This is a genomic window from Bacillus sp. AFS077874, assembly GCF_002566505.1.
Lineage (GTDB): Bacteria > Bacillota > Bacilli > Bacillales > Bacillaceae_G > Gottfriedia.
Genome location: NZ_NUYF01000007.1, coordinates 155387 through 213057 on the forward strand (window position 1 = coordinate 155387; position 57671 = coordinate 213057).

Here is a 57671-nt window from a genome sequence, read left to right on the forward strand (position 1 = left end):
AAGAGGCATTCAAACAATTTTAAGCATTGTCTTTGCAATTGTAATGCTTGTCTTGTTCGTCATTTTCTTCGTGAAAGACGATTCTTATCGGTATCCAATCGCACTAGGTGGCTTCGTTTGTGCACTCGTGCCACTCATATTAGATAAATTTTTTAAAATTCGATTTGCATTTCCGTTTATTCTCTCTTATTTTGCTTTTTTAATTGGGTCCCTATGTCTTGGTTCAATGCTAAGATTCTATAGTTTAGGCTGGTGGGATACGTTTTTACATTTTCTAAGTGGCACGCTAGTCGCCTTTTTAGCAATTGATTTAATGGGAAAATTGACAACCAAACAGTCTCGGAGTGAAATGTCCGCTGGATTCATTTTTCTATTTGTATTTGCATTCGGAATATTTTGTGGAGCCTTATGGGAAATTTGGGAATTTAGTAGCGACCAATTTTTTGGAACTAATACCCAAGGCGGAGGTAATTTTGATACGATGACAGATATAATCGCAGACTCAATTGGAGCACTCATTATCGCAATTGGGTTTGCTAGAAGATCGAAAAAAAATTATAATTAAAAGTATTTTATTGGATAATATGAAACTATTAAATATATATTAGTAGTCACAATAAAAAACCTGATTACTCTAAATGAATAATCAGGTTTCATATTTTATGACTTCACTTCAACTACGACATTCTTCATAATCTTGAACATTGGTACCATAATGATGATTCCAATAATGAATAATAATGCTGAAACTTGATAAATAGAGACTAAAGAAAAATGCTCCTTTAAAATCCCTGCCAAGCTCATTGTAATGACCATAGCTCCCATAAATAATGGTGTTAATATACCGTTTACCCTGCCTACAAACTTTTCATCAGTATTTTTTAAGATGATTGTATTAATACCAATGTGCAATGCAGGCATAAATAGTCCGATAAAGAATTCAGCAACAAGCGTTAACCAGAATATCTCAGACCAGCCTATTACAAATATTCCAATCGCATTGACCGCCATGCCGATTAATAATAATACATGCGGTGCCAACTTATTCGATATGACCATTATTAGGCCACCACCTATAATCATAGCCGCTCCGTTTGCAGCGAATATCCATTGTAAATATTCCTTATCTAATCCTAGTCGTTCAGTTACTAAAAAAATAGCTAGAGGATGAATAAGACCTATACCTAATCCTGCCGCTGCAAATACTCCACCTAAATAGACGAGAATTTTTCGAGACCAAACGTATTTGAATCCTAACTTCATCTCTTCCAATAACGATGTTGTATTTTCTGCCTTTTCTTCTTCTTCATCTTTAGGTAATCTTGTTAATACTAAAGCTGACATAAGAAAAGCAATACCTACGATTCCCATCGAAACATGCATTCCAGCTTGTTGAAATACGAATGTACCTAATACTGGACCTAAAATCATAAACACTGCCATCATCGTTTGAAATATAGACATTCCTGCTTGCATTTGCTCACCTGGTACATGAACTTTAAATAATTTCATATTGGAAGGCTGAGAAAACTGGGACAAGATTGCTGAAACTAATGTAGCAAAAAAGATAAACTTCCAAGTTCCATATAATAGTGCTAACAGAATTACAAATATAGATACAGCACTTAAAAGATCGCACCAAATCATTGTACGCTTTGGTTTCCAACGATCGGCAAAAGTTCCACCGATAAAAGAAAAAATAAAAATTGGCGCAAATTCAGCAACTGAAATCAATGATACGGCTGTTGCATCACCATTCGTCTTTTCCACGACAAATAATAAGATTGCAAAATTACGAATCCAAATACCAACTTGAATAAACAAACCTGCTGAAAGAATCGTCTGGATAAAAGGATTTTTTAACAAAGAAGCCATTGAAGGATTTGAAGCTGTTGGAGTAGTTTTAGACATTTTTTCCCCTCTCTTATTTCAATTACATTTTAACCATACAAGAACTAATGTTCGTGTATTCTTATTTTAACATTAGGATTCTTTAATAATCAATCCCAATTATTGCTAATTACAATATTATTTAACCCAAAACATTTTAAGCACAAAAAAAAGAGAAGGTGACGATCCTTCTCTTTTTAACGTGTCTATAATGGAATATGTTTTTTTGTTAATGCACTTAGTTTTGATTAAATTATTTTCTTAAGTTGTAGAAAGATTTTAATCCTTGGTATACTGCGCTTTCGCCTAACTCGTCTTGAATACGTAATAATTGGTTGTATTTAGCAATACGGTCTGTACGAGAAGCAGAACCTGTTTTAATTTGACCAGCATTTGTAGCAACTGCGATATCAGCGATTGTGCTATCTTCAGTTTCACCAGAACGGTGAGAAACTACTGCTGTGTAACCTGCACGTTTAGCCATTTCGATTGCATCGAAAGTTTCAGTTAATGTACCGATTTGGTTAACTTTGATTAGGATTGAGTTAGAGATACCTTTTTCGATACCTTCAGCTAACTTTTTAGTGTTTGTAACGAATAAATCGTCACCTACTAATTGTACTCGGCTACCTAAACGTTCTGTTAATAATTTGTGACCATCCCAGTCATTTTCATCTAAACCATCTTCAATTGAAAGGATTGGGAAATCATTGCAAAGTTGCTCGTAGAAATCAACCATTTCAGCAGAAGATACGCCAGTGCGTCCTTCGCCTGCAAGATCGTATTTACCAGTTTCTTTGTTGTAGAATTCTGAAGAAGCAACGTCCATTCCTAAGAATACTTGCTCTCCAGCTTTATAACCAGCTTTATCAATTGCTTCCATGATTACTTCTAAAGCTTCACGGTTTGAACCAAGGTTTGGAGCGAATCCACCTTCGTCACCTACAGCTGTGTTTAAACCTTTGTCATGTAATACAGCTTTAAGGTTGTGGAAAATTTCAGTACCCATACGAATTGCTTCTTTAAAGCTATCAGCACCTACAGGTAAGATCATGAATTCTTGGAAGTCTACATTATTATCAGCATGAGAACCACCGTTGATGATGTTCATCATTGGAACTGGTAATTGTTTCGCATTAAATCCACCAAGGTATTGATATAACGGTAAACCTAATTCATCAGCTGCTGCACGAGCTACTGCCATAGATACACCTAGGATTGCGTTAGCACCTAATTTACCTTTGTTTTCAGTACCATCTAACTCAATCATACGACGGTCGATTGAAACTTGATCAGTTACTTCGAATCCAACGATTTCTTCAGCTAAAACGTCATTAACGTTAGCAACAGCTTTCTCAACACCTTTACCAAGGTAACGAGATTTGTCTCCATCACGTAATTCAACAGCTTCATATTCACCAGTTGAAGCACCACTTGGTACTAGTGCACGGCCAAAGCCACCATCTTCTGTATAAACTTCTACTTCAACAGTAGGGTTACCACGAGAATCTAATACTTCGCGAGCATAAACATCAATAATCATTGACATAATAAAATCTCTCCTTTTGTTGCGTTATACGCATAATTAATAACTTTTTATATTAACTGTTCACTTATTTAATAAGTGATTTACCAGTCATTTCTTTTGGTTGTTCTACTTTTAATAAATCAAGAACAGTTGGAGCTAAATCACCTAAAATACCATCTTCACGTAACGTAATACCTTCTTCAGTAACAATTACTGGTACAGGGTTCGTCGTGTGAGCTGTCATAGGTTCACCCTCAGGTGTAATTTCTTCATCCGCATTTCCATGGTCAGCAGTAATGATTGCTTTTCCGCCTTTAGCAAGAATTGCATCAACTACTTCTCCTAAACATTCATCAACCGCTTCAATTGCTTTAATTGTCGGCTCAAGTTTTCCTGAATGTCCTACCATATCTGGATTTGCAAAGTTTAAGATGATTACATCATGCTTGTCTGCAGCAATTTCTTTTAGTAATGCATCTTTTACTTCATAAGCGCTCATTTCAGGTTGCAAATCGTAAGTTGCAACTTTTGGCGAATTAATTAAAATACGTTCTTCACCCGGGAATTGTGCTTCACGGCCTCCACTAAAGAAAAATGTAACATGTGGATACTTTTCCGTTTCAGCAATTCGTAATTGATTTAAATTATTTTGAGCAAGAACTTCACCTAATGTGTTATCCAAATTAGTTGGTTTAAATGCAACATATCCTTGTACTGTTTCACTAAAATGTGTTAAGCAAACGAAATGAACATTTTTCGGGAACTTACTTCCACGATCAAAGTCACGGAAATCATCGTTTGTAAATACATTTGAAATTTGAATTGCACGGTCAGGTCGGAAGTTGTAGAAGATGATTGAATCATCATCACTTATTGTTGCAACTGGAGTACCATCTTCTTTTACCATAACAGAAGGTAAAACGAATTCATCATGGATACCATTCGCATACGAGTCTTCAATTAATTCATACGGACTTGTATAAGTTGGTCCTTCTCCATATACCATTGCACAATAGCATTTTTCTACACGATCCCATCGTTTGTCACGGTCCATGGAATAATAACGGCCAGAAATTGTTGCAAATTCTCCGACACCATATTCTTTAAACTTTGCTTCTGTTTGATCGATATATTTTTTAGCTGTAGTCGGACCAACATCTCGTCCATCAAGGAAAGCATGTAAATATACTTTTTTCATACCTTCTTCAGCAGCTAATTTTAATAAAGCAAACATGTGGTTAATATGGCTGTGAATACCTCCATCAGACAGTAGACCGAAAATATGTAATGCTTTATCTTTTTCTTTTGCACATTTAATTGCATCGATGAATGTATCATTTTTTTCGAATTCGCCTTCACGTATTGCCTTATTTACACGCGTTAAGCTTTGATAAACAATACGTCCTGCTCCGATATTCAAATGACCAACTTCAGAATTACCCATTTGTCCTTCAGGTAGACCTACTGCTTCACCGCTAGCAGTTAATTGTGCGTGAGGATATTTATTCCAATATCTATCATAATTTGGTTTCTTCGCTTGTGCAACAGCATTTCCAAATGTTTCATCGCGCAAACCAAATCCATCTAGGATAATTAACGCTACTGGTTGTTTACTCATTACTTAACAGCCTCCAATAATGCAAGGAAAGAAGCTGGTTCTAAACTTGCTCCACCTACTAACGCACCGTCAATATCAGGTTGAGCCATATATTCTTTAATGTTTTCAGGTTTTACACTGCCGCCATATTGTACACGTACAGATTCTGCAACAGTTTCATCATAAAGACTTGCTACAACATCACGAACAAATTTACATGAATCTTGTGCATCTTTTTCTGTAGCAGATTTTCCTGTTCCAATTGCCCAAATCGGTTCATATGCAATTACTAAATTCTTTACTTGCTCATCTGTAAGACCTGCAAGATCAGCTGTTAATTGCGTACGAATAACTTCCTCAAATTTTCCGCCTTCACGTTCTTCAAGCGTTTCGCCACAGCAAAGAATTGGTGTAAGACCATGTTCGAAAGCTTTTTTTGTTTTACTATTAATAAACTCATCTGTTTCGCCATAATATTCACGACGCTCAGAATGTCCGATAATCGCATAAGTTACGCCTAAATCTTTAAGTGCTACTGGGCTAATTTCTCCAGTATAAGCGCCACTATCTTGATCACTTACATTTTGAGAACCAATTTTTAATTCAGTTCCTTTTGTACCGTATAACATTGGTGCAATAAATAATGCAGGCGCACAAACTGCTGAATCTACTTTATCAGATGATGGAATGCTATTTTTTACTTCTTCAACAAATGTCATCGCTTCGTTAAGCGTCTTATTCATTTTCCAGTTACCTGCGATAATTGGTTTACGCATGAGAAACACCTTCCTACAATTGGTAAGACATAACATCTTACTCTATTTCAATTACTAAATATTGTAAAGCTATAAGACTTATTTATCGTTTAATAATGCTACTCCAGGAAGCTCTTTACCTTCCATAAATTCTAATGAAGCACCACCACCAGTAGAAATATGGCTCATTTTATCTGCTAAACCGAATTTTTCAGCAGCAGCAGCTGAGTCTCCTCCACCGATAATTGAGTAAGCATCTGAATCTGCTAATGCTTGTGCTACTCCCTTAGTACCTTGTGCAAATTTATCGATTTCAAATACACCCATAGGTCCATTCCAAATAACTAATTTAGAGCTCTTAATTACATCTGCATAAAGAGCAGTTGTTTTTGGACCAATATCAAGAGCTTGCCAATCTGCAGGAATGCTATCAATATCAACTTCTTGCGTATTTGCATCTTCACCGAATTTGTCTGCAATAATTGCATCAATTGGCATATAGAATTTAACACCTTTCGCTTCGGCTTTTTGGATAAATTCATTTGCTAAATCAATTTTATCCTCTTCTAAAAGAGATTGACCGATTTCATAGCCTTTAGCTTTTAAGAATGTATAAGCTAGTCCGCCACCAATGATTAAGTTATCTACTTTTTCTAATAAGTTTTCAATTACACCAATTTTATCTCGAACTTTCGCTCCACCGATAATAGCTGTAAATGGGCGCTCTGGATTAGAAAGTGCTTTACCTAAAACATTAATTTCTTTTTCCATTAAGAAGCCTGCTACAGCTGGGATATGTTTAGCAATACCAGCAGTTGTAGCATGTGCACGGTGTGCAGCACCAAAAGCATCGTTTACATATACATCAGCTAATGAAGCAAATTCTTTTGCTAGAGCTTCATCATTTTTCTCTTCGCCTGGGTAGAAACGAACGTTTTCTAATAATAAAACATCGCCTTCGTTCATTTTGCTGATTTCTTCTTGAACTTTAGGTCCGTATGCTTCATCAGCTTTAATAACGTTTTTACCTAATTTTTCACTTAAACGTGTAGCAACAGCATTTAAACGCATGTCTTCATTTACTTGTCCTTTTGGACGTCCTAAGTGAGATGCTAAAATAACTTTTGCTCCGTTTTCTATTAAATACTGAATCGTAGGAAGAGCAGCACGAATACGGGTATCATCTGTTACTTCACCATTTGCCATTGGTACGTTAAAATCTACACGGCAAAATACGCGTTTTCCTTTTACATCAATGTCATGTAATGACTTTTTGTTCATAGTAGGTGCCTCCAGTACTGTTTTTATTCATCCATATCCAATTCCACTGGTCGATCCGTCTCATACAAAGTCGTATCTATTCTGTGATATTGTCACCGCAATTTTAACAGATTATGTACATCAATTGGAATTTATTTCTAGAGTATTTTTTAATATTGTGTTGGATTAGTGACAAAAGAGGATTTTTTCAAACAAAAGAGGGGAGGAAAATCCCCTCGCCCTCATATTAATTTTTATTAAAATTATAGACCTTTTGAAGCGATGTGAGCTACTAAGTCAACTACACGAGTTGAGTAACCAGTTTCATTATCGTACCAAGAAAGGATTTTAACCATGTTACCTTCCATAGTCATTGTAGATAACGCATCGATTGTAGATGAGTTTGTGCAACCGTTATAGTCGATTGATACTAATGGTTCTTCAGAGTATCCTAAGATACCTTTTAATTCGCCTTCAGAAGCAGCTTTAAATGCAGCATTTACTTCTTCAGCAGTAACTTCAGCATTTAATTCTACTACTAAGTCAACTAAAGATACGTTAGCAGTTGGTACACGTACAGCACCACCGTTTAATTTACCTTTTAATTGAGGTAATACTAATGAAACTGCTTTAGCAGCACCAGTAGTTGTTGGGATCATGCTCATTGCAGCAGCACGTGCACGACGTAAATCTTTGTGTGGTAAATCTAAAATTTGTTGGTCATTTGTGTAAGAGTGAACAGTTGTCATCATACCACGTTTGATACCGAATTTTTCGTCTAATACTTTAGCAAATGGAGCTAAACAGTTAGTTGTACAAGAAGCATTAGAAATTACATTGTGGCTAGCTGCATCGTATTTGTCATCATTTACACCCATTACGATCGTGATATCTTCATTAGAAGCTGGTGCAGAGATGATTACTTTTTTAACTGATCCACCTAAGTGTTTTTCAGCATCTTTTTTATCTGTGAAACGACCAGTAGATTCTACTACAACTTCTACTCCGTAATCGCTCCAAGGTAAAACTGCTGGGTCACGCTCAGCAATTACTTTAATTTCGCTTCCGTTTACAACGATTGAATCGCCGTTAACTGCTACTTCAGCGTTTACTGAACCGTGAACTGAATCATATTTTAATAAGTGAGCTAAAGTTTTAGCGTCTGTTAAGTCATTGATTGCTACAACCTCTACGTTTGGGTTGTTTAAAGCTGCGCGGAAAACCATACGTCCGATACGTCCAAATCCATTAATACCAATTTTAGTTGCCATTTTTAATTTCCTCCTTTTAATAGGTAGAAGCTTTTTTTATTTTAAAGGGTACATCCTTTAATTAACTCTTTCGCTGCTCCTTCGTCTGTGACGAGGATGTTTACATGACCTTTCTTTAAGAAAGAAGCCATTGCTTTTGCTTTAGAAGATCCTCCAGCTACTCCCAGTACATACGGTATATTCTCCAATTCATTCAGTTGTAAACCAATTGTTCTTACTCTGTAAACAACTTCACCATTTTCATTGAAGTAATAGCCAAATGCCTCTCCTACAGCTTCAGATTCAGTTAAGATTTCTAACTGTTCTGAAGAAGATTGTCTTCGTTTAGCCATCGTAAATGCATCTCCTATGCCGTGTACGACAATTGAAGAAGATCGAATTAAATTTAGAACCTCTTTTACTCTTGGTTCTTCCATCATAGTTACATAGGCCTCTTCACTAAGTTCATCTGGCAAGTGAAGTAATCGATAATTACCTTTTGCCATTTCAGCCATTTTTGCACAAATCGTATTTGCTTGATTTCTTACTTCTTCACCTAAACCGCCTCGCGCTGGTACAAATAAGGTATTTAGATCTTTAGAGTCATCATTCATCATTTCAGCTACGGCAGCTAAAGTGGAACCACCAGTAACAGCAACAATATTATTTGTTTCTAGCCTTTGGTTTATACAACCAACAGCAGCTCGACCCATCTCCTTTTTTACCCAGTCCAGCTCGTCACTATCGCCTGAAACAACGATTACTTCTTTAAGATTAAATGTTTCCTTAAGCAAGTCTTCGATATTTTTCAAACCGAACAGTTCACGCATTGGTTCTTCTAGGTCTAGAAGTAAGCTTAGTCCTTCATCCGTTAATGTCATGCCAGAAGATGCAACATTAATCAGTCTTTGCTCTTTTAATAAAGCAACTTCTGATCTAAGTACTCTTTCTGTTAACCCTACACTTGCAGACAAGTTTCTACGACCAATCGGTTGCATAATTCGTATATATTGTAGGATTTGAAATCTTTTTTGGATAACAGGTATTAGATCAGGTAATAATTTTTGTTGTAGCTTTAAAACTTGGTTCATTTTCATCTCCTCTTTCACAGAGTATTCACCTTGGTCTTAATGTGTCCCACTATGACATATTATGTCCCACTTGTTTTAAAAAAATTACAGCGTTTTTCAACGTTGTTTTTTTGAACAAGATTTACTCCAGAAGTGAAATAACCCTGCTACATTTACATTGTAACAGGGTCAATCATTTCTTTCAACTGATAACTACCCATTTATGGCATTTAATATGTCAATTTTATGAATTTTTCCGTATGCAACTGTTTCCCCATTCATTTGAATAACAGGGATCATTAGTTGAAATTCCTCTAATAATGCGTCATCAGAATAAATATCAATTTCATTTATTTCGATTTCATATTCAGATTGGACCAAACGAATTGCATCTTTTGCTTCTTCGCATAATCCACAATTCTCTTTTGTAAATAAAGTTAACTTAATCGACATCCCATTCTCCTTTTTAACTAAAGCGCTTTCGTTTTGATGATCCAGGAATTCTAAGTATATCTCTATATTTAGCTACAGTTCTTCTAGAGATTTCCACTCCATGTTTTTCAGCTAATAATTCAACTAGCTTTTGATCTGATAATGGTTTTTCTTTGTTTTCTCCATCTACTAGTTGCTTGATGAATACCTGTACACTCGTTGATGCGAGCTCCTCGCCGTCCACACTTACACCTTGATGGAAGAATTTCTTCATTTCATATAAACCAAATGGTGTCTGTACATATTTGTTTTTACAAGTACGGCTAATTGTCGATTCATGTAATGAAAGTTCTTCCGCTATCTCTTTTAAAGTAAGAGTTTTTAAATTTGCAGGACCCTTTTCAAAAAAAGCAATTTGCTTTCGAAGAATACAATTCATTACAGCTAACATCGTTGATTTTCGTTCTTCCAAACTTTTCATTAACCAGTTAACTTGCGTATTTTTATCCTTTAAATAAGTTGAAACTTCCTTCTCATGTTGACCATTTAAAATTGAAGAGTATTCATTAAGTACTTTTAAACGCGGCATAATTTTATCATTAATCAGTACAACAAATTCGCCGCCTATTTTTTCAACTGTTAAATCAGGAGCTACATAATTTACTTGGTCTTGGAAATAATTCAAACCTGGCCTTGGCTGAAGGGTTAAAATTAAGTCAATTTCTTTTTGTAAATCAGGTAAGCTAATCTTAAGTTTCTTCGCTATTTCTTTCCAGTTTTTATTAACAAATAAATCAAAATAATCTTTAAGGACCTGTTTTGCAATTGTTGTATCAACTTCAAGGCCATTTAGTTGAATCAATAAGCACTCTTTAACCGATCTTGCTCCAACTCCTGAGGGCTCAAAACGTTGAAGTGTATCAATGCAGATTTGTAATTGAACGAAAGAAATATTTAATTCATGTATAAGCTCTTCGTCTGATTCCATCAAAAATCCATTTTTATCTAGGTTATAAATTAAATATTTTATAATTTTATATTCCTCATTATCAATTTTCAACTCATTTAACTGACTAACAAGTTCTTCTTGTAATGTTTCTGTTCTTCGAGTATATAACTCCATTCCTTGTCCGCTGGAAGTAGTTTGTTGTTTGACTTTTGAAGAAGTGTAATCGTTATAAGGAGTTTCGACTTCAATTAAGGGATTTTCTAATGATTGCTCAAATAAAAAATCAGTAAGTTCTTGGGCATTAAATTGAAGCATTGTAATGGCTTGTCGTAGTTCCTGAGTCATTGCAAGTTTCAATGATTGTTTTTGCATTAAATTCATTTCCATACTACTTCACTCCCTTATTACTATTTTACTCGATATTTATCTTTTTCATAGTACTTGACGAATTGTTATACTAATTTAAATATAGTGAAAACGTTTACTTTTTCCTGTATAGTAAAAGTATACAACTCTTTATGATGGGTGGGCCATTATGAACAGAAAAAATCAAATTTATGAAGTTTTGCTTCAAAGTAAGGAGCAAGGTTTTACCGCTAATGAGATTGCTCAAAAGCTTGGTTTAGATAGAGCAAACGTTAGCAGTGATTTAAATAAATTAGTTAAGGAAGAATTATTAATTAAAACAAATTCTAGACCGGTCGTATTTAAACCTCTATCTCATACTTTACAACAAACGAATAAATCTCAAATTAAGACAGCAAGTTCAGACTATCAATATGAATATTTCTATGAGGAAAATATTAGTTTAAGACCTGCCATCGAAAAAGCTAGATCAGCTATACTCTATCCACCAAATGGAATGCATACATTAATTCTCGGTGAGACTGGTGTTGGTAAATCTGCTTTTGCAAAAAGAATGCATGATTTTTCAATTCGTTCGAATGTTTTAGAAAAGGATTCTCCATTCATTATTTTTAATTGCGCAGACTATGCAAATAATCCACAACTATTATTAGGTCAGCTTTTCGGTGTAAGAAAAGGTGCTTATACAGGTGCAACAGAACAAAAAGGTCTACTTGAAAAAGCAAATAATGGAATATTATTTTTAGATGAGGTTCATCGTCTTACTCCTGAAGGTCAAGAAATGTTATTTACGTTTATTGATTATAAGTTGTATAGAAGACTAGGAGAGACAGAAAACGAACGAACATCGAATGTTTTAATCATTTCAGCAACAACAGAGGATCCCGGATCCACTTTATTATCTACATTTACGCGCCGGATCCCAATGGTCATTACATTACCAGCTCTTCGAGATCGAACATATGAAGAGAGATTGACACTGATTAAACGATTTTTCACGGAAGAAAGTGTTCGTCTAGGAAAAGAGATTGTTGTAAGTGCAAATACTATTCGCTCTTTTCTATTTTATTCGTGTCAAAACAATATCGGACAACTTAAAGCCGACATTCAATTAGCTTGTGCAAAGGCTTACGCAGATTTTATTACACATAAACATGACAAAATACGTATTTATAGCACTGATTTGAACTGGTATGTTAAGGAAGGCTTATTCATTGAAAAAAAAGTAAAGCATGCTGTCACACTGTTAAACGAGCATTTCGAATTTTCACCAACAAAGGGTATTACGAGTAACCAACAATTGGATCACTCTGCAGATACAATTTATGACCGAATTGATACAAAATACGAAGAACTGAAACAACGTGGCGTTGCTCAGGACGAGTTATCCTTACTAATGGAAAACGATATCGAAAGCTATTTCACGCATTATTTAACTTCTATTAATCGTAAACTATCTAGTAAAGAAAATGTCCAAAAGATAATCAAGCCTGAAATCGTTACACTAAGTGAAAAAGTACTAAAACTAGCAGAAGAAAAATTAAGTAAGAGATTTAACGAAAAAATACTTGTTGCACTTAGCCTACATATACAAACGCTATTACAACGTATACAGTCAAACAAGAAAATTTATCATCCAAATATTACTCAAATCCGAGATCAGTATAAAAAAGAGTTTTCCGTTTCAATTGAATGTGTAAAAATGATTGAAGATTTTTCAAATGTTTCAATCCCATTTGATGAAGTAGCATTTATAACGATGTTTTTCGTTTATGGTAACGAAGATTTTAAAGTGCCTAGTTCAAATGTAAAAGTAATAGTTTTAGCTCACGGTAATGGCATTGCTAGAGAGATGGCAAATGTAACAAATGAGCTACTAGAAAACGAGGAAGTTATCGGTATTGATATGCCATTAAGTGAACCACCTCAGGATTTTTTAATTCGTGTAAAAGATTATATTAAATCATTAGGTAAATTAAATGGAATTCTACTTTGCATCGATATGGGGTCACTATCATATATCGGTGACATAATTGAAGCTGAATTTTCAATTCCTGTACGATTGATTCAAATGGTTAGTACTGCACATGTAATCGAAGCTTCTAGAAAAGCGACACTAGGTTATAACTTAGACGAGCTTTATCAGGACGTGCGAAACTTAACTACTTTCTTCATCAATTCTCATGCGAATAAAACGAAACAACCTGAATTTAATCGTTCTGTCATTTTAACTGCATGTCTGACTGGTCAGGGAAGTGCAATAGCCATTAAAAATATACTAGCGAATAACTTGGTCTATGATAAAGAGATGCTAGAAATCGTGCCAATTAGCCTTTTAAATAAAGATGAATTACAAAAAATGTTAAATGATATATCTAAAGAACGAAGTATCGTTTGTATTGTTTCGAATTTTGATATAAATGTTCCATTTAATACGTTTCATTTACAGGATGTATTAAATATGAAGGCTACAAAGACAATACAAGAATTGATCACTTATGAAGAAACGTATTTAAAAATGGCTGAAACATTACAAGAGACTATTTCTTTAAAGGATGCTAAAAAAGTAATTAGTGTGATTAGACGTGCCTTAAATGATATACAAGTCCAAACAGATAAATTTTTCAAAAATGAGGATCTAATGGGAATTGTTATTCATATGAGTTGCATGATCGACCGAATTCAAAACTCACAGCCTCTAATCCCTTTTAAAGATAAAGAAGATAAAATAAATAGTGACTATATGCTATATTTAAAAATTAAAAAAATAATGCAACAAATAGAGGATACTTGTGACATTATCATACCTGATAATGAAATATGTTACTTAATGGAATTTTATTCTAGAAATGAAATTAGCAGATTAGATGAAGAATTTTATATAAAATAAGAAAAAAGCCAGTTACTTCGATGAAGGAACTGGCTTTTGGCTTTTTACTCTATATTAATACTTTACTAACTCTACTCCCTCAGGAAGTTTTGAGTTCGTTAAGATATCTAGTTCTGTTAATCTCTCAAAGCAATAAGATGTACCATTTTTTAAATAATTATCTATTAATGCAGGATGTACCATTACCTCTACTGACTCAATACGATTATTTATTCTGTCTTCTATTGTCTCAAAATAGTTTATAGGAATATCACTACCATAAAAATCGGTTAACAATTGATCCGTAAAAGGTGTGATTCCGTCTATTTGGCTCTTTGGAGAAATTCGGACTGGAAGATTATACTTTTGAGATAACTTTGCAATTACTGGGTGTAGAATTGGAATCATGTGTACATGGTGATGACTATCTAGATGCGAAGGATTCAATCCATAAGAAAGAAACTTTTGAATTTGAGCATCCCATTCTTTTTCAACTTCGTCAACATTAATAACTGGATTGTCATACCAATAACTATTTTTAAGGAAATCCCCATTTTGATCTACGATTGTTTGTAGACCAGTTAATAATGGTTTGCCCGCTGTTAATACAAGATGTACACCTAATCCTAATGTAGGATGTAATTTTGCTAATTCAATTCCATGCTCCACAGCATACATATTCATCATCATAGTCGCGGAGTTCACTATTCCATTCAAATGTGCTTCAATAATGCCATAATTTACACCTTTTGAATAGCCGAAATCATCTGCATTTACAATAAGCTTTGTCATCATTCATTCCCCTTTTTTTAGTATGATAAAAAGGGATGCACTCTTTCATTCGAGCTACATCCCTCTTTTTAATCGTTAATTTGCTGCCACTTTTTCGTTTTTGAAGAATTGAGGTAAATGCTCTTTGTGAGCCTCTAACATTTCATCTAGAATTTGTTTTGCTAAATTATCAGATCCAACTAGTGGGTTAATGCACATAGCAAGTAATGCTGTTTTATAATCACCAGTTACGCCAGCTTCTGCAGCAACACGTTCGAATGATTTAATTTGTTGAACTAAACCGCGTACTGCAACCGGCAAATCACCCATTGTAAGTGGTTTTGGACCATCTTTTGTAATAACGGCACTTACTTCAACAGCACAATCATCTGGAATTGATGCAATAGCACCATTATTCATTGTGTTAACAGGTTGGATATCACCTTTATTGTTATATAGAGATGAAATTAATCGGCATGCAGCATCACTATAATAAGCTCCACCGCGTTTTTCTAATTGTGGTGGCTTACTATTTAAATTAGGATCTTTATATAATTCAAATAATGATTCTTCTAATTTTTTTACAACTTCAGCACGCGTACCATCTTTTTTCGCTGCTTCAAGCTCTTCCTCTAGCATTACTTTCGTTTGATAGTAGTAGCGATGATACGGACATGGAATCGCTCCAAGTGCTTCAATAAAATCAGGATTCCAATCCATTGCCTTAATATTTTGCATCGTCATACTTTCAACAGGGCGTGCAAATTCACTTACAACACGACTTGTTACATCTTCACCATCTAATAATACTTTCGTTCCGTAAACCATATGATTTAATCCCATAAAATCAATATGCACACGCTCAGCTTCTACCCCTAGACCTTTTGCAATGTTCATGTGAATATGAATTGGTACATTACATAAACCTACTACTTTACGGAAATTTGTGTATCTTAAAATCGCTTCTGTTAAAATCCCCGTAGGATTCGTAAAGTTTACGAGCCAAGCATTTGGACAAAGCTCTTCAATATCCTTAACGATATCTAAAATAACCGGAATTGTACGAAGTGCTTTAAACAGACCACCTGGACCATTTGTTTCTTGACCAATTACCCCATATTTTAAAGGAATACGCTCATCCTTCATACGAGCTTCAAGTAAGCCTACACGAAATTGTGTCGTAACAAAATCAGCATCTTTAAGAGCAGTACGTCGATCAAGTGTTAAATGAATTTCCATTGGTACTCCTGCTTTTTCTACCATTCTTTTCGCAAGGTTTCCAACGATTTCAAGTTTCTCTCTACCTTCTTCAATGTCCACTAACCATAACTCTCTTACAGGTAGTTCATCATAACGTTTAATAAATCCTTCAACTAATTCTGGAGTATAACTTGAACCGCCACCAATTGTTGCTATTTTAATACCGTTTCTCATTTTCTTCACTCCTTCTATATGATAGGAGAAAAGTAGCCCGGTCATTCTAGAAAACTACTTTTCTATTTTCTCTTATTTATTTAATTTTTCGTGTAGGAAAATTATTTCTGCTACTAAATCTCTCATCGTTAATGCATTCATTAAATGATCTTGAGCATGAATTAATAAGATACTTAATTCAACATTCTCTCCACGTGCTTCACCTTGAATTAATGAAGTTTGTGCCTGATGCGCAAGATTTAATTCTTTCTTTGCTTCTTCAATCTTACTATTTGCTTCTTCTAAATTACCCGCTCGAGCAGCCTGCATACCTTCCATTAATGAGCTTTTTGCGTTTCCTGCGTGTAAGATTAATTGGAATGCTGTTTGCTCAATTGTCGTTAAAGTACTCATTTCGTATCCTCCTCAAACTGCATTACATTGCAGCACTTTGATTATTTGCTGCTTCTCTTATTTTTTTAGATTCCATTCGTCTTTGTAATGCAACGAAAGGTAAATAGATGACCACTGAGATCACTAAGTTAAATGCTGCTAAGGCTGCACCTGTCCAATGTCCCCCTGTAATCAACCAGCCACCTAAAATTGGTGGTGTTACCCATGGAATATTCGTAGTTACTGGGTGAACCATACCTAAAGAAATCGCTAAATATGAAATAACTGTTAAGATAATTGGTGTACCAATGAATGGAATTAACCACATTGGATTTAACACGATTGGCAATCCGAAAAGGACTGGTTCATTAATTTGGAATAAACCTGGTGCCCCACCTAATCCAATCATTTGTTTATTACGTTTTCGATTTATTAATATCATTGAAATGATTAACCCTAACGTAGCACCTGATCCACCTAAGAATACAAATGCATCAAAGAACTGGCCAGCCATTACATTGTATTCACTCCACTTAGTAACACCTTTTGCTGCTAAATCAATATTTTCATTTCCTAAAGCTGTAAATAATGGTGTCGTAATTCCACCTAGTATATTTGGTCCATGTAAGCCAAGCATCCAGAAGAAATGAATAAAGAATGCTATACCGATTGCAAACGGTAAAGAGTCTGCAGCATTCGTTAATGGCTTAACAAGTACTGAGCTTAACCAATCATTAAAATATACTCCATCCGATAAATATAATCTGAATAACAATCCAACAATCGCGATCACAAAGATTGTTAGCATACCTGGTAATAGCTTTGCAAATGCTTTGGAAACTGCTGGTGGTACACCATCTGGTAATTTAATAACTAATTGCTTTATTCTTGATAAGCGAACAAAAATTTCTGTTGCAACAATTGCAACGATTATTCCAGTAAATAGTGCAGTTGAATTAGTATAAGTAGAGTTCACTAATCCCCAAACACTACCAGTAGCTGTTTTTCCATTTTCTAATGTAACCGTTACAGTGTTTAATGATTGTGGCACTAGTACAAAATATGACGCTAATGCGACAAGCATTGCTTCAAATCCTTCATCACCATAAGAACGTGCCAATTTATAAGCAATCCCTACAACTGCAAAAACAGTCATAAATGCGAATGTTCCCCACCAAATGTCTCCACCTAATGTCTTCCAGTTCACTCCAAAAAGAGCTTCCATCATTTTGTCGTAACCTTTGATCGCTCCACCTAAATTATTAAATAAAACTGCAAATGAACCGACCATTGTAATGGCAATCATCCCGATTAACGCATCGCGTATTGCTAATAAATGACGTTGGTTACCGAACTTTGCTGCAGCTGGCATTATATATCTATCTACAAAATTCATCATTTTTAAGACTCCCTTTTGTTTAAAATGTATACAACGTACATGACTATTTTTTTAAACTAAGTGCTAACTCTAAAACAGCTTCACCATTCATAAGTCCATAATGTACTGGATTGATTACATCAACTGGTATCCCTTTTGGCTCGGCAACTTTTTTCATTTCAGCAGCTAAATAACGTACTTGTGGTCCTAATAAAAGAACATCTGCTTTATCTAAGTTTTCTTTTGCAGCATCACCCGAAACTGCCCAAATCTTCACTTCAATCCCTTTTGCTTTTGCTGCATCCTCCATTTTAGTTACTAGTAAACTAGTAGACATTCCTGCTGAACAAGCTAATAAAATATTCATTTTTATTCCTCCAGTATTAGAATTAGTGTAGCGCTTACAGGTTTGTTTGAAAGTAAGAAACAGTCCCATGTAGCATCTACAAATTTATTTATTTATTTATTTTGTACACTCTTTATCTAGCAAATGGCGTGCCAACTTTTTCTGACATTTTCAAAAATAAATCATTTACTCATTGAAACCTTGTCCTATAAGGACTCATCATTATAAAATCTTTTTTCTTTACTTTAAGAGGAAAGTAACTTAAAACATCTAGTGTGTTAAAGTTTGTTCGTCAATCTTCTTAAATTGTTATAGTGTGTTATTATCCTGTTAGTGTGTCGTGATTTATATGTACTTTATTGTAGTGTTTTAAAACACTCTTCGATTCTTACTTAAATTATACATTTTGTTCTATGTGATCTATAAAAAAAAGTGATGTAGAATTAATCTACACCACCTTTTTTATCAATAATTAGAGTCAAATTTTCTCATGTAAATAAATAATTTCTTCTACTAAATCTCTTGTTGTTAAAGTGTTCATTAAATGATCCTGTGCATGTACTAAAAGAATATTAATTTTGTATTGTTGCCCTCCTGCTTCACTTTGTATAAGTGAAGTTTGTGAATGATGAGCCAGCCTAAGTTCGGCATTTGCCTCGTTTACTTTTCTACGAGCTTCCTCGAACTCTCCATCACGAGCTTTATACATTGCTTCCATTAATAAACTCTTAGCATTACCGGAATGTAATATAAGCTGAAATGCAATTTGTTCATTATTTGTGTCGGTAGGCATTTGCACTCTTCTCCTTCACATTCTATTATACATTTAATGAATTACTACTTGTCGTTTCTGTTGATTTTCTAGCTTCCATTCTTTCTGCTACTACAACGAACGGTAAATAAATAACGATTGAAATCACTACGTTTACAAGCGATAAAACTGCACCGCTCCAATGACCACCTGTTGCTAAATAGCCACCTATTACTGGTGGAGTTACCCAAGGGATTGTAGAAACAACTGGGAAAACAATATGTGATTGAACAGCTAAATACGAAATAATAGTTAAAACAATTGGAGTACAGATAAATGGTATTAACCATACTGGGTTTAACACGATTGGTAAACCGAAAATAATTGGTTCATTAATATTAAATAATCCTGGAGGTGTTCCTAAAGCAATCATCTGTTTATGACGTTTACGGTTAACAAAGAACATTGCTACAAGCAAACCGATTGTAGTACCTGATCCACCCATATATACGAATGCATCTAAGAATGGCCCTGCTAAGACTGAATACTTATCTAGATCTGTCACACCTTTTGCATATAAATCGATGTTATGGTTACCTAGAGTTGTTAATAAAGGAGTTGTAATCCCCCCTAAAATATTTGGACCATGTAATCCAAGTGCCCAGAAGAAATGTACAAAGAATGCAATCGCAACTGCAAATCCTAATGAATCGGCTGCATCAGTTAACGGTTTTACAAGAACTGAATTTAACCACTCATTAAAGAATACGCCGTTTGAAATGTATAATCTGAACAATAAGCCAATTAATGCAACGATAAAGATTGTTAACATACCTGGTAACAACTTTGCAAATGCTTTTGATACTGCTGGTGGAACGCCATCTGGTAATTTAATAACTAATTGTTTCACTCTAGCTAAACGTACAAAAATTTCAGTCGCAATAATTGCAACGATAATTCCTGTAAATAAAGCCGTTGAGTTTAATGAATTCCAACTAATAAATCCCCAAGTTCCACCTGTAGCTGTCTTACCACCATTTAACGTAACAGATACTGCAGCTAATGATTGTGGAACAAGTACAAAGTAACACGCTAATGCAACAAGCATTGCTTCAAAACCTTCATCACCATAAGAACGAGCTAATCTATGCGCGATCCCTACTACGGCAAATACTGTCATAAATGCAAATGTTCCCCACCAAATATCACTGCCTAGTGTTTTCCAGTTTGCACCAAAGACTGTTTCCATCATTTTATCGTAGCCGTGGATTGCGCCACCTAAATTATTAATAAGTACAGCAAAAGCTCCAATCATCGTAATGGCAATCATTCCAATTAACGCATCACGAATCGCTAATAAATGACGTTGATTACCAAACTTCGCTGCGGCAGGCATTATATACTTTTCAGCAAAACGCATCATTCCAATACACCTTCTTTTCTCTCTAGATTTTTAATTCCCCGTTTTATTTTTTCAAATTTAAAGCCATTTCCAGAACAGCTTCACCATTCATCAATCCATAATGCACTGGATTAATCGTATCTACTGGTATCCCTTTAGGTTCAGCTAGTTTTTTCATTTCTGAGACTAGATAACGAACCTGAGGACCAAGAAGTAATACATCCGCTTTGACTAAATTTTCTTTTGCCTCATCACCAGCAACAGCCCATATTGTTGCCTCAATTCCTTTTGCCTTAGCTGCTTGTTCCATTTTTGTAACAAGTAGACTAGTCGACATTCCTGCAGAACATACCAATAAGATCTTCATCCTACACCTCCTCAATTTTCCTCGCCGATGAAACGCTTACATTTTTACAAATAATGACAAAAGAATTACGCGTTACAAGGACAAGTTTTGAATCAATTTAAATATTGCAAATTCTGTGCCAATATTCTAAAAAATCTTTCTATTTAAAAACACAACAAAAAAACCTTGATAAATCAAGGTTCTCAAGACAAAACATTTATTCAAAATATTAGTGTTTTATCAGTGTGTAAGCTCAATTGGTACTGTGTTTACAATCACAAAATAGTGTGTTGCCAAATTACTCAATCTAAACGATTCCCTAAACTAAAGTGTGTCATTCAACAACACATTAATATTAATCTTCAACTGTTAAATGAGTTTTACAAAATTCAAATACTTCTTTTTCTTCATCTTCTTCCAAATCAAAATCTAAATACTGATTAGACTCAGCTTCATACAAGTCATATTTAATTAATTTCGACTCTTCACCATTTACTCCAAAAAGCACTTTTATGTATATACCTTTTTCATTAAATAATTCATCATCCTCTGGTACATTGATATAAAGAATAAACTCATATCGATCACCTTCAATGATACCAAATGGATCTTTTATTTCTTCTACAGTGTATTCTGCAATCGTTAACACAAAAACATTCCCTTCAATTTTAATATGTACTATTATACACAAAGGAATGGACAAAAAGAAAGACGCCTGCCGCAGCAGACGTCTTGATGCGTTTGAGGCGAGAGACCGGGCGGCCACATCCGCGCGTTTAGCTTGCGCATATCTCTCGTCTTACTCAAATTAGCTCATCGCAAAGAGTAATATATCATATATTTAGGAAAAAGGATAGAGGAAATAAATAGAAGGAGCAAAAATAATCGATAATATTACTCGACTCTATTTTAAAAAATGATTTTAAACTTCTCTTGATTAGAAACAGAATTTAATGATTTTTAAGTCGATGCAATATTTTTTCTTTTTACATGTTGAGTACAGTTTATAGGTTTCTTTAAATTTTAATTCTCTTTCTTTTTCATCTTTATTGATTTGAGCCATTTCTTCAAGAAACCAAGAATTCATATCCATTTGAATGACCTCCCTTTATTTACTTTAAATATATGATTTTAAGTTAAGGGAACCCATTCTTCATTGGATGGAGTTTTAGTACATCTTTAGTTGTAGGGTAAAGGTAGGATTTAGGGGTCAGATTCAGGGTTATCGGAGGAAAAATAAAAACCGAGCGATATGTCTGTTATTTTCAGATCTTATCACTCGGTTTTTTCTTTTAGCGCGCTCGACAGGATTCGAACCTGCGACACACGGTACCGGAAACCGTTGCTCTATCCACTGAGCTACGAACGCATATTAATATAAAGTTAAAATAAGTATATCTTATCTGTCGCCCCAATCTCAGTAGGTAATTGCAAGGAGCAGCTCGATTGGTATTTCACCACAAATATGTTTACTCTGTCCCACCCTTGCCTCAGTATGTAATTGCAAGTAGCGGCTCGGCAAGTGCGCTTGAAGTAGTTTCATGGGAGCATATTCATTCGTGCTCTATCCACTGAGTTATGTTTTAAAAAAAGATTAAGAAATATGAAATGTCTAGAAAGAGATTTTTAGAAAATCTTATGTTTTTTATTATATCGTTAGAATGTTCTGACCGCAATGATTTAGGTTTCTTTTTGAGTAGGAAAAATAAGAAGATGCACTTTGATTCATGTTCGATCTTAACTGAAATACAAACTGATTAATAAACTATTATTTTACACTAAGGAAAGGATATTATATTAGCTTGTTATCGTAAACTTTTTCTGATGAACTTGTTGATTCGAACGGAGGGATGCTCGACTCCTATGGGATAAGCGGGAAGGCTGAGACCCCGCAGGCTTGCCGAGGAGGCNNTGGAAAGCGAGCATCCTGTAGTGGAGATCAACATCACTCTACTCCCTTTACGAAAATTTGGTAATTTAACAAGGATCTGTTTTTCAAACAAGATTATCCCCCAAACATTATGTTATTAGTTTTTTAACTAATCAAAAGAAAAACTACATAAAGTTACGTTTAATAATAGGAAAAGTCGTTAATGATGTTGAAGTATTAGATAAATAGATATGTTATAAAAGGTCAATATTTTTTAGTTTAAATAATACATTAAATATAGCATCTCTTTTATTTGACCTTTTCTGACCTTAAAGGTATTATTGTATTAATCATTCATTTGTTTTAAACAAGGAGGAGAAAAAATGAATTTAATTCCTACAGTTATTGAACAAACAAGTCGTGGTGAGCGTGCGTATGATATATACTCTCGTCTATTAAAAGACCGCATCATCATGTTAGGTAGCGCAATCGATGATAACGTAGCTAACTCAATTGTTTCACAACTTTTATTTTTAGCAGCAGAAGATCCAGAAAAGGATATTTCATTATACATAAATAGTCCAGGAGGAAGTATTACTGCTGGTATGGCTATTTATGATACGATGAACTTTATTAAGCCTCAAGTATCTACAATTTGTATTGGTATGGCGGCTTCAATGGGTGCGTTCTTATTATCTGCTGGGGAAAAAGGAAAGAGATATGCTCTTCCAAATGCAGAAGTTATGATTCACCAACCATTAGGTGGTGCTCAAGGTCAAGCTACTGAAATCGAAATTGCAGCTAAGCGAATCTTGTTCTTACGTGATAAATTAAACAAAATTCTTGCAGATCGTACTGGTCAACCATTAGATACGATCGAGCGTGATACAGAGCGCGATAACTTTATGACTGCAGACCGTGCATTAGAATACGGTTTAATTGATAAAGTAATTTCTAATACTGCAGCTATTAAATAATAATAAAAAACTAGCCGTAATTTTTCGGCTAGTTTTTTTATAGAAAAAAATTGGACATCCAACTTGTGAATGTCCAATTACATTAAATTTCTTCTCCGATAAAGTCCATTACGGCTTCCATCGCTTCAACTTCATCGTCGCCAGTAACAGTAATTACAATTTCTTCTCCATGAGGTACAGCAAGACTCATAACACCCATAATACTCTTAACGTTTACTTGTTTACCTTTGTAAGCTAATAATACTTCTGAACGAAATCTCGTAGCAACTTGAACAAATTGTGCTGCTGGACGAGCCTGTATTCCAGTTTCTAATAGTACTCTCCCTTTTTTCTCAATCATTTTTTTCTACCCTCTTAACTTTTATTTTATTTTTATTGGTTCTCCCGCTCTTAGTTTATCAGCTATTTCATCAATTTTACGTAGTCGATGATTGATTCCTGATTTACTAATTGCACCGCTAGATACCATTTCACCTAACTCTTTTAATGTTACATCCTCATATGCTACTCGAAGTTCTGCAATTTCACGTAGCTTTGGCGGTAATATATCTAAACCAACTGAACTTTGGATATAACGTATATTTTCTATTTGCCTAAAGGCTGCACTGATCGTTTTATTTAAGTTCGCAGTTTCACAATTTACTAGACGATTAACACTGTTTCTCATATCTCTTACGATGCGGATATCTTCAAACCTTAATAAAGCTGAATGTGCACCAACAACATTTAAAAACTCAGTAATTTTTTCTGCTTCCTTTAAGTACGTAATATAGCCTTTACGTCTCTCCAGTGTTTTAGCATTTAATCCGAACTCATTCATTAGACGACAAATTTCTTCTGTATGCTCTTTATATAGTGAAAAAATTTCTAAATGATATGAAGAAGTCTCTGGATTATTTACCGAACCACCAGCTAGAAAAGCACCTCTTAAATAGGAACGTTTACAACATTTCTTAGCAATTAGCTCTTTCGCTATTTCATTCGTAAAGGTAAATCCTTCACCTGTTATATAAAGATCATTTAAAATATGTTTCGCTTCTTCTTTTATTCGAACAATATATACATTGTTCTTTTTAAGACGCATTTTTTTACGAACGAGTAATTCAACGTCCACATCATAAACACGTTTAATTAATACATATATCCTTCTAGCAATTGCGGCATTTTCAGTAACTACATCTACAATAAATTGGCGATTCGCAATTGATAATGAACCGTTCATTCGAATTAAAGAGGATAGCTCAGATTTTGAACAACAATCTTTGATCTCAATCGTTGTTAATTCTTTTTTCGTTTCTGATGCAAAGGACATTTGAATCACCCCCTCCTTCTAGCTCTATATATTTTTTCATTATTCTTTTATTTTTGTCGGAATTAGATCACATAAGATTTCAGCCAACTTTACTGTATCATGCCTAATCACATTATCATCATATTTAACGATCGACTTATGAACAATTTCTAGATCTAAAGATTCAAGCTCATTTATATCTAGTTTTACTTGTTGAGCATGTTCTTCCTTATAAAGTTCTAAAATATTCTTAGGCATTGTGCCTTCATTTACAATAATTGTATCGATAAAACTTGAGTCTAAATGCTGGTATAGAGCCCTTACATGATCACTAGCTGTATAATGCAAAGTTTCACCCGCTTGAGTCATCACATTACATACATATACTTTTTTAGCTTTTGAATTAACAACAGCCTTCCCAATTTTAGTAACTAATAGATTAGGAAGAATACTCGTATATAAACTGCCAGGTCCAATTACAATTAAGTCAGCACGATTAATTTCATCAAGCGCCTCTTTTAAAGGCTCAACATTTGCTGGTGCTAAAAATACTCTTTTAATCTTCTTACCCGAATAAGGAATTTTTGATTCACCTGAAACAATTGTGCCATCTTCTAATTCAGCTTTTAATACGACACTTTGATTAGCTGCTGGTATAACTTTCCCTCTAACATTTAATACCCTTCTCATTTCAATGATTGCACGGTAAAAATCACCTGTAATCGCAGTCATTGCACTTAGCATTAAATTACCTAGAGAATGTCCAGAAAGGTCTCCAGATGTTGCAAATCGATGCTGGAATAATTCTTCCAACATCGGTTCCACATCTGATAACGCGGCAAGTACATTTCGTACATCACCAGGCGGTGGAATTTTTAACTCGTCACGTAATCGTCCAGAGCTACCACCATCATCTGCGACTGTAACGATAGCGGTAATATCAACGGGATGTTTTTTCAACCCACGAACTAAAACTGATAGTCCTGTTCCGCCTCCAATTATTACTATTTTCGAACGTTGACTAACCATTACTTATGACTCCTTTTTTCAACGTCCCGATGACTAACATTCGTATCGTATTGATCCTTATAGTAGTTAGCTAAATACTCCGCTAAAGTAACAGAGCGATGCTGTCCACCCGTACATCCGATCGCAATGATAAGTTGTCGTTTACCTTCTCTTTTATATTGAGGTAACATGAAACTAATTAAATCAATTAATTTCAGCATAAATTCGGTTGTCTCATTAAATTTAAGAACATAAGACGAAACTTCTTCATCTAAGCCAGTTAAAGGACGCATTGATTCAATATAAAATGGGTTTGGTAAAAATCGTACGTCAAATACTAAATCCGCATCAATCGGTATTCCGTACTTAAAACCGAATGACTGAATATTTACTGAAAAACCTTCTTGTTCATTTTCTCTAAATTGTCCAATTATTTTTTCTCGTAATATTTTAGGCTTTAAATCTGAAGTATCATAAATTAATTGTGCACGCCCTTTTACCTCGGCTAAAAGAGTACGTTCCAACTCAATTCCTTTTAATGGAGAACTCGTTGGAGAAAGTGGATGTGAGCGACGAGTTTCTTTGTATCGAGTAACGAGCGCAGCATTCGTTGCATCTAAAAATAAAATTTGAGGGATGATTGAAGGAGTAGACATTAATTGATCTAGCGAATTTCCTAACTGATCAAAAAATTCTCTTCCTCGTAAATCCATAACAAGAGCAACTTTATCTGTTGTATTGTGATCCGGGTCCTTTAATAGCTCTACAAATTTTGGAAGTAGAGCAGGAGGAAGATTATCGACACAGAAATAACCGATATCTTCTAACGCTTGAACAACGACAGTCTTTCCAGCACCTGACATTCCAGTTATAATAACCATTTTTACATGTGATTTTGTAGGCATTTAACTCAACCCTTTCTATAATTTAGGTTAACTAGGATTTAAACGATATCTTAATAATTCAAAATCCGGTGTATAGACAAAGGTACCATGTAAAATTTCTTTACCCTTTAGTAAATAATCAATAATATGATAGTCACCTGCTGCCATAGGAAGATTTTTCACTTCATCTATTGTATGCCAGCGAAGAATTCCTTCTTCACACTCATCTTGATTTTCGCCGTCAAACTCAGTAGCCAAAAATGAAAACATCATCCATTCATTCACTACCTTAGCATCTTCTTCTATAATAATTGTAAAAACACCTTTTAATTTAGGGTTTTTTAAGTAAACACCTGTTTCTTCACGATATTCACGAACAACTGCTTCTCTAATGTTTTCACCTGGCTCCATCTTACCGCCGGGTGCAACCCACCAGTTTCTTCTAGGTTTTTGTAGCAAGAGGATATTATTTTCATTTACCAAAACACAATGTGTAACTCTTTGCATTTCTTATACCTCACTTACAATTTGGACTTGCAGTTGGTTGAAACTGCCCAATCTATATTATACCGTTAAACTAGTCAGACAACAACTTGTTAAGAGTGGGAATTAGGGTTGAAAGATCCTGGCTAAAGGAAAAAATCTTGTGGGTTCGAACTACGGTTGAGGGAACAAAATCGATCACTTTCGGAGACAAATAAAGAAAACTCACCTGATTTACGCGCTTTATCGTGAAGACTAAAGGCGTAGTTACATTTATAATTAATTGTTACTGCGCCCGGTCCTTCTTTGTCGCTGCAAATTTATACTTTAGTGCACAAAAAAAGGGAACATGGACAAGCGCATATCCATGTTCCTATATATATTAGGGGGCTCTCTGGTTATTGTCTATATTACAGTAACTATATTTCAAGAGAGTTACACCCTAATTACATATAAGTTTCAGAATATTACAATTTCGTTCGCAATTCTAAAACTTAATATTATATTTCAATTTATTGTTTCTAATCAAGATTAGTTAGTTTTAGATAATTCTTCTTTTAATTCTTCAATATAATGTTGTACTGCTTGAGCAGCAATACTTCCGTCTCCAGTAGCTGTTACAACTTGACGTAAAGTTTTTTCACGAACATCACCAGCTGCAAAAATACCTGGTACTCTTGTTTCCATCACATCATTTGTTTCGATATATCCATTTTCATTTGTAATACCTAAACTTAAGAATGGTTTTGTTAATGGAAGCATTCCAATATAGATAAATACGCCATCTGTTTTAAATTCAGATTCTTCACCATTTTGAGTATCTACAAGCGTTACGCTACTTACTTTACCATCAGTTCCGTTAACTTCTTTAATTGTTGAATTCCAAACAAATGAAATTTTTTCATTTGCAAATGCACGGTCTTGAAGAATTTTTTGAGCTCGTAATTGATCTCTACGGTGAACGATTGTAACTTTAGAAGCATATCGAGTTAAATATACGCCTTCTTCTACTGCTGAATCTCCGCCACCTATAACAACTAATTCTTTATCCTTAAAGAATGCTCCATCACAAACTGCACAGTAAGATACACCACGTCCGCCAAGCTCTTGCTCACCTGGAACACCAATTTTTTTGTATTCTGCACCAGTTGAAATAATAATTGCGCGTGCTTTGTATTCTTTTTTACCAGCAATGATTGTTTTATATTCTTTACCGTCGATAATTTCTTTAATGTCACCATAAGCGTATTCAGCACCAAATTTTTTCGCATGATCAAACATTTTATTTGATAAATCTGGACCTAAAATACTATCAAAACCTGGGTAGTTTTCAATTTCTTCAGTATTTGCCATCTGTCCACCTGGAATACCACGTTCCATCATTAATGTAGAAAGATTTGCACGAGATGTATATACAGCTGCAGTCATCCCTGCAGGACCAGCTCCAATGATAATAACATCATAAATTTTTTCTTCCATTTCTTAATCACTCCTTGTACTTAAATGGCTAATTGCCCTACTTCATTAACTATCACTATCCTAATACGTGATGACATAAAACAACAAATCATATGCTCATGATAAAGAATACTCTTCGACTGACGAGCCATTAAGGCGAAGTCAGAGGCGTAGTTGCACCTATACTTAATTCTAGAATCGGCTACCACATCGAGTACAACCTTGCTGCCAATTTATACTTACCTTAATGAGAAATAAAGAAAGCTTGCATTAACACCATCTGGTATTAAAACAAGCTTCGAATGGCGTTAATGCCTTTATTTAATAAATAGGTAGAGATATTATAGTTTGCTGCAATTTTCTTTTGTGATACACGTTTCACTTCATTTTCAACAAGATAATGTGTAGCAGCTAATAAAACATCTTCATTTACAGGTAATTCTTTATATTTTAATGTAAGTTCACATATAGCGAAAAACCATAATTGAAGATGATTACGTAGTATTATATAATCTTCTTCCCAAGTCGTCTGTACTTTCTTTGCTCCGTTAATCGCAATATTCAGTGACGGATGAGGCTCTAGATAACACATATTATTTAGAAGTACTTGTTCTAATTGTTCATCAAGACCAATATTTTCTAATGGATTTAAATCTTGAAGGATTGAACTGAATTTTTGTTCATAATAATATTCCTTCATAAAATAGATTAATCCCCATCTCTCACTATTCGAATTGGAGTATTTTGCTTGGTACTCTGTTTCAGCCATTAATTGTTCGATTTCATTTGATGAATGTTTTTTTTCAGCCCATGGAGCCAATTCCTGATGATCATCAAATTCACTTGTCATTTCAAAATTCCAAATACGCTCGGCCGTTTCAATTCTTCCAGATTGATAAGCTGCATCACAGAACATATAATAAAACTGTATTTCTCGATCTGGTCTTTCCATATAAAGTAAATTAAATAACTTATAAGCTTCTTCATACTTCTTGAACTGATAGAAAAGTACGCCAAGCTTGTGACGGTGCTCTTCAGAGATTGGAACAATATTTGATAAGCCTTCAAGATATTGCAGAGCAATTTCTTGTTCATTTAATATTCTTTTTAGCATTGTTAAATGAATTAAGGCTGATAAATTACCTGGATTTTGTTCTAAAACATATTGTAATACTCTTTCAGCTTCCTCAGGATTACCTAAATGAAGCTCTACTAAAGCTAAGTTATTATAAGCTGGCCAAAATTCTTGATACTTATCAACAATAGTAAGTAAAGTTGTTTTAGCAGATTTCCAATCATGATTTGCCAAATAGCTTGTAACTCGCTCTTGAAGCACTAATAAATCATCATTAATACTTAAATCATCATCTTCTTCACTATGAATAATATCTAAATAGTCTTCTAGTTCTTCTAATTGCTCTTCATCTGTGCCAATTTCTAAATACTTTTGAGCATACAAATTAGCTTTTTGGAATAATCCTAATTCAAAAAATGCAAATGCTAATAAATAATATACATCCTCATTTGTTGGAAATTTATCTAAAATATATTCTAAAATTGTTATTGTAGTTTGATATTGATGTAATGATAAAAGCTTTCTAGAAATATCTATAAGAACTGTTTGATTTTCTTCATTTTCAGCAGCTTTTTTTAAATAATAAATCGCTTGCTCAGAATCGTTACTATTATAAGCTTTCATCCCTTTTTCATAGAAATAATCTTTCGGTAACGAGAACGAAACGACATTATGAAATTGATTTGTTTGATTCCCCAAATTTTCAGACATTCGATCCTCCAGTTTTTCAAGCTTATCACAGTATATCACATAAAAAGAGGAAATAGTCGCCGTCCAAATTATAAGAATTTTAGACGAACGTACAATTTCCACATTATCTAAATAAGTTGTCAAATTATTATTTTAACCGAAACAAAAAATATTGAAAACCACTTTTTAAATAGTAGTTTCAGATTGAGGTAATGAAATAATTACCATCGGATTACCTCCAACGAATGCACCAGCTGGAACATCCTTGTTGACTAGTGTTGCAGCTGAAACTTTCGCACCATCGCCTATTGTGACACCCGGCAGGATTGTCGTATTTGCACCAACTAACACATTATTACCAATAATGACTTCTCCTAATCGATATTCATTAATTAAATATTCATGCGCTAAGATTGTTGTATTATAGCCGATAATCGAATTCTTACCTACTGAAATTAATTCCGGAAACATTAAATCAGGCGTTACTTTAAATGCAAACGCTGCATACTTTCCTACTTTCATTCCAATGAGATTCCTATACATCCAGTTTTTTAGTCTAAAGAAAGGGATATAACGAGCTATTTCAATGACAATCGTATTTCGAAATGTTTTCCAAAACGAAACAGTCTTGTAGACTTGCCAAAGTGAATTTTCACCTTCAATTAGGTAGCGTTTCGTTTTCCTCAATTCTCATCAATTCCTAAAATTGGTAACAGATCACTCATTTTTTCAAGCATAAAATCAGGTTTAAAAGTTGCTAAAAATTCTTTACCTTTTAGTGACCAAGCAACACCTGCTGTTTTCGTTCCAGCATTTCGACCACCTTCAATATCATGGTAATTATCGCCCACCATTATACTCTCTTCAGGAATAGAATTTAATTTTTTTAAAGCTAATTGAATCGGTTCTGGATGTGGTTTTGCATTTTGCACGTCATCAATTGTGATAACAGTATCAAAGAATTGCTTTAATCGACTAAAACTTAAGCCCATTTCAACAACATTTCGTGCCTTTGTTGTGACAATCCCAATTTTATATCCTAATTTGTGTAAAGTTTCAATCGTCTCATAAACCGTTTCATACTCCTCGACAAACTCATCATGCATCTCCATATTAAAACTACGATATTCCGAGATGAACTCGTCAACTCTTTCTGCATCTACCGTAGAAAATGATTCAGTTAAAGTTGGACCCATAAAAGGTATAACATGTTCACGTTTATATTGTTCAGGATAATATTTATTCAAAGTATGCAAGAATGAAGCAATAATTAATTCATTTGTATTGATTAAAGTACCATCTAAATCAAATAGGATCGTATTTATTTTCATAAGACATTCCTTTCTATTTCACTTCAGCTTTTAAACTTGATTCAGTTTTTCTACCTACTCTTCCTACGATTCTTGCAACTATACAAGTAACAACTAATGCGACAAAGAAACGAATTAAAAATAAGTATAAAACTGGAATCCCTAAAGGAATAAAGAGAAGTGTATCTTCAACTACAGCATGACAAGCTACTAAAAATAAGAAAACGAGGTATAAATCTCGTTTCGAAACACCATCTTCTTTAACCGATTGAATCATAACACCAGCTCCAAAAGCTAATCCAAAAAACAATCCCGCAGCTAATGTAACTCCAGCTTTTGCTTCAACACCGATTAATTTAGTAAATGGAGATAATGCTTTTGTTATATAATTCATCCACCCAAAATCTTTTGCAATTTGAATAACTAGCATTAATGGAAAAACAATTTTAATAAGGTTTAAAATACCAATTAATGACGAGATGATGGCATTATAAACGACATCCCATCCTGACTGGTTAACGCTTTCTGCAACAGTAATGCCTTTATGAACAATTTCCGTTCCACCAGACCAAAAGAAATGAATACAAATAGCAGATATAATAGCAAATCCAATCCTTACTAAAACAACAAAAGATGCTCGAACTCCTACAGCAGTAGCTACTGTCGTTTCAACAAATAGATTATGAGAAAAACTTAACATAACTGCAAGGATCAATGCCTCCTTAACAGTCAAATCCATCGGTAGCATTGCTCCAAGGGCTGCATATAGATTTAAAACATTTCCTAAAACTAATACTAATGCTGCATCTCCCTTTAAACCGATAAAACTCATTAATGGTTCAAGAATATTAACAAACCAGTCCATTAGTGCAGTTTCTTTAATAATCGTTAAAATGAAAGAAATAGGGAAAATTATTTTCCCTATTTTCCAAGAAGTTTGTAAACCAACTAGTAACCCTCTCTTTAAAGTTTCCAACGTGCTCCCCACTCCTGTTTTACAAACTTATGCGTCTAAATAACGCTCATTCGATAACCCTTTAACTCTACGATAAACAAGAATGATAATAGATAGTATGATAATTACGACTGAAATAAATTGAGCCATTCTAATTGTACTTGTTAACATTAAACTATCTGTTCTTAGTCCTTCAATAAAGAAACGACCAACTGAGTACCAAATTAAATAAGTTAAAATCATTTCACCACGTCTTAGATTCACTCTTCTTAAAATTAGTAAGAAAATAATCCCTAACAAACTCCATAAGGATTCATATAAAAACGTTGGATGATAATATGTTCCATCAATATACATTTGATTAATGATCCAAGTAGGTAGATGAAGACTTTCTAAAAATGATCTAGTTACTGGTCCACCATGAGCCTCTTGGTTCATGAAGTTTCCCCAACGTCCAAGCATTTGGCCTACTAAAATACTTGGTGCTGCAATATCTGCAAGCTTCCAAAATGAAATGCCTCTTTTCTTTGAAAAGAAGTAACTAGCAATAAATGCTCCAATTAAACCACCGTGAATAGCTAATCCTCCATGCCAAATGGCCGGAATTTCACTAACATGCTTAGAATAATAGCTCCACTCAAAGAGCACATAATAAATTCTAGCCCCTATAATTGCTGAGGGTAGAGCTACTAAAATAAGATCCAAAAATGTATCATCAGGTATTCCACGTCGTTTACTTTCACGAATTGCCAACCATAAACCTAATACAACACCTAAACCGATCAATACCCCATACCACTTTATTGAAAGAGGACCTAAGTGTAAAAATACTTTATCTAATGGCTGAATATTTGACTCCATTTCAATTTCCCCACTTTTTCATTAAATTAAATCACTAACATTATTACCGCCTTGAATTACTTTCTCTAAACGATCTGCAAATTGCTGAGCAGCATTTACACCCATATTTTTCAAACGGAAATTCATCGCTGCTACTTCAATAATAACAGCTAAATTTCGACCTGGTCGAACAGGCAATGTGATTTTCGAAATATCTGTATCTAATATTTTAAGTTTTTCATCGTCTAAGCCAACTCGGTCGTAAACCTTTTGGGAGTCCCAAGTCTCTAAATCAATGTTCAACGTAATACGTTTGTAATTACGTACAGATCCTGCTCCGAAAAGAGTCATTACATTAATAATTCCTAATCCACGAATTTCTAATAAATGCTCAATTAATTCTGGTGATGAACCAATCAGCGTATCCTCATCAGTTTGACGAATCTCTACTGAATCATCTGCTACTAATCGATGACCACGTTTTACTAACTCTAGAGCCGTTTCACTTTTACCTACTCCACTTTTACCAGTAATTAATACACCGACACCATAAATATCTACTAGTACACCGTGTAATGCTGTAGTTGGAGCAAGTTTAGCCTCTAAATAACTCGTAAGTCTACTATACATTTTAGTTGTCTTACTGTTTGAGAGTAAAATAGGTACGCCAGTTTCTTCACCCGCTTCAATTAATTCGGATGGAATTTCTAAACCACGTGTCACGATAATACAAGGCGTATCATCTGCACAAAGTTTTCTTAATCGATTATGTTTTTCTTCGTCAGTTAAGCTATGATAAAAAGTTAATTCTGTTTTCCCTAATAATTGTACTCGATCAGATGGATAGTATGTAAAAAAACCTGCAACCTCTATACCTGGGCGAGATAAGTCAGTCGTGTTAATCGAACGATTCAAACCCGCACTTCCACTAATGACCTCTAATTTAAAATACTCAACTAAATTCTTTGTACGTAATTTAGCCATACAAGCCTCCTAAGGATTAATAATTATGTATTATCACTCATATTGTACCATTTTTAAACTTTGTGGGAAAATGTCGACAAGTCACTAACTACGCTAAAACGATTAAAAATCATTAATGTAAAAGTGAATTTCTCACGATATTAAGTAACTCCAATCAGTTTTAGCATCAGTTAGATAACAACGGAGTTCACATAATGTTCGCAAATCCCATTAATCTAAAAAACAAAAAAAGAGACTCTCAAAAGTACTTTAACTTAAGAGACTCCTCTTTTTCTACCGATGACTATGCTTTTTTTTGTCCTTTGAACCAAACACAAAATATTGAATTAACATACTGAATGTACTAATTAGAATCGATGCGATAATGGCAGTTCCAAATCCATTTACTCGTAAGGCATCCCCTAATAAATAATCAGTAATTTCTAGCGTAAATGCATTAATAATAAACAGGAATAATCCCATTGTAAAAATGGTTACAGGTAAAGTGATTAAAATTAAGATTGGGCGAATAATTGTATTTAAGATTGATAACACCAACGCAGCAATGATAGCCGTTGGAATATTTTTTACATAAAAATCAGGTTGCAGAAATCCTGCAACTACAATAAATACTAAGCTATTAATAGCTAATGAAACTAACCATCTCATTTATTTCACGTCACCTTCTTCTGGAACAACAAATATCCAAATTAAATACACAAATAGAAGTGCCCCAAATCCTACGAAGAATAATATTACAAACAGTAAACGGATTAATGTACTGTCCAAATTAAAATACTTACCTAATCCACCACAAACACCTGCAAGCATAGAATCTTTAGAAGATCGATATAGTTTTTTCACAAAAATCTCCTCTCTATCGATACGCCCTCATTTTTTTATCATTACTAATTTTTCTATTTCATTATTTATTCTATGTTAAAACATTAAAGAAATGTGGACTACTTTTCAAGTAAAAGGTACTAAGGATGTCATTAAGTCCTACTTGTCAATTAATGACCAAATTTTCGTAAAAGGAGTTTAGTGAGCTTGATTTCCACTACAGTATTGACCGTTTTATAGATCAACATTCTGACAAAGAAAAAGAAGAATAGTTGATTTCCGTTTCAGAATGCTTGCTATCCAGCTAGTTCAACTGGAGTTGAGCACCCTTTTCGTTTCAATCAACTACTCTTTCACATTAAGATTCCATCACTGCTAATCTTTTTTCCATTCTAGCTTTGTCACGTTCTAATACTGCTTTTAAATACTTTCCTGTATGAGATGCTTCAACTTTACATAGCTTCTCTGGTGTACCAGTTGCTACGATCGTACCACCTTTGTCTCCACCTTCTGGTCCTAAATCGATTAGATGGTCGGCTGCTTTAATAACGTCTAAGTTATGTTCAATTACAAGAACAGTATCTCCATTATCTACTAGTCTTTGTAAAACAACTAATAATCGAGCAATATCATCAACATGAAGCCCTGTAGTAGGTTCATCTAATATATATAAAGTTCTTCCATTCGTACGTTTATGAAGCTCGGAAGCTAGTTTTACACGTTGTGCTTCTCCGCCAGATAAAGTCGTAGCAGGTTGTCCTAATGTAATATAACCTAAACCTACATCATTTAACGTTTGAAGTTTACGTTTTATCTTAGGAATATTTTCAAAGAATGAAACTGCATCCTCAACTGTCATATCTAAAACTTCAGAGATCGATTTATCTTTATACTTAACTTCTAAAGTTTCTCGATTATATCGTTTACCATGACAAACCTCACATGGTACGTAAACATCAGGTAAGAAATGCATTTCGATTTTTATTATTCCATCGCCTCGACATGCTTCACATCTACCACCTTTAACGTTGAAGCTAAAACGACCTTTCTTATAACCGCGAACCTTTGACTCATTCGTAGCGGCATATACATCTCGAATATCATCAAATACACCAGTATAAGTAGCCGGATTTGAACGAGGAGTACGACCAATTGGTGATTGATCAATATCAATAACCTTCTCCAATTGTTCAATCCCTTTTATTTCTTTATGCTCCCCTGGACGTACTTTCGATCCATTTAATTTTTGAGCTAATGATTTATATAAAATCTCATTAATTAATGTACTTTTCCCAGATCCTGATACACCCGTTACTGCAACGAATGTACCTAATGGGAATGAAGTTGATACATTTTTTAAATTGTTTTCTTTTGCTCCAACAATTTTAATTTCACGTCCGTCGCCTTTTCTACGCTCAAGCGGTACAGGAATAAACTTCTCACCCGATAAGTACTTCCCTGTTAATGAATTTTGATCATTCATTACTTCATTTGGCGTTCCTTGTGATATGACCTGTCCACCGTGAATACCAGCTCCCGGTCCGATATCAATTAAATAATCCGCTGCTAGCATCGTATCTTCATCATGTTCTACAACAATTAATGTATTTCCGATGTCTCTCATATTTAACAATGTTGAGATTAAACGATCATTATCACGTTGGTGTAATCCAATTGATGGCTCATCCAAAATATATAATACACCAGTTAATCTCGAACCAATTTGAGTCGCTAAACGAATCCTTTGAGCTTCTCCACCAGATAATGTACCTGCAGCTCGGTTCAATGTTAAATAATCTAAACCTACATTTACTAAAAAGCCTAAACGCTCTCTAATTTCTCGAAGGATTAGATTTGCAATTTTTTCTTGTTTTGGCGTTAAATCAAGCGATCCAAAAAAATCAAACGCTTCTTTAACTGACATTTTTGTTACTTCACCGACATGCAAGCCACCAATAAATACTGCAAGAGCCTCTTTTCTTAGACGATGCCCTTTACAAGTTGGACAATGTTGTTGCGCCATGTATTTTTCCATTTGCTCACGAATAAAATCTGAAGATGTTTCTTTAAAACGTCTTTCTACATTCGAAATTACCCCTTCAAATTCAATCATTGCTTCACGTACATGACCTTGCTCGTTATCATATTTAAAATAGATTTGTTCGCCATTACTACCATAAAGAATTTTATCTTGTAGATCTTTTGGTATGTCTTTAAATGGAATATTCATATCAATCCCGTAATGATTACATACACTTTCTAGTAATTGCGGATAATACATCGAGCTAATGGATTCCCACGGTGCTATAGCATTTTCTTTAAGAGTTAATTCATCATTTGGGATCACTAAGTTTATATCTACTTCTAATTTCGTTCCTAATCCATCACATGAATGACAAGCACCAAATGGGCTGTTAAACGAAAACATGCGTGGTTCTAATTCTCCAATTGAGAATCCACATAGTGGACATGCATGATGTTCACTAAAAAGTAATTCCTCTTCACCTATTACATCAATAATAACTCGACCTTCTCCTAGTTTTAATGCTGTTTCAAGAGAATCAGCTAGTCGAGATGCTACACCATCTTTTACAACAATACGGTCAATTACAACTTCGATTGAATGCTTCTTATTTTTCTCTAATTCTATTTCATCAGATACATCAAATAATTCACCGTCAACACGAACGCGCACAAACCCTTGTTTTTTAATTTCTTCAAATACTTTTACATGTGTACCTTTACGACCAGACACCACCGGAGCAAGCACTTGAATTTTCGTTCGTTCAGGATACTCCATTACACGATCTACCATTTGTTCAACTGTTTGAGAAGTAATTTCGATCCCATGATTTGGACAAATCGGCGTTCCAATACGAGCATAAAGAAGTCGCAAATAGTCGTAGATCTCTGTTACAGTACCAACTGTCGAACGAGGATTTCGGCTAGTCGTTTTTTGATCAATTGAAATCGCAGGTGAAAGTCCTTCGATTGAATCAACATCAGGTTTATCCATTTGACCTAAAAATTGACGAGCATACGCAGATAATGATTCTACATATCTGCGTTGACCTTCTGCATAAATCGTATCAAATGCTAGAGATGACTTACCTGATCCAGATAAACCAGTTACAACTACTAATTGATTACGAGGTATCGTAACATCAATATTTTTTAAGTTATGCGCTCTGGCCCCTTTAATGATTATTTCATTCATACTTTTCAAGTTCTTCACCTCTCAGACTTCAATTCTAATATTAAGTCACGAAGTTCTGTTGCTCGTTCAAAATCAAGCGCCTTCGCTGCGTCCTTCATTTCCATTTCAATTGATTGAATAAATAAATGACGTTCTTTTTTGTTCATTTTCTTATATTTAGCACTAATGCCGTTTTCATAAACTTCTTCTTCTTCAGCTACAGAAGTAGCACGAATCACATCACGTACTTGCTTAATAATTGTTTTAGGAGTAATTCCATGTTTTTTGTTATATTCTTCCTGAATCTCACGACGACGTTTTGTTTCATTAATCGCAATATCCATCGAATTTGTCATTTTATCAGCATACATAATAACATGACCATTTGAATTCCTTGCAGCTCGACCAATTGTTTGGATTAATGAACGTTCAGATCGTAAAAATCCTTCTTTATCTGCATCTAAAATGACAACTAATGAAACTTCAGGAATATCTATTCCTTCTCGTAAAAGGTTAATACCAATTAACACATCATATTTACCTAAACGAAGATCACGAATAATTTCAATTCGTTCAAGCGTTTTAATTTCAGAATGCAAATAGTTAACCTTAATACCGATTTCTTTCAAATAATCCGTTAAGTCTTCAGACATTTTCTTTGTTAGAGTAGTAATTAGTACTCTCTCATTTTTAGCAATACGATTACGAACTTCATCGATTAGATCATCAATTTGACCTTCAATCGGACGAACATCGATCGTTGGATCTAGTAGACCTGTTGGACGAATAATTTGCTCTACCTTCTCAGGACACAGTTCTAGCTCATAAGGTCCAGGTGTCGCAGTTACGTATATAGTTTGTTGCACTTTTTCCACAAACTCTGCAAATTTTAAAGGTCGATTATCCAAAGCAGAAGGCAGACGGAATCCATGATCTACTAATACTTGTTTTCGAGCTTGGTCACCGTTAAACATTCCTCGGATTTGCGGAACTGTAACATGTGACTCGTCAATCACCATTAAAAAATCTTCTGGAAAATAATCTAATAATGTATAAGGCGTAGAACCTGGTGGTCTCAGCGTTAGATGACGGGAATAGTTTTCAATTCCTGAACAAAATCCCATCTCGTTCATCATTTCTAAATCATATCTAGTTCGCTGCTCAAGCCTTTGAGCTTCTAGCAACTTACCGTTATCTCTCATTTCCTTTAAACGTTCTTCTAACTCAACTTCAATATTTTTAATGGCAATTTTCATTTTTTCTTCACGTGTAACGAAGTGGGAAGCCGGGAAAATTGCAACGTGTTCACGGTCACCTAAAATTTCGCCTGTTAATGCATCCACTTCTCTAATTCTCTCAATTTCATCACCAAAAAATTCCACACGAATACAGTGCTCATCACGTGATGCTGGGAATATTTCAACAACATCACCACGAACTCGGAATGTACCACGTGAGAAGTCAATATCATTACGCGCATACTGAATATCTACTAATTTATGTAATAGGTCGTCTCTACTAATTTCCATTCCAATACGAAGAGAACAAACTAATTCACGATATTCTTCCGGAGAACCTAAACCGTAAATACAAGAAACACTCGCTACAATAATGACATCCTTACGTTCAAAAAGGGAAGAAGTTGCAGAGTGACGTAACTTATCAATTTCATCATTAATACTTGAATCTTTTTCAATATAAGTATCCGTTTGAGGTACATAAGCTTCTGGCTGAAAATAATCATAGTAACTAACGAAATACTCAACTGCATTATTTGGAAAAAACTCTTTTAATTCACTATATAATTGCCCTGCTAATGTTTTATTGTGAGCAAATACTAATGTTGGTTTTCCTACTTCTTTAATTACATTTGAAATGGTAAACGTTTTTCCCGTACCTGTTGCACCTAATAAAACTTGATGCTCTTTACCATTTTTAACCCCATCAACTAACTGCTTAATCGCATTTGGCTGGTCACCTTGAGGTGAATAATTAGAAACTACCTCGAAATTCTGCTCCATCTTCCCCGCCTCCATTTCCAAAACATACCTATCCTTCTATTTTACCACAAAATTTTAAAAATCAATCAAAAACAGAACAAACGTACTTTAAAAAATAATCATCTTTACATAATATCGATGTTTAAGTACGAATTCAAGTAATTAAACTAGAACGTACATTCCTTAAGTGAAGGATGAGGTAAAAAAAGAACAGGAATAAAGAAAGAAGAAGGAGTAGGAAAAGATTTTATAACTTTCATAAAATCTTTTCCTATAACCCCTCTCTTTTCTTTTTCCTGCCCTACTTATTCAACCTTAAAATCATATATCTGTAATTTTTTTAATGCTTTACTAGCATTTTCTTTACTATTCTTTACTTCTATCTTACCTTCGAAAACACTTTGTCCATTTGCTAAGTCAATAATACTGAATTCTTTATTGCTTTTTTCTGGACCTTCTACATTATTCGTAATTGCGTACAGTTTTCCGTCAATGATTTTATAATTTGAAAGATTATTACCATTAATTTTAGAAGCAAGTACTGGTACACCTTCAACTTTTTTATTGTTAAGGTTATACTTTAATACTGAAAGATTTTTATCACCGTTCGTTATAAAATACAAGTTATCTTTATCAATGATTACATTACTCTGCTTCAATTGTTCTTTTTGTTCATTCGATAAATTTAAAGGTTCTTCTTTATCGGTTTCTAAATTAAATACGAATACTTCATTACTAATTTCTTCAGTTGTTGTTTCTCCATTCGTTTGAACTGTATCCTTTAGTTTTGACTTTTTGTAGACACTGAATTTAGAAGGAATCGTTTGATCTGATTCTGATATCGTATTTTGTAATTCAGTATGAGTGTGTGTCTTTTGGTCATTGGATGATTTATTAATCACTTTACGATCAACAATTTTCTTTTGGTTTACATTAATTCGATACATAACTAATTCAGTTTGATCGACATTTACATCTGATTTTGTATTATTATCTATCGTTTTATTTTGATAAGTAGTGACAACTAAATCTTTACCAATTAATTGTACATCCTCAACATCTATATACGAGTAGTTTTCTTCACCTGGGATATCAATTTTAAATGTATAACGATCTTTATTTTGAAGATCAAGGCCATCTATATACATTTTAAAATGATTATTTTGGTGTTCATAAGTACCACCCATTTTTCCACCTTTTACTTCAGCATGCCATGCAAAATCTTTATCGATATAAAATTGAGAAGAAGAAATTTTTCCGCGCATAAAGTTTCTTTCTTTCTTTTTTAAATCATTTAATTTCTTTAAATCATAGTATTCACTATCAAGTTCACTAAGAATTGAATTAGTATCTTTATATTCACTTCCGGCAGTAGTGATACTTAAGCCCCTACCTCCATCCTGACCGTATCCACCGCTAAGAACTAAATTTTTAACGTATTTCGTATCTCCATTTTCAGTCTTTAAGTAAAATTTAGGCAACTTACTTTCTGACATTGCTACTTTCGTAAAAAACGTACCTAGACTGATTGTTGTGACAACGGCTATTACTGCCAAATTACGATATCGCTTCATTCTAAACTCCTCCTTACACCGATACTTTGTTTTTTAATAAATATTTACTAAATAAGATTGAACCTGTAATGATGATTGTAAAAAGACCTATTTCCATATAAATCACTTCGCTTGGATAAAATGAGAAATCATTTCCAAAAACGTAAGATTGAATAATCTCTGGTATAAGAATTAAAACTACAATCGCCATAGCGTATAAAATCCCAAATAATATACCTTTCCAACGGTAACTACGTTCTAATAGAATGAATGTGAAAAGAGTAAACACTAAGCCCATTCCAATAAGATATCTAAAAATAAAATCAACAAAATTACTTGGTAAAATCATTTGAAAAATAGTAGGACCCATAACAAGATCTACTGTATTCATTTTTCCTAAAAGTTCGCTCGGCACGATTTGTTGAAATACATTTATTTCAATTGGTAAAAGTATTAGTTGAAAAGCCAGTAAACCCAGCACCATTATTAAGATCGTAGTCGCTTTAGCAAAATAAATTGTCATTCTTGAAGTTGGAAGCATAAATAAACGGTAAATAAATGTATTTTTCCCAAAATAATCTCTGTACCAAATGATAAATACATAGAACATCATTAATGCTATACATATAACAATTGGACCAATAAATAATGGATGATTAGCAACATGATTAAAGTTTAGCAATCCATTTGATGCAATGAATTCTTCCGTTGCTTTCATAGAGCTTGCGTAATTTGCATCATTCGCTGTGCTCATATAAGAAGACTTTACTAAAAACAAACTCACAAACTGTGAAATAGCTACAATAATAAGTAACCCTATATATAATTTAAAAAATCGATTAACTTCAAAATTAACTAGTTTTAAATAACGATTCACGATTGATACACCTCTCTCATTACATCCATAACTGATTTACCTTCTTCTAATCGTATTTCTTCTGTATAAAACTCTTTTAGAATTTCGCCGTTATCTAATAAAACGACCTTATCGATTAAATGCTCAATATCACTAATTTCATGCGTTGTTATAATCACGCCTCGATCCTCAATTAAGTGACTCGTAAAAACTTTTGCAATTTGTTCTCTACTAAACATATCGATACCAGAAAAAGGTTCATCCATTAGAACATAATCAACATCTAGTCCTAAACCAAAAAGTAAATTGGCTTTTGCAGCATTACCTTTTGAAAGCTCACCAAGTTTTTCATCTTCTTTTAAACGGAAAAATCCAAGTAATTCTTTTGCACGCTCTGGATTCCAATTCACATAAAAATCCTTCATAAACTGCATTGCTTCTCCAACTGTAAAACTAGGTAGCATTGTAAGTGTATCTGGAATAAACGTGATATTTTCGTACATTGTATGATTCATTTTCTTATCATCTATTAATATTTCACCGCGATCGATTGGCGTAATCCCCATAATTGCCTTCATCGTAGTAGACTTACCAACACCATTTATACCAATTAAACAAGTGATTTCTCCTTTATTTGCTGTGAAAGAAATATCACGTAAAACATTTTTACGGCCATATTTTTTTGAAACATTCTTTACTTGGATCATTTAAGCCTCTCCTTTCCCTTCTTCTTTTATCTTTTGTTCATAGTTTTGTTTCACCATTGTAAGTAACTCTTCAACCGGAACATTTATTACTTTAATTGAATCGACAAATTCATTTACAGCTTCCATAATTAATTCATTTCGTACACCATTTAACACTTTTATATCAGTCGTAATCTTACTAGGGAAATTTCGTTCAGTCGTAATCAATCCTTGTTCCTCCATTTCCTTGTATGCTTTTTGTACAGTATTTGGATTTATATTAAATTGAACAGCTAATTCTCTTCTTGATGGTATTTCTTGACCAGCTTCTAATAGTCTTTTGGCAATTTGTTGTTTAAAATGCCTAACGACCTGTAAATAAACGGGTTCACGGTTATTCACTATAAATTCCATCAATCCACCTCCTCGTTCTTAATACAATTTAATTAGCATGTGTGTGTACTACCTAGTTCATACACTTAATACATAACTCTGCGTATTACTCGATTAATACACCTTATACGTGTACTATACAGGTAATACACTGAAATTGTCAAACATAAAATTAAAAATACTAGATCTAATTGAACCGTTCCAATTAGTCTAGTATTTCTACACTATCGATATTTTCTTGATCTAATCATATACACAATCAGTGTACTAAATAAACAAATTACAAATCCTACCATAACAAAAATATTCAGTTGATCCATCGTTCCTTGTGAATTTTGTACAACTACCCAGATAAGGTATGCAATTATAATCATGAGTTCTAGCTTTAAAAATGACATCATTTGTAACACTAATTTGTATTGTTTCTCTGCATTTTCTTTTGTAATTTTTACGATATAATTATATTTTTGAGGAATTGTCTGAAGGCTAGAATTGACGAAATAAAGAATAAGCCCAAACCCCCATATAATGAAAATTGTCCATTTCGGGCCCCAATTATCGATATCTCCATTCACATTAAAATGCATTGGTATTTCACTTGGTAGCTTATGATAAGTCATCATTAAATAAGCTCCAGATAAAACGGTTATAAGTAGCGAAATCCCATTTATCCATTTTTGAAATGTTGTCTCTTTTATATTTAACGCTGGTTTGATTTCCATCCCAAACCACTCACTTTCTTAATTTAGTTTTTTTCGATCTTTTCGAACAACTAAAAAGTAAAAGAATACACTAGGCCAAGGGAATTGAATCATTCCTAACAGCCCCCATAACCAAGCTGAACGATTTCTCTTTTTAGCCTTTGTAAAAAGTGTGATACTTTGAGTTATTAAAATTGTAAAGACTAAAACTAATATGATAATATTTTCTGTTGTCCATTCCACTTTAGATCAACTCACTTTCAATTTTCTTTTTATCTCGTTTAAAAATAATTGGTAGAACAATAAAGCCTAAACCTTGAATAATAACAATGCTTACTGGTGCCTCTAATGCCATAAGAAGTGCCCCGATGAATAGACTGCATGCTACACAAATGAATACGATTAGTTCTTTAAGATTAATGGTTTTCTTTTTTTCCTGATGAACATTAAGTTTTTCTGTAATTGCACTGATTGAAGGTTCATGTACATTCGTTAATTCATCAAACTGCTTAAATGCTTTAACAATTTCTTCTTTATCCATCTTGCATTAACTCCTTTCTTAATTCCTTCATTCCATTATGAATTCTCGATTTAACCGTTCCTTCTCGAATTCCCATCATATTTCCAATTTCTTCGTTCGTATAGCCGTAGTAATGCTTTAATAATATGGCCGCTCGTACTTCCGACTTTAGCTTTTCAAAACCCTCCATAATATCACTCCACTCAAACCCTTTATAAGCCAACTTCCAATTTAAGGAACGTGATAATTCTACGGACTCATTTTTTTGCCAAAACCATTCACGCTTTTTCTTTCTTTGTTGATCTAAATAAAGTCTAGTAGCGATTGTAATTAGCCAAGTTGAAAATTTGGATTGGCCGTTGTATTTCTTTATATTGTCATAACCTTTCAGCATCGTGTCCTGCACTAAGTCTTCTGCTGTTTGTTGATTTAACGTCATCTTTAAAACGTATTTATATAAAAAGGAATAATGGATTTGAAAAAGTTTAGCAAATGCATCTTGGTCACCTTGCTGAGCATACTTTATAATTTCTAATTCATCTAATTCAGCCATTTCTTCCTCCTTCCTAGCTAACTTATTCAATAGTTATTTAGTTTTCATTTGTTATACGATTAGGTTCTGCAAATCGTTCATTTTTTAAATAAAAAAATCCTACCCAAGATTGGATAGGATCATTTTTTCAAATTAATATACTTTTACACTTCCTAATTTACTTTTATTTTTAGCTTGGTCAGTAGCATAAAATTTTAAAGTGGAACCCTTTGTCTGTGTTTTAATACTTATTTTATAATATCCACTTGAGTTTGCTGTACCTTTATTTAAATATTTACTTCCATTGTAAACATAAACAGTTGCATATTTTTCGGTCTTACCAGTAATGGTAGTTGTTTTAGAAGTTACTTTATTCATTACAGGTATAGCTGGTGGGATTCTATCCAAAACTGTAACAACTCTTGCACTACTCTTATTACCAGCTGGATCTGTAACAATTACAGAGATTTTTGTACCAGCACTCTGTCTAGGAATTGTAATTGTAAAAGAACCAGTACTTGATGATTTAGCCGACCCAATCATTTTGTTGTTAACAAATGCCGTAACAGTATAATTCGCTATCGTCTTCCCTTTTATTGAAGTGTGAGAATTCCACACCTCGTTCACACCTGGCATTGCAGGTGGCGTTTTATAAATATTTGAGATGGTAATAGATTTTGTCACTATATTTCCAGCAAGATCTTCTGCTTTAAAATAATAAGTACCGTTTTTAGTAATTAAATAGGGAACATCCGATCCATATAGTATGTCTGAACCTTTAATTATTTCCCCATTAGGCATTCTTATATATTTAATTCCCATATTATCAATAGCAGTAAAAAATATAGTTAAATCTGTTTTAATTGGTTTTGTTGTACCAGCCTTTATTGTTAGTTGTGGAATAATTGGGTCTATTATTTGTTCAAATTCAATTGAAGCATCGTATTGTTTAATTGAATTACCATTTTTAATTAGTACTTTAAACCGATGATTGCCTATAACATTATTTGAATACCATTTTAAAGTTGGATTAGAACTATAATCTTGGACAACCTTCCATTCTCCATAATCTAAACTGAGAAACATGTATTCAGGCTCAAATCCTCCACTTGTTTTTACTGTAAAACTATATTCTGATGGAGCATTTGTACTATCAAATTCTATATGATTGCTCATAGAAGGAGCTTCTGTTCGAAAATTCATTGTAATAGGATTATTTAACTTATTACCAAGATAGCCAGAAATTGCACTATTATCAATTATTAATTTATAGGATGTAATAGGCTCTAGGTCGTTTGGTTGTGATTGAATAGTTAGCTTCCCTTTTTTATCTGCATAAGTATGGATACTAACTAGTCCCTTTGGACCTACAAGGCTGATCCTCGTATTATTATCAAGAAAAATCGATTGATTAAATTTAAGCTCAATATAACCAAAAGTAGGGATACTATCCACCCCATCAAAAAATGGTCTTGTAGCATCATTTGTAAAATGATAAATGCTGTCTTTTAATTCAAGTGGTTCTGGACCATAGTTTTGAATAAACTCTAAATAATATTTTTCATCATTTTTATAAATAGCAAGCAAACCATTATTATAAAGTAACTTTTCAACTTTCACATCATTTTTAATTGAATAGAGATATTCATTAGACTTGCCTTTATATACATCAATTCCACTTTTATTACTTGCTGCAAAAGTCAGTTTTTCATTCTCATTAAATGCATAATCAGTATAATTTTCACCTAATTTAAATACATATTGCATATCCCCTGATTTTAATGGAGCAAGTTCAAATACATTTCCAGTACTTATATAAAATAGCCCACTTGGGGAAATTTTCGCATCTTTACTTAGCTCATAGTCCCCATGATATGGTGAATCATAGGAGCTTACAATATTCCCCTTATTTATTTCAAAGGCATGAATGTCAATTGGAGAATATAACGTACACAATGAATATAATTTCGAATCCTTAGAATCAAAATAAAGATTTGACTGTGTATCTATACTTGGTGAAAAAGAACTCACTACTTCCTTTTTATCGATAGAAGAGTACACCTTCAAACTTTGAAGTTGACCTGAACCTGGTGATACGTAAATATAACCATCATTGTCAATTGCTATATCATATGGATCGATATCAATATCAATCATCCCTATTAGTGAAAAATCTTGCGTATCAACTTCTGCTATTCCTCCAGTGTAAGGACTTCTATTATATGGATGATGATTCATCTTTAATTGAGTTACATATAATTTATCTTTATAAATCTCTATATGTTCTGAAGGGTTAGGTAAATCCAATGTCTTAATTTCACTAGTTTCGTAGTTTACTGCGTAAATCGTTTTACTCCCGAGTTTTGTTAGGTAAACTACAGGCTTATTTGGATCTATAGCAGAGTCAAATGGATTAAACCCTATTTCTATCGGAGCACTTGCTGCCTGTACGTTTTTAATTGATGGGCTTGTCATTATACTCGAAACAAGCAAGAGTATTATTACTAATAATGAAAAAAAACGCGTTCTCATTCAATTCCTCCACTATTTAAAAATTTATTAATAAAATTATAACAACTTTAATTATATTCTAAATAGTTCAATTTGTGATATCTAATGCAATAAAAAAGTGAAGGGAATCATCCCCTCACTTCAATGTGTAAACAAAATCCTAAAAAATGATAATCAGATTAAAATATTATTTAGGACGATCAATCGTAAACATTTCCCCAACTTTAGCATAGTCATTCCCTGCTAAACGGCTAACTGCTTTTAAGCCATCTGCATCTATACGTCCATTTTCATAAATTTCATCTTCTATATGAAAATAAACAACCTTGCCTATTAATAAGTCGCAAGCCTCATTATCTTTTCCTAATGGAATTGCCTGTTCTAAAATACATTCCATTCGAATTTTTGACTCTTTCACACCTGGAACTGAAACCATTACGCTTTCTACTGGTGTTAAGCCTGCTAATTCAATTTCACTTTCAGTAGGTGGCAATGCAGCTGCTGTTTTATTAATCGCTTCAACATTCGATTCATCAACGATATGAACGACGAACTCTTTTTTCTCTATCGCATTTCTAGCTGTATCTTTTTGTTTACCATTTTGTCGCTGAACAGATACAGAAATCATAGGTGGATTAGCCGTTACGATGTTGAAATAGCTAAATGGTGCACCATTTACTACATTCTCGTTTGATTCAGTTGTAACAAAAGCAATTGGTCTTGGAATAATACTACCAATTAAGAACTTATAATTATCACGATCACTTAAATCTGCTGGAGAAAAAGATTTCATCATTATTGCTTGCTCCTTAAAAGTTATTTTCGTACCAAACTGTTGCTGCTTCAATTTCCGATCTTGTTAGGCTATGCCCCATGTTTTCCCAATGAGTAACGACTTTTGCACCGGCACCCTCTAATAATGATGCTAATTCTTCTGTTTCTTGTGGTAAACAGATTGGATCATTTTTGCCTGCTCCAATGAAAACTGACACATCTTTCATATTTGGCAATTCTAAATCACGAATCGGTACCATTGGATGCAACAGCATTGCGCCATTAAATACATTTTCATAATGGAATAGTAGACTTCCAGCAATGTTTGCACCGTTTGAATAACCAATTGCGATCATATTGTTTGGATCAAATCCATGTTCCGCGGACGCTGATTCAATAAATTCTTTTAATTCTTTTGTACGGAAAACTAAATCTTCCATATCAAATACACCTTCAGCTAATCGCTTAAAAAAACGTGGCATTCCATTTTCACTTACATTTCCTCTTACTGATAATACAGAAGCTTCATCATCGATCATACCTGCAATTGGTAATAGATCAAGTTCATTCCCACCTGTACCATGTAATAATAAAAATGTTGGCTTCGATGGATTACTTCCTCTATTAAATACGTGTTTCATCGTCATTCTCCTTTCACTTCTCTAACAACAATTGGTTGCAAGTGATTTTCTATTATTTCACGATGTGGTTCCTGCCACTTTGGTAGCATTAACTGTTCTCCTAAATGTTCTATATCCTCATCAATCATAAATCCTGGTGGATCAGTTGCAATTTCAAATAATAACCCACCATTTTCACGAAAATAAATTGCGTTAAAATAATTTCGATCTTTTACTTCAGTAACTCCATAATGATTATCATATAATTTATGTTGCCATTTTACATGTTCTTCATCATTACTTGCTCTCCAAGCAATATGATGAACAGTTCCTACGCCCATAGCTCCTCTTCCTACTGCTGCTAATTCAATGTCTATAATATTTCCGATATCACTAGCAGCTTTAAAACGTAAATAGTTACCCTCTTGACCTAAACATTCTAATTCCATTACGTTTTCCAACAGTTCAGCTGTTTTATTTGGTGCTCCAGAATATAAAACTGCACCACCAAACCCTTTTATTGCTACATCCTTTGTAACACCATTAAATTCCCAAGTATTTTCCTGGCCAGCTTCCCTTTCTACTAATTCAAGCTGTAAGCCATGAAAGTCTTCAAATTGAAGAAATGTTTCACCAAATCGACTTACTTTTTTTGTTTGAATTTTAAAAGATGCTAAACGGTTTTCCCAAAATTCCATTGAGTTAGTTGGGATTAAGAATGTTGTGATTCCTACTTGCCCACTTCCTACTTTTCCTCTATATGCATTTGCCCAAGGGAAAAAAGTCATGATCGTCCCTGGTTTTGCAGTTTCGTCTCCAAAATAAAAGTGATACGTACCTGGATCATCAAAATTAATTGTTTTTTTCACAAAGCGTAAACCTAAAATCCCAACGTAAAAATCCATATTTTCTTGCGGATCTCCAACTATCGCAGTGATATGATGTATGCCTTTCATTTTCTCCATAACCTTTCCTCCGTTCTAATTCATTTTTTATTTAATTTCCTTAATAAAGTAAGTAATTGTAATTGCTCTTCTTCCGTTAATTTGCTGAATTGAGCTTGTTGAAACTCATCTTGTGAAGGTACGATTTCTTCATACATTTTTTGACCTATCTCTGTTAAAGAGAGATATTTGTTTTTCCATTCTACTTCTCTTTTAATCCACTGAAGCTCTTCCATTTTCTTTAATAGATGAGTCACATTTCCTTTTGTAACAACTAATTTATCGGCTAATTCTTGCTGAGTAAGACGCTTATTTCTCCCCACATGGACAATTACATCAAATTGAGCAGTCGTCAGACCCCATTTTTTCAATTGATTATTTGATTCTCTAACATTTTTAAGATAAAAACGAGCTAATCGAAACCAAAGTAATACTGCTAAATTTTTTGATTTGTTTGCAGAAGCTTCATTATGACTATTTAACATTTATGCACCTCTTTGATCGATCTTGTTATCAATTTAATGCTAAACTGATAACTTTGCAAGTAGATTGTTTGAAGTAAATAAAAACCTGTTTTCAATAAAAGAAAAGAACGATGATCTCCACTTTAGGATAACTCTTTGTGGCGACTCCTACGTCTCCTCGCCCGCAATCTTTCCTCTTTCATTATTTCTTTCAACAGTCTTAAATTCCCTTTAATTTCCTTCTTTTATTCTTTTTTAATTAGTGATGATATAATTATGTTTAATTTTCAATAACTAGAAAGACAGGTAAAATAGATGAAAAAAAGACTACTGAAAATAAGTGCAAGTATTCTAATTTTGTTTCTTATCTTATTTGGATTGTACAAGCTAATGAATGCAAGATCTTTTCAGCTTTTTGGGGGATTAACAAATGAAGTACACACTAACCAAAAAGTAGTTGCTTTAACGTTTGATGATGGGCCAACTAAAAAAGTAGATGAGATTCTACCACTTTTAGATCAATACAATGCAAAAGCTACATTTTTTCTAATCGGGAATGAAATTGAAAAGAATCCAGAAGAAGCTAAAAAAATAGTGGATGCAGGACAACAGGTTGGAAACCATACTTATTCTCATGACAGAATGGTACTAAAATCACCTTCATTTATCAAAAATGAAATTGAAAAGACAGATAAACTAATTCGAAAAGCTGGCTATACAGGGGAAATTGAGTTCCGTCCACCAAATGGGAAAAAACTATTCGGCTTACCGTATTACATGCATAAACATAACCGAGAAACGATTACATGGAATTTAGAGCCAGATACTTTTTACACAAATCCTCAAGACAAAATAAACTATGTAAAGAACAATATTAAATCAGGCTCAATTATTTTAATTCATCCGATGTATGATAAAACTGGAAAAGAATTAGCAACGATTAAGGGGATATTGGATTTATTATCGAAAGATGGATATAAATTTGTGACAGTGAAAGAGCTCCAAAAATTACAAAAAGACAAGTAGCATCATGCTCCTTGTCTTTTTGTATCTATTGATTAACGATTTTCTTCTAATAGTCCTGGTTTAATAGATAATTTAATACTTAAACTAAAGACTACGACTCCTAACACAGTGCCAAATGTATTTAATAATAAATCATCAATGTCGCATGATCGATAATTATATCCAAGAAAAAATCCAGTGTGGTTCCTTGGATTATTTCAATCCCTAAACTTATAGTAAAACCAACTAATATCGTTTTACTTTTCATGATCTTCGGATAAAGAACTTGCAAAGCAAATCCTAATGACATAAATAAGAGAATTTTTCCGCCAACTTGCTTTAGAGCAATTGAAAAAGATCCATATCTTATTGAATCTACAACTACTTTAAAAGGGACAAAATTATTTGTATATCCCAGGTGATCCTCAATCATGACTTGAATTAGATAGTTCTGATAAGGAAATGGGAATAAAGTAAAATCCACGAGACAAGTAATGTAGATTCCAAAGATTATCCAATATAAATATTTTAGTAGAGAATCTATAACCGAAATATAAAATGATTAAAGTCATGATAAAGATACTAGGATATAAATAATTTAACAATGCTTTCACCTTCCAAGGAATATGTAACACTCCCGAAGTGATTTTACATTTTTTTCCAACAGATAATATACTATATCAAAATTACTATTTTTTATATAGCCCATCTAATCATTTTTGATGTTTTCCATATACAAATGAACTAAATGTAAAAACTTTGAATATTACTTGAAAAAAAATCCAAAATAATACTGGTACATTTTGAAAACATTTCAAAGGAGACATCTAGATGAAGAAACAATTACTAAAATTTACATCTCTATTTTTATGTTTTGCACTTGTTTTATCCCCTATTAAATCCAGTGCAGAGCAAGTAGATACACGAGCTCATGGAAGATGCATAAGTAACTCGGCATGTAATTTCAAAGCAGATATGAGAAAGCTTTGGATGGATCATTTAATATGGACTAGTAAGTATATTGTTAGTGCTGTTGCTGGAATGCCAGATAAGGATGTAGTACTTGCAAGACTCTTAAGAAATCAACAAGATATTGGGAATGCAATTAAACCATATTATGGTGCTGCCGCTGGAGATCAACTTGCTAAATTACTTACCGACCACATTGTAATCGCTGGTAAGATTATTGATGCTGCGAAAGCAAACGATATGGCAACTTTAAAAACATTGAACGACACTTGGTTTAAAAATGCAGATGATATTGCAGCACTTTTAAGTAAAGCAAATCCAAATTGGACAAATCAAGCTTTAAAAGACTTACTATATACACATTTAAAAATGGTAACTAATGAAGCTGTAACTAGAATAAAAATGGACTGGGACGGAAATGTAAAAGCATTTGATGTTGGTCTTCAACATATGATCCCTATAGCTGATACAATTTCTTCAGGCATTATTAAGCAATTCCCGAATAAATTTAAATCTTAAACAAACGTTTGATTAATTAACAAAAAAGATGAATTTAGCGCTAAACTAAATTCATCTTTTTTCTGCTTATTTTAAATCATGCAATCTTTCCATGATCCGTCTTTTTTTATAAAGCATTCTACCAGCCTCGCCAACATCTTCAATTGCTTGTTTATTTACATATGCACCAAATATTAAACCTGCAATTGGAACCATCTGAAATAGCTTTTTCCATCCCATGTTATCACGATATGTATAAAAAACTTCTCTCCAACCTTCAATTTGAGAAAAGGCTTTTTTTCCTTCAATATTTGTTAATTCTTCTAATATCGCCTTTTTACCGACTATATCAGCAGATGTAAATTGTAAGCATTTAATAATGAATACTCTCTCCATTTGATCATTTGGATCATAACCATAAGAAATTGCTATTTCTTGAAGTGTCTTTAATGTAAGTCCTAATAAGATTGGGATATCGATCGCAATTGTAAACATTCCACCAAAACCTGTTGTCGCTCCTTGGACCTTTGCAAATTGTTTACGACTAGCAATAAAATCATTCGAAACACGATCCATTTGCTCAAGACTAAGTTGATTGACCATTTCAATTTCGGTTAGTTCTTCAATAGAAAGCTCCTTACCCATCCTAGTTAGAGTTGAAGGAACACTAACTAAATATTGACCACCAGCATTCACATACTTAGATAGCTCATCTAAAATAATTCCGATCTTATCGTGAATGAACTTAGGTGTAATTTTATCCAAGATCATAAATGGAATTCTACCGATTTTCTCCCAAAAAAATACGCTTTTCTGATCATTTTCCCATTTTTCAATTTCATTAAGCTGCGTTATTAGATACTCTTTCGTTTCCATAAACACTCCTAAAATTTTTAATCTAAACATAGTAACTACTAAAACTATAAAGCTTTTTGTGAAAAAAACCAAAAATAAAAAGGGGCTATCCCATAAGCCCTTTATGAGTTAAGATATTTCATCTTTCTTACTCATGAATATCTTATGAGTTACTAAATCTCTTCTTTTTGCTGTTTTACTTACTCATGAACACCTTATGAGTTACTAAATCTCTTTTTTCCTGCTTATATAAAAACAAGGAATCCCATAAAAAGTGGGACCCCCTGTTCTAATGTTTAAAATGTTCCTAGTACTCAACTAAAAAATCTTATTTTTTCAGGATTTCGAAGCATATAAATACTTCGATAACGGTCTCCTTCTATTTCAAAACAAATTACGGTTGGCTCTTCGCCTTCACTTTTAACAATTAAACCAATTTGATTATTGATCAAAACAATTTCAGTTTCGGATGGAGAGTTAATTTTCTTCCTTACACCAACAAGGAATGCAATAACATTTTTCTGTAGATTGATTGGACGAAGAGCAGCCTTCGTTTTGCCACCGGCATCTGTAATAAGTACGATATCTTCTGTTAAAAGTGATATTAGTATATCTAAATTACCTGTTTCCGCAGCTTCAATAAATCGTTTTGCAATGGCTAGCTCTTGATTTAGATTTCGTTTTTCAACTACATCCTTACTTTGGACTTTGCGCTTAAGTCTGCTGAATATTTTACGGCAATTCAATTCGGTCTTATTTAAAATAGTTGCGATTGTACGGAAGTCAAACTGAAAGGCTTCACGTAATACAAATACTGCTCTTTCGGTTGGATTTAACTGTTCAAGTAAAACTAAAAATGCATAGGTTATCGTTTCATCTAAAATCATCTTTTCCATTGGATCATCAGGTAATTTTTGAACAATTGGTTCCGGAAGCCAAGGTCCTATATATACTTCGCGCTTTTTTTTTGAGGATTTTAATAAATCCAAGCAACGATTTGTCATTATTTTACATAAGAATGACTTTATATTATCCGGCTCTTCTTTTGTGATGGACTGATTCATCTTTTGAACTGTGAGAAAAGTATCCTGTACCAAATCCTCCGAATCCTCAACCGATCCTAGCATACTATATCCGATTGAAAATAAAAGTGGCTTATATTGAGAATATAGATAGTCTACTTCCATGAAGTATCTTCTCCTCTATTTTAAATTAGTTGAAGTTCAAGCTTCTCATTTATTAGTTTAGTAGCATTTTTAACACTTGTTAGAGATGCATTTAATAGAAGTTCTGTCTCCCCTACCCAGTCTCCTGCAATATAAATGCCTTCCAAGCCAATATCACTATTTGATAAATGATTATCCAATTTATGAAATGGCTTTTTTATGTCGTTAGAAACTATAAGATTAGGAAGATAGCGTCGTGAAATTACATAGTCTCTCCAACCTGGTTGAAGTACATCAAGCAAACCTTCTAGTTCTTCCTCATCTTTTGCAGAATCTGTTTCGTTGACCGAGTTTAAATATTTCATTAGATGAACTACTATTTCGCCTTCTTTATTCGATAATTTAGCTACTGATGAATGATTTGAAAAATACCATGGTTGATCAACACCTAAAGCAAAGTTGAGTTTTGGATTTGGTAAACCTTTCATGACAAGGTCCAGGCATGCAGCTTTTACCGGAATCATTTGATTACATCTTTGTAAAAATGAATCTGAAATTGGCTCATCTATTAACTTAACTAAATCATTCGGATTAATTGTCGATAACAAACAGCTGGTGTTGATTCTAGTATCATTTTTCAAGATAAGATTTATGTTTGGATAAGAGCCAGTAATTTTAGATACTACTGTACTATTTTGAATTGTAACACCAAGTTGATTCGCCTTTTTGATTAGGTCGTTAACAATTGATTGCCATCCTTCGTCTATATACAATACTTTCGCACTACGAAGCTGACCTATTGCCACTCCGGCACTTATTATTTCAGAATTACTAGTAAATGTAGATACGCGTATAAAGGCTAAAATTAAATTCTTTACACGACCACTTGTTACTTTACTATTTAAATATTCTTCTAAACTAATATGATTGATTTCATCCAAATCCATTTTACGAATATGTCGGTAAAATCGAATAAATTCCATTTTTTCTTTCCATTTTAAATGATTACCTAAAAATAAATTAAATGCACCGATTATTTTCATTTGATTAGATTGATCTCCAAGAATAAATGCACCACTCAATTTTGGAAGATTACCAGATACATTAACACCTACTTCATTTAAAATTTCGATACAGTTTGTATATAATGCGTGAGCTCCAAGATTTAAATGTGCATCGCCAATTGTATTCGAAATACCTCTTCCACCTAATTTAGATGCTTTATCCAATAGAAGTACTTTCTTACCTGCTTGAGCTAAGTAAATCGCTGCAGTTAACCCAGCAATACCACCACCTAATACAGTAACATCCCATTTTTGATGACCATCTATTTGATTTAAGTTCATAATATTATCTCTCCCTTTCTTTTTCTTCACTAATTAAGACGAATGAAATACAAAAAATGTGACATATAGTAGAGCAGGTCTAAGAAAAATAATTTTTTAGGCTTCGGACGGGCTTATTTCACTTCTGTCGAATAGTCAAAAAATGAATCACATAAAATTACTTTGACAGATAGAGTAATAATTGTTAATATTACTCTATCAGATAGAATAATATTACAGAAGGTGAATAGGTGAATTATGGTTAGAAGTGACATCATACGCGGGCATCTTGACTCAATCATATTAAAACTTATTTCTGAGAAAGATCGCTATGGATATGAGATTTCTCAAGAAATTGGATTACGGACAGACAATCGGTTTCAAATAAAAGAAGCAACATTATACGCTGTATTTCAGCGCTTAGAAAAAAAAGAATTAGTGGAAGCTTATTTTGGCGATATTACACACGGTGGAAAAAGAAAATATTACAAAATTACTTCATTAGGTAAAGCATATTTAAGTGAATTAGTAAAAGAATGGCAAGAAGTAAAAGAAATTATTGATTTATTCATGGAGGAGATAGAATGAAAAAAATTAGAAATCATATTGAAGAACTATTTAAAGATGTTCCTAAAACTGAACAATCTGAAATAGTTAAACAAGAGATCATTCAGAACTTAGAAGAAAAAG

At 33.6% G+C, this 57671-nt stretch carries 60 protein-coding genes and 1 tRNA gene (2 of these 61 running past the window's edge); 7 read left to right on the plus strand and 54 right to left on the minus strand.

Annotated features, from left to right (window positions below; genetic code table 11):
• Positions 1-565, plus strand: the 3' portion of a protein-coding gene (locus tag COJ46_RS06835) for a DUF2238 domain-containing protein (protein WP_098565797.1). It extends 5 nt beyond the left edge of the window; only the last 565 of its 570 coding nucleotides appear in the window; its start codon lies off the left edge, out of view; it ends in the stop codon at positions 563-565.
• A 95-nt stretch (positions 566-660) separates the two neighbouring features.
• Here COJ46_RS06835 and COJ46_RS06840 read toward each other — a convergent pair whose 3' ends face one another.
• From COJ46_RS06840 to rpoN, 9 genes are all read right to left on the minus strand, one after another.
• On the minus strand, positions 661-1911 hold the full coding sequence (locus tag COJ46_RS06840) for an MFS transporter (RefSeq protein ID WP_097973505.1): 1251 nt from the start codon (positions 1909-1911) through the stop codon (positions 661-663).
• A gap of 232 nt (positions 1912-2143) precedes the next feature.
• Positions 2144-3439, minus strand: a complete 1296-nt coding sequence (eno, locus tag COJ46_RS06845) for a phosphopyruvate hydratase (RefSeq protein ID WP_097973507.1) — start codon at positions 3437-3439, stop codon at positions 2144-2146.
• A 64-nt stretch (positions 3440-3503) separates the two neighbouring features.
• On the minus strand, positions 3504-5036 hold the full coding sequence (gpmI, locus tag COJ46_RS06850) for a 2,3-bisphosphoglycerate-independent phosphoglycerate mutase (protein WP_098565798.1): 1533 nt from the start codon (positions 5034-5036) through the stop codon (positions 3504-3506).
• Positions 5036-5791, minus strand: coding sequence for a triose-phosphate isomerase (gene tpiA / locus COJ46_RS06855; protein WP_097973509.1), 756 nt, complete (start codon positions 5789-5791; stop codon positions 5036-5038). Before tpiA ends, gpmI begins: the two co-directional genes overlap by 1 nt.
• Before the next feature lie 78 nt (positions 5792-5869).
• Positions 5870-7051, minus strand: a complete 1182-nt coding sequence (locus tag COJ46_RS06860; protein ID WP_097973511.1) for a phosphoglycerate kinase — start codon at positions 7049-7051, stop codon at positions 5870-5872.
• A 242-nt stretch (positions 7052-7293) separates the two neighbouring features.
• Positions 7294-8301, minus strand: a complete 1008-nt coding sequence (gap, locus tag COJ46_RS06865) for a type I glyceraldehyde-3-phosphate dehydrogenase (RefSeq protein WP_097973513.1) — start codon at positions 8299-8301, stop codon at positions 7294-7296.
• Between the two features lie 41 nt (positions 8302-8342).
• A complete protein-coding gene (locus COJ46_RS06870) occupies positions 8343-9371 on the minus strand; it encodes a sugar-binding transcriptional regulator (RefSeq protein ID WP_097973593.1) in 1029 nt (342 codons plus the stop codon).
• Between the two features lie 192 nt (positions 9372-9563).
• The gene (locus COJ46_RS06875; RefSeq protein WP_097973595.1) at positions 9564-9797 is read right to left on the minus strand and encodes a glutaredoxin family protein; all 234 of its coding nucleotides are present in this window, start codon (positions 9795-9797) and stop codon (positions 9564-9566) included.
• A gap of 19 nt (positions 9798-9816) precedes the next feature.
• The gene (gene rpoN / locus COJ46_RS06880) at positions 9817-11118 is read right to left on the minus strand and encodes an RNA polymerase factor sigma-54 (RefSeq protein ID WP_097973514.1); all 1302 of its coding nucleotides are present in this window, start codon (positions 11116-11118) and stop codon (positions 9817-9819) included.
• A 148-nt stretch (positions 11119-11266) separates the two neighbouring features.
• On the opposite strand from rpoN, the gene COJ46_RS06885 reads away from it, so the two are divergent.
• On the plus strand, positions 11267-13987 hold the full coding sequence (locus tag COJ46_RS06885) for a sigma-54-dependent transcriptional regulator (RefSeq protein WP_098565799.1): 2721 nt from the start codon (positions 11267-11269) through the stop codon (positions 13985-13987).
• Between the two features lie 54 nt (positions 13988-14041).
• Here the strand turns inward: COJ46_RS06885 and chbG are convergent, their stop codons facing one another.
• From chbG to COJ46_RS06935, 11 genes are all read right to left on the minus strand, one after another.
• The gene (chbG, locus tag COJ46_RS06890; protein WP_097973518.1) at positions 14042-14758 is read right to left on the minus strand and encodes a chitin disaccharide deacetylase; all 717 of its coding nucleotides are present in this window, start codon (positions 14756-14758) and stop codon (positions 14042-14044) included.
• 75 nt (positions 14759-14833) lie between these two features.
• Positions 14834-16171 carry a 6-phospho-beta-glucosidase gene (locus COJ46_RS06895; protein WP_097973519.1) on the minus strand — a complete coding sequence of 446 codons (1338 nt, stop codon included), beginning with the start codon at positions 16169-16171 and terminating at the stop codon, positions 14834-14836.
• Between the two features lie 72 nt (positions 16172-16243).
• Entirely contained in the window at positions 16244-16564 is a 321-nt protein-coding gene (locus COJ46_RS06900; protein ID WP_097973521.1) for a PTS lactose/cellobiose transporter subunit IIA, read from the minus strand.
• A 22-nt stretch (positions 16565-16586) separates the two neighbouring features.
• Positions 16587-17942 (minus strand): PTS sugar transporter subunit IIC, encoded by a 1356-nt coding sequence (locus COJ46_RS06905; RefSeq protein ID WP_097973523.1) that lies wholly within the window; start codon positions 17940-17942, stop codon positions 16587-16589.
• A 43-nt stretch (positions 17943-17985) separates the two neighbouring features.
• Positions 17986-18288, minus strand: a complete 303-nt coding sequence (locus tag COJ46_RS06910; protein ID WP_097973524.1) for a PTS sugar transporter subunit IIB — start codon at positions 18286-18288, stop codon at positions 17986-17988.
• Between the two features lie 457 nt (positions 18289-18745).
• Complete coding sequence (locus COJ46_RS06915; protein WP_097973526.1) at positions 18746-19060, minus strand: PTS lactose/cellobiose transporter subunit IIA; 315 nt, start codon at positions 19058-19060, stop codon at positions 18746-18748.
• A 25-nt stretch (positions 19061-19085) separates the two neighbouring features.
• Positions 19086-20441 carry a PTS sugar transporter subunit IIC gene (locus COJ46_RS06920; RefSeq protein WP_097973528.1) on the minus strand — a complete coding sequence of 452 codons (1356 nt, stop codon included), beginning with the start codon at positions 20439-20441 and terminating at the stop codon, positions 19086-19088.
• A 43-nt stretch (positions 20442-20484) separates the two neighbouring features.
• Complete coding sequence (locus COJ46_RS06925) at positions 20485-20787, minus strand: PTS sugar transporter subunit IIB (protein WP_097973530.1); 303 nt, start codon at positions 20785-20787, stop codon at positions 20485-20487.
• A 334-nt stretch (positions 20788-21121) separates the two neighbouring features.
• Positions 21122-21415, minus strand: a complete 294-nt coding sequence (locus COJ46_RS06930; protein WP_097973531.1) for a DUF6509 family protein — start codon at positions 21413-21415, stop codon at positions 21122-21124.
• 288 nt (positions 21416-21703) lie between these two features.
• Positions 21704-21859 (minus strand): hypothetical protein, encoded by a 156-nt coding sequence (locus tag COJ46_RS24415; RefSeq protein ID WP_176522438.1) that lies wholly within the window; start codon positions 21857-21859, stop codon positions 21704-21706.
• A gap of 203 nt (positions 21860-22062) precedes the next feature.
• Positions 22063-22135, minus strand: a tRNA-Arg gene (locus COJ46_RS06935).
• An 884-nt stretch (positions 22136-23019) separates the two neighbouring features.
• On the opposite strand from COJ46_RS06935, the gene clpP reads away from it, so the two are divergent.
• Positions 23020-23613, plus strand: a complete 594-nt coding sequence (gene clpP, locus COJ46_RS06940; RefSeq protein ID WP_097973533.1) for an ATP-dependent Clp endopeptidase proteolytic subunit ClpP — start codon at positions 23020-23022, stop codon at positions 23611-23613.
• A gap of 82 nt (positions 23614-23695) precedes the next feature.
• Here clpP and COJ46_RS06945 read toward each other — a convergent pair whose 3' ends face one another.
• The 29 genes from COJ46_RS06945 to COJ46_RS07085 form a co-directional block, all read right to left on the minus strand.
• Positions 23696-23953, minus strand: coding sequence for an HPr family phosphocarrier protein (locus COJ46_RS06945; protein ID WP_025568719.1), 258 nt, complete (start codon positions 23951-23953; stop codon positions 23696-23698).
• A 21-nt stretch (positions 23954-23974) separates the two neighbouring features.
• Positions 23975-24925 (minus strand): DNA-binding protein WhiA, encoded by a 951-nt coding sequence (whiA, locus tag COJ46_RS06950; protein ID WP_097973535.1) that lies wholly within the window; start codon positions 24923-24925, stop codon positions 23975-23977.
• Between the two features lie 39 nt (positions 24926-24964).
• Positions 24965-25933, minus strand: coding sequence for a gluconeogenesis factor YvcK family protein (locus COJ46_RS06955; protein ID WP_097973537.1), 969 nt, complete (start codon positions 25931-25933; stop codon positions 24965-24967).
• Positions 25933-26817 (minus strand): RNase adapter RapZ, encoded by an 885-nt coding sequence (gene rapZ, locus COJ46_RS06960; protein WP_097973539.1) that lies wholly within the window; start codon positions 26815-26817, stop codon positions 25933-25935. The genes COJ46_RS06955 and rapZ overlap by 1 nt, the downstream gene beginning before the upstream one ends.
• A gap of 27 nt (positions 26818-26844) precedes the next feature.
• The gene (locus tag COJ46_RS06965) at positions 26845-27303 is read right to left on the minus strand and encodes an NUDIX hydrolase (protein ID WP_097973540.1); all 459 of its coding nucleotides are present in this window, start codon (positions 27301-27303) and stop codon (positions 26845-26847) included.
• 507 nt (positions 27304-27810) lie between these two features.
• Positions 27811-28758 (minus strand): thioredoxin-disulfide reductase, encoded by a 948-nt coding sequence (gene trxB, locus COJ46_RS06970; RefSeq protein ID WP_097973542.1) that lies wholly within the window; start codon positions 28756-28758, stop codon positions 27811-27813.
• Positions 28759-29023: 265 nt separating this feature from the next.
• Positions 29024-30523 carry a tetratricopeptide repeat protein gene (locus COJ46_RS06975; protein ID WP_097973544.1) on the minus strand — a complete coding sequence of 500 codons (1500 nt, stop codon included), beginning with the start codon at positions 30521-30523 and terminating at the stop codon, positions 29024-29026.
• Between the two features lie 165 nt (positions 30524-30688).
• Entirely contained in the window at positions 30689-31189 is a 501-nt protein-coding gene (locus COJ46_RS06980) for an acyltransferase (protein WP_097973546.1), read from the minus strand.
• Positions 31186-31833, minus strand: a complete 648-nt coding sequence (gene ppaX, locus COJ46_RS06985) for a pyrophosphatase PpaX (RefSeq protein ID WP_097973547.1) — start codon at positions 31831-31833, stop codon at positions 31186-31188. The genes COJ46_RS06980 and ppaX overlap by 4 nt, the downstream gene beginning before the upstream one ends.
• Before the next feature lie 13 nt (positions 31834-31846).
• A complete protein-coding gene (locus COJ46_RS06990; protein ID WP_097973549.1) occupies positions 31847-32788 on the minus strand; it encodes a nucleoside recognition domain-containing protein in 942 nt (313 codons plus the stop codon).
• A gap of 27 nt (positions 32789-32815) precedes the next feature.
• Positions 32816-33628 carry a prolipoprotein diacylglyceryl transferase gene (gene lgt / locus COJ46_RS06995; RefSeq protein WP_097973551.1) on the minus strand — a complete coding sequence of 271 codons (813 nt, stop codon included), beginning with the start codon at positions 33626-33628 and terminating at the stop codon, positions 32816-32818.
• A gap of 21 nt (positions 33629-33649) precedes the next feature.
• Positions 33650-34591 carry an HPr(Ser) kinase/phosphatase gene (gene hprK / locus COJ46_RS07000; protein ID WP_097973553.1) on the minus strand — a complete coding sequence of 314 codons (942 nt, stop codon included), beginning with the start codon at positions 34589-34591 and terminating at the stop codon, positions 33650-33652.
• A gap of 273 nt (positions 34592-34864) precedes the next feature.
• Entirely contained in the window at positions 34865-35239 is a 375-nt protein-coding gene (locus COJ46_RS07005) for a phage holin family protein (protein ID WP_097973554.1), read from the minus strand.
• Entirely contained in the window at positions 35240-35434 is a 195-nt protein-coding gene (locus COJ46_RS24420) for a PspC domain-containing protein (protein WP_025568734.1), read from the minus strand.
• 337 nt (positions 35435-35771) lie between these two features.
• Positions 35772-38630 carry an excinuclease ABC subunit UvrA gene (gene uvrA / locus COJ46_RS07015; protein ID WP_097973597.1) on the minus strand — a complete coding sequence of 953 codons (2859 nt, stop codon included), beginning with the start codon at positions 38628-38630 and terminating at the stop codon, positions 35772-35774.
• Positions 38631-38644: 14 nt separating this feature from the next.
• Complete coding sequence (gene uvrB, locus COJ46_RS07020; protein ID WP_097973556.1) at positions 38645-40630, minus strand: excinuclease ABC subunit UvrB; 1986 nt, start codon at positions 40628-40630, stop codon at positions 38645-38647.
• Positions 40631-40914: 284 nt separating this feature from the next.
• Positions 40915-42183: a hypothetical protein gene (locus COJ46_RS07025; RefSeq protein WP_097973558.1), complete on the minus strand. Its 1269-nt coding sequence runs from the start codon at positions 42181-42183 to the stop codon at positions 40915-40917.
• Between the two features lie 13 nt (positions 42184-42196).
• Positions 42197-43039, minus strand: a complete 843-nt coding sequence (locus tag COJ46_RS07030; protein ID WP_098565800.1) for a hypothetical protein — start codon at positions 43037-43039, stop codon at positions 42197-42199.
• On the minus strand, positions 43036-43725 hold the full coding sequence (locus tag COJ46_RS07035) for an ABC transporter ATP-binding protein (RefSeq protein WP_098232005.1): 690 nt from the start codon (positions 43723-43725) through the stop codon (positions 43036-43038). The genes COJ46_RS07030 and COJ46_RS07035 overlap by 4 nt, the downstream gene beginning before the upstream one ends.
• Positions 43726-44118: a GntR family transcriptional regulator gene (locus COJ46_RS07040; RefSeq protein ID WP_025568295.1), complete on the minus strand. Its 393-nt coding sequence runs from the start codon at positions 44116-44118 to the stop codon at positions 43726-43728.
• A gap of 203 nt (positions 44119-44321) precedes the next feature.
• Complete coding sequence (locus tag COJ46_RS07045) at positions 44322-44819, minus strand: DUF1648 domain-containing protein (RefSeq protein WP_098565801.1); 498 nt, start codon at positions 44817-44819, stop codon at positions 44322-44324.
• An 18-nt stretch (positions 44820-44837) separates the two neighbouring features.
• Positions 44838-45041 (minus strand): transcriptional regulator, encoded by a 204-nt coding sequence (locus COJ46_RS07050; protein ID WP_286133408.1) that lies wholly within the window; start codon positions 45039-45041, stop codon positions 44838-44840.
• A 1-nt stretch (position 45042) separates the two neighbouring features.
• Complete coding sequence (locus tag COJ46_RS07055) at positions 45043-45339, minus strand: DUF5345 family protein (RefSeq protein ID WP_098565802.1); 297 nt, start codon at positions 45337-45339, stop codon at positions 45043-45045.
• The gene (gene sigY / locus COJ46_RS07060) at positions 45332-45871 is read right to left on the minus strand and encodes an RNA polymerase sigma factor SigY (RefSeq protein ID WP_097973566.1); all 540 of its coding nucleotides are present in this window, start codon (positions 45869-45871) and stop codon (positions 45332-45334) included. The genes COJ46_RS07055 and sigY overlap by 8 nt, the downstream gene beginning before the upstream one ends.
• A 132-nt stretch (positions 45872-46003) precedes the next feature.
• On the minus strand, positions 46004-48382 hold the full coding sequence (locus COJ46_RS07065; protein WP_098565803.1) for an Ig-like domain-containing protein: 2379 nt from the start codon (positions 48380-48382) through the stop codon (positions 46004-46006).
• A 166-nt stretch (positions 48383-48548) separates the two neighbouring features.
• Positions 48549-49154: a flavin reductase family protein gene (locus COJ46_RS07070; RefSeq protein WP_098565843.1), complete on the minus strand. Its 606-nt coding sequence runs from the start codon at positions 49152-49154 to the stop codon at positions 48549-48551.
• Between the two features lie 16 nt (positions 49155-49170).
• On the minus strand, positions 49171-49776 hold the full coding sequence (locus tag COJ46_RS07075; RefSeq protein WP_097973569.1) for an alpha/beta hydrolase: 606 nt from the start codon (positions 49774-49776) through the stop codon (positions 49171-49173).
• A gap of 2 nt (positions 49777-49778) precedes the next feature.
• Positions 49779-50720 carry a ring-cleaving dioxygenase gene (locus COJ46_RS07080; RefSeq protein ID WP_097973570.1) on the minus strand — a complete coding sequence of 314 codons (942 nt, stop codon included), beginning with the start codon at positions 50718-50720 and terminating at the stop codon, positions 49779-49781.
• Positions 50721-50740: 20 nt separating this feature from the next.
• Positions 50741-51184: a MarR family winged helix-turn-helix transcriptional regulator gene (locus COJ46_RS07085; RefSeq protein ID WP_097973571.1), complete on the minus strand. Its 444-nt coding sequence runs from the start codon at positions 51182-51184 to the stop codon at positions 50741-50743.
• A 294-nt stretch (positions 51185-51478) separates the two neighbouring features.
• On the opposite strand from COJ46_RS07085, the gene COJ46_RS07090 reads away from it, so the two are divergent.
• Positions 51479-52189, plus strand: coding sequence for a polysaccharide deacetylase family protein (locus COJ46_RS07090; RefSeq protein ID WP_098565804.1), 711 nt, complete (start codon positions 51479-51481; stop codon positions 52187-52189).
• Between the two features lie 32 nt (positions 52190-52221).
• Here COJ46_RS07090 and COJ46_RS25230 read toward each other — a convergent pair whose 3' ends face one another.
• Positions 52222-52329, minus strand: coding sequence for a hypothetical protein (locus COJ46_RS25230; protein WP_141437750.1), 108 nt, complete (start codon positions 52327-52329; stop codon positions 52222-52224).
• Positions 52311-52721, minus strand: coding sequence for a VanZ family protein (locus COJ46_RS25235; protein WP_098565805.1), 411 nt, complete (start codon positions 52719-52721; stop codon positions 52311-52313). The genes COJ46_RS25230 and COJ46_RS25235 overlap by 19 nt, the downstream gene beginning before the upstream one ends.
• Before the next feature lie 278 nt (positions 52722-52999).
• Between COJ46_RS25235 and COJ46_RS07100 the strand changes: the two genes are divergently transcribed.
• On the plus strand, positions 53000-53656 hold the full coding sequence (locus tag COJ46_RS07100) for a glycosyltransferase (RefSeq protein ID WP_097973576.1): 657 nt from the start codon (positions 53000-53002) through the stop codon (positions 53654-53656).
• A 66-nt stretch (positions 53657-53722) separates the two neighbouring features.
• Here COJ46_RS07100 and COJ46_RS07105 read toward each other — a convergent pair whose 3' ends face one another.
• The 3 genes from COJ46_RS07105 to COJ46_RS07115 form a co-directional block, all read right to left on the minus strand.
• A complete protein-coding gene (locus COJ46_RS07105) occupies positions 53723-54511 on the minus strand; it encodes an EcsC family protein (protein ID WP_098565806.1) in 789 nt (262 codons plus the stop codon).
• Positions 54512-54804: 293 nt separating this feature from the next.
• Complete coding sequence (sigJ, locus tag COJ46_RS07110) at positions 54805-55677, minus strand: RNA polymerase sigma factor SigJ (protein WP_097973580.1); 873 nt, start codon at positions 55675-55677, stop codon at positions 54805-54807.
• A 20-nt stretch (positions 55678-55697) separates the two neighbouring features.
• Positions 55698-57002: a phytoene desaturase family protein gene (locus tag COJ46_RS07115; protein ID WP_097973582.1), complete on the minus strand. Its 1305-nt coding sequence runs from the start codon at positions 57000-57002 to the stop codon at positions 55698-55700.
• A gap of 237 nt (positions 57003-57239) precedes the next feature.
• On the opposite strand from COJ46_RS07115, the gene COJ46_RS07120 reads away from it, so the two are divergent.
• Both COJ46_RS07120 and COJ46_RS07125 read left to right on the plus strand, forming a co-directional pair.
• The gene (locus COJ46_RS07120) at positions 57240-57569 is read left to right on the plus strand and encodes a PadR family transcriptional regulator (protein WP_097973583.1); all 330 of its coding nucleotides are present in this window, start codon (positions 57240-57242) and stop codon (positions 57567-57569) included.
• On the plus strand, positions 57566-57671 hold the beginning of the coding sequence (locus COJ46_RS07125; protein ID WP_097973585.1) for a permease prefix domain 1-containing protein. Its footprint extends 299 nt past the window's final position; 106 of the gene's 405 nt are visible here — the first part of the coding sequence; it begins with the start codon at positions 57566-57568; the stop codon falls past the right edge of the window. The genes COJ46_RS07120 and COJ46_RS07125 overlap by 4 nt, the downstream gene beginning before the upstream one ends.

Excerpts from the sequence above, each read along its gene's own strand:
- COJ46_RS06840 (WP_097973505.1), bottom strand. The coding sequence starts at position 1,911 with ATGTCTAAAACTACTCCAACAGCTTCAAATCCTTCAATGGCTTCTTTG.
- eno (WP_097973507.1), bottom strand. The coding sequence starts at position 3,439 with ATGTCAATGATTATTGATGTTTATGCTCGCGAAGTATTAGATTCTCGT.
- gpmI (WP_098565798.1), bottom strand. The coding sequence starts at position 5,036 with ATGAGTAAACAACCAGTAGCGTTAATTATCCTAGATGGATTTGGTTTG.
- tpiA (WP_097973509.1), bottom strand. The coding sequence starts at position 5,791 with ATGCGTAAACCAATTATCGCAGGTAACTGGAAAATGAATAAGACGCTT.
- COJ46_RS06860 (WP_097973511.1), bottom strand. The coding sequence starts at position 7,051 with ATGAACAAAAAGTCATTACATGACATTGATGTAAAAGGAAAACGCGTA.
- gap (WP_097973513.1), bottom strand. The coding sequence starts at position 8,301 with ATGGCAACTAAAATTGGTATTAATGGATTTGGACGTATCGGACGTATG.
- COJ46_RS06870 (WP_097973593.1), bottom strand. The coding sequence starts at position 9,371 with ATGAACCAAGTTTTAAAGCTACAACAAAAATTATTACCTGATCTAATA.
- rpoN (WP_097973514.1), bottom strand. The coding sequence starts at position 11,118 with ATGGAAATGAATTTAATGCAAAAACAATCATTGAAACTTGCAATGACT.
- COJ46_RS06885 (WP_098565799.1), top strand. The coding sequence starts at position 11,267 with ATGAACAGAAAAAATCAAATTTATGAAGTTTTGCTTCAAAGTAAGGAG.
- chbG (WP_097973518.1), bottom strand. The coding sequence starts at position 14,758 with ATGACAAAGCTTATTGTAAATGCAGATGATTTCGGCTATTCAAAAGGT.
- COJ46_RS06895 (WP_097973519.1), bottom strand. The coding sequence starts at position 16,171 with ATGAGAAACGGTATTAAAATAGCAACAATTGGTGGCGGTTCAAGTTAT.
- COJ46_RS06900 (WP_097973521.1), bottom strand. The coding sequence starts at position 16,564 with ATGAGTACTTTAACGACAATTGAGCAAACAGCATTCCAATTAATCTTA.
- COJ46_RS06905 (WP_097973523.1), bottom strand. The coding sequence starts at position 17,942 with ATGATGAATTTTGTAGATAGATATATAATGCCAGCTGCAGCAAAGTTC.
- COJ46_RS06910 (WP_097973524.1), bottom strand. The coding sequence starts at position 18,288 with ATGAATATTTTATTAGCTTGTTCAGCAGGAATGTCTACTAGTTTACTA.
- COJ46_RS06915 (WP_097973526.1), bottom strand. The coding sequence starts at position 19,060 with ATGCCTACCGACACAAATAATGAACAAATTGCATTTCAGCTTATATTA.
- COJ46_RS06920 (WP_097973528.1), bottom strand. The coding sequence starts at position 20,441 with ATGATGCGTTTTGCTGAAAAGTATATAATGCCTGCCGCAGCGAAGTTT.
- COJ46_RS06925 (WP_097973530.1), bottom strand. The coding sequence starts at position 20,787 with ATGAAGATCTTATTGGTATGTTCTGCAGGAATGTCGACTAGTCTACTT.
- COJ46_RS24415 (WP_176522438.1), bottom strand. The coding sequence starts at position 21,859 with ATGGATATGAATTCTTGGTTTCTTGAAGAAATGGCTCAAATCAATAAA.
- clpP (WP_097973533.1), top strand. The coding sequence starts at position 23,020 with ATGAATTTAATTCCTACAGTTATTGAACAAACAAGTCGTGGTGAGCGT.
- COJ46_RS06945 (WP_025568719.1), bottom strand. The coding sequence starts at position 23,953 with ATGATTGAGAAAAAAGGGAGAGTACTATTAGAAACTGGAATACAGGCT.
- whiA (WP_097973535.1), bottom strand. The coding sequence starts at position 24,925 with ATGTCCTTTGCATCAGAAACGAAAAAAGAATTAACAACGATTGAGATC.
- COJ46_RS06955 (WP_097973537.1), bottom strand. The coding sequence starts at position 25,933 with ATGGTTAGTCAACGTTCGAAAATAGTAATAATTGGAGGCGGAACAGGA.
- rapZ (WP_097973539.1), bottom strand. The coding sequence starts at position 26,817 with ATGCCTACAAAATCACATGTAAAAATGGTTATTATAACTGGAATGTCA.
- COJ46_RS06965 (WP_097973540.1), bottom strand. The coding sequence starts at position 27,303 with ATGCAAAGAGTTACACATTGTGTTTTGGTAAATGAAAATAATATCCTC.
- trxB (WP_097973542.1), bottom strand. The coding sequence starts at position 28,758 with ATGGAAGAAAAAATTTATGATGTTATTATCATTGGAGCTGGTCCTGCA.
- COJ46_RS06975 (WP_097973544.1), bottom strand. The coding sequence starts at position 30,523 with ATGTCTGAAAATTTGGGGAATCAAACAAATCAATTTCATAATGTCGTT.
- ppaX (WP_097973547.1), bottom strand. The coding sequence starts at position 31,833 with ATGAAAATAAATACGATCCTATTTGATTTAGATGGTACTTTAATCAAT.
- lgt (WP_097973551.1), bottom strand. The coding sequence starts at position 33,628 with ATGGAGTCAAATATTCAGCCATTAGATAAAGTATTTTTACACTTAGGT.
- hprK (WP_097973553.1), bottom strand. The coding sequence starts at position 34,591 with ATGGCTAAATTACGTACAAAGAATTTAGTTGAGTATTTTAAATTAGAG.
- COJ46_RS07005 (WP_097973554.1), bottom strand. The coding sequence starts at position 35,239 with ATGAGATGGTTAGTTTCATTAGCTATTAATAGCTTAGTATTTATTGTA.
- uvrA (WP_097973597.1), bottom strand. The coding sequence starts at position 38,630 with ATGAATGAAATAATCATTAAAGGGGCCAGAGCGCATAACTTAAAAAAT.
- uvrB (WP_097973556.1), bottom strand. The coding sequence starts at position 40,630 with ATGGAGCAGAATTTCGAGGTAGTTTCTAATTATTCACCTCAAGGTGAC.
- COJ46_RS07025 (WP_097973558.1), bottom strand. The coding sequence starts at position 42,183 with ATGAAGCGATATCGTAATTTGGCAGTAATAGCCGTTGTCACAACAATC.
- COJ46_RS07035 (WP_098232005.1), bottom strand. The coding sequence starts at position 43,725 with ATGATCCAAGTAAAGAATGTTTCAAAAAAATATGGCCGTAAAAATGTT.
- COJ46_RS07040 (WP_025568295.1), bottom strand. The coding sequence starts at position 44,118 with ATGGAATTTATAGTGAATAACCGTGAACCCGTTTATTTACAGGTCGTT.
- COJ46_RS07045 (WP_098565801.1), bottom strand. The coding sequence starts at position 44,819 with ATGGAAATCAAACCAGCGTTAAATATAAAAGAGACAACATTTCAAAAA.
- COJ46_RS07055 (WP_098565802.1), bottom strand. The coding sequence starts at position 45,339 with ATGGATAAAGAAGAAATTGTTAAAGCATTTAAGCAGTTTGATGAATTA.
- sigY (WP_097973566.1), bottom strand. The coding sequence starts at position 45,871 with ATGGCTGAATTAGATGAATTAGAAATTATAAAGTATGCTCAGCAAGGT.
- COJ46_RS07065 (WP_098565803.1), bottom strand. The coding sequence starts at position 48,382 with ATGAGAACGCGTTTTTTTTCATTATTAGTAATAATACTCTTGCTTGTT.
- COJ46_RS07070 (WP_098565843.1), bottom strand. The coding sequence starts at position 49,154 with ATGAAATCTTTTTCTCCAGCAGATTTAAGTGATCGTGATAATTATAAG.
- COJ46_RS07075 (WP_097973569.1), bottom strand. The coding sequence starts at position 49,776 with ATGAAACACGTATTTAATAGAGGAAGTAATCCATCGAAGCCAACATTT.
- COJ46_RS07080 (WP_097973570.1), bottom strand. The coding sequence starts at position 50,720 with ATGGAGAAAATGAAAGGCATACATCATATCACTGCGATAGTTGGAGAT.
- COJ46_RS07085 (WP_097973571.1), bottom strand. The coding sequence starts at position 51,184 with ATGTTAAATAGTCATAATGAAGCTTCTGCAAACAAATCAAAAAATTTA.
- COJ46_RS07090 (WP_098565804.1), top strand. The coding sequence starts at position 51,479 with ATGAAAAAAAGACTACTGAAAATAAGTGCAAGTATTCTAATTTTGTTT.
- COJ46_RS07100 (WP_097973576.1), top strand. The coding sequence starts at position 53,000 with ATGAAGAAACAATTACTAAAATTTACATCTCTATTTTTATGTTTTGCA.
- COJ46_RS07105 (WP_098565806.1), bottom strand. The coding sequence starts at position 54,511 with ATGGAAACGAAAGAGTATCTAATAACGCAGCTTAATGAAATTGAAAAA.
- sigJ (WP_097973580.1), bottom strand. The coding sequence starts at position 55,677 with ATGGAAGTAGACTATCTATATTCTCAATATAAGCCACTTTTATTTTCA.
- COJ46_RS07115 (WP_097973582.1), bottom strand. The coding sequence starts at position 57,002 with ATGAACTTAAATCAAATAGATGGTCATCAAAAATGGGATGTTACTGTA.
- COJ46_RS07120 (WP_097973583.1), top strand. The coding sequence starts at position 57,240 with ATGGTTAGAAGTGACATCATACGCGGGCATCTTGACTCAATCATATTA.